Origin of the sequence: Streptomyces sp. A012304, from assembly GCF_026008495.1 — a bacterium.
Lineage (GTDB): Bacteria > Actinomycetota > Actinomycetes > Streptomycetales > Streptomycetaceae > Streptomyces.
Genome location: NZ_BQUN01000200.1, coordinates 1 through 57,671, shown reverse-complemented (window position 1 = coordinate 57,671; position 57,671 = coordinate 1). Strand labels below are relative to the sequence as shown.

The window sequence follows — 57,671 nt, the reverse complement described above, 5'->3', positions numbered from 1 at the left end:
ATCGAAAAAAGTTTCCGCCTCGCGGCAACCTGAGCGTGGCCTGTGACGACAAGGAAGCAGATCCGGCCAGTTCTGATGGCCCGGATCAGGCTTTCGTCTGTTGAACAGCATGCAAGGAGAACATCTCCCCCATGAACAACCCCACGAACGGCGGGCGCCGCGGGCGTCACCGCCGCCGCTGGACCGCCACCGGTCTGGTGCTCGGCGTGCCCGCCGTCCTCGTGCCGTACCTCCTCTACGCGCAGGAGGACTCGCAGGCCGCCACGGTCGACGCTGATGCCTTTTACCGGCTGGTTTCCGTGCGCAGCGGCAAGGTGCTGGACGTCAACGGCTTCTCCACCGCCGACGGCACCCGGATCCAGCAGTGGACCGACCAGAACACCGCCAACCAGCAGTGGAAGCTGAAGTCCATCGGGGGCGGCTACTACGAGCTGGTGAACCGCAACAGCGGCAAGGTGCTGGGCATAGCAGGCAACTCCACCGCTCAGCGAGCCGCGGCCGAGCAGCAGACCGACAGCTCCGCCACCTCCCAGGAGTGGAAGATCAGCGAGGTGAGCGGTTCCGGCGCCGTCACCCTCACCTCCCGCAGGAGCGGCCAGGTGCTGGACGTCTCGGGGGGCTCCGCGGCCCAGGGCGCGGCAGTCATCCAGTATCCGGGCAGGGGCACAACCAACCAGCAGTGGAAGCTGGTGAAGGTCGCCGAGTCCCAGGCGTCCGGGTCCGGCACCGCGCAGACCACGGCCGCGACCGGACCGTATGTGTGGAAGAACGCCCAGGTGGTGGGCGGCGGTTACGTCACCGGTCTGGTGTTCAACCAGCGGGAGAAGGGTCTGCTGTACGCACGCACCGACATGGGCGGCGCCTACCGCTGGGACACCGGGGCCGAGCAGTGGATCCCGCTGACCGACTGGATCGGCGAGAAGGACTGGAACCTGCTGGGCATCGACTCGCTGGCCACCGACCCCGTCGAACCCAACCGGCTCTACCTCGCGGCGGGCACCTACACCAACGAGTGGGCCGGCAACGGCGCGATCCTGCGCTCCACCGACCGGGGCCGCACCTTCCAGCGCACCGACCTTCCCTTCAAGCTGGGCGCCAACGAGGACGGCCGCGGCGCGGGCGAACGGCTCGCGGTCAACCCCGCCGACAACGGCACCCTGCTGCTGGGCACCCGCAAGAACGGCCTGTGGCGCAGCACCGACCACGGCGTGACATGGCGTCAGGTCACCTCGTTCCCCGTCAAGGACGGGGCGAGCAGCGGCGCGGGTATCTCCTTCGTGACGTACGGACCCTCCGACGGCAAGACGATCTACGTCGGGGTCAACGACAAGTCCACCTCCCTGTACCGCTCCACCGACGGCGGCAGCACCTGGCAGGCGGTTGCCGGGCAGCCCACCGGCCAGATGCCGCAGCACGGCGTGCTCTCCGGTGACGGCTCGCTGTACCTGACGTACACCAACAACCTCGGACCCAACGGCGTGACGGCGGGCTCGGTGTGGAAGTACACGCCGGACCGCGGGGCGTGGAAGAACATCTCCCCCTCCCAGGGCAACTACGGGTTCTCCGGTCTGGCCGTCGACCCGCGCAAGCCGTCCACGGTGATGGTCACCACACTCGGCCGCTGGTGGCCCGAGGACGAGATCTACCGCAGCACCGACGGCGGCGCGACGTGGAAGGCACTGGCCGACAAGTCGGTGCGCAACGCCTCCGCCGCTCCTTACGTCGGCACCCACACCGGCCACTGGATGACAGCCCTGGCCATCGACCCCTTCGACTCCGGGCACGTGCTGTACGGCACCGGCAACGGCATCCTGCGCAGCAAGGACGCGGGCGCCACCGACAGCGGTGGCACCAGCCACTGGAGCATGGGGGCCCGGGGGCTGGAGGAGACCGCGCTGATCGACGCGATCGCCCCGCCCGGCGGCGCCACCGTCATCACCGCCATGGGCGACCAGGGCGGCTTCCGGCACGACGATCTGACCAAGGTGCCCTCCGGGCGGCTGAAGAACCCGTTGATGACCAACAGCACCGACATCGACTTCGCCCAGTCCAAGCCCTCGATGATGGTCCGCGTCGGCCGTGGCGGCGACCAGGACGGCGCCTACTCCACCGACGGCGGCAGCACCTGGAGCGGCTTCAAGGCAGAGCCGGTGGCCGGCGCCCAGGACGGCCATGTCGCGCTCACGGCCGACGGATCCACCATCGTCTGGACCCAGGCGGGCCAGGCCCCGTACCGCTCGACCGACAAGGGGGCCAGCTGGTCGAGGGTCGGCGGTCTGGGCACCGGCGCGGTGGTCGTCGCCGACCGCTCCTCGGCCAGGACCTTCTACTCGCTGTCCGGTGGCACGCTCTACGCCAGCACCGATGGCGGCGCGACCTTCACCGCCCGCGCCACCAACCTGCCCGCCGACGGCCGGCTCAAGGCCGTCCCCGACATCGCCGGGGATCTGTGGATCGCCGGCTACGGCAAGGGGTTGCTGCACTCCACCGACGGCGGCCGCACCTTCACCACGCTCACCACGGTGAAGTCCGCCTCCGCCCTCGGCTTCGGCAAGGCCAAGCCGGGCACCAGCTACCAAGCCCTGTACCTGATCGGCACCGTCAAGGACGTCACCGGAGTCTTCCGCTCCACCGACAAGGGCGCCACCTGGCTCCGCGTCAACGACGACAACCACCAGTGGGGCAGCATCGGCGGCACCGGCGTCATCACCGGCGACCCCGACACCTACGGCCGCGTCTACATCGGCACCAACGGACGCGGCCTCCAGTACGGCGACCCGTCCTGACCCCCACACCCGAGCGGGGCCGCGGGCATCACGGCCTGCGGCCCCGCCACGGCTGAGGGACCCCGCCCGGGACGCAAGCGGCGTCACCTCACCGGCAGGGTCGTGCGGGAAAGCCGGGAGACACCGAACAGGCCGCCCGCGACACCGCGGGCGGCCTGCTTCTCAGATGCGATCTACTGACTGCTCGTCAGCTCGCTTCGTTGGTACGGCGCTTGCGCGCGAAGTAGACGGCCGCGGCGCCGACCGCCACGACCGCGAGACCCGCACCCGCGAGGACGGGAGTGCTGCTCGACGCGCCGGTCTCGGCGAGATCCCCGTTCGCGGTCGGGCTGTTCGCGCCCGTGTCCGCGGCGGGCGCCGACTTGGCGGACTCGCTGGGAGTCGGGGACTCGCCCGCACTGGGCGTGGCCGGCTCGCTGGGAGTCGGGGACTCGCCTCCACCGGGCGTGGCCGGCTCGCTGGGAGTCGGAGACTCGCCCGCACCGGGCGCGTCGTTCTTGGCGAGCTCTGCCGCGAAGGCGCCTGCGATCACCTTGTGGCCATCAGCGTTGGGGTGCGGGTCCTTCTTGGCACACGCCCAGGTCAGCTGGCAGATCTTGGCCACGTTCGCCGGCACCTCGCCGACGCCGGGCACGTTCACCTGAGTGGTGAAGTCGTCCGAGGAGAAGGCCGCTGCCACGTCCGCCACCTTGAAGCCGGTGGACGTGAACACCTGGGTGATCCCGGTGTTGGCGGCCTTGACCAGGGGTGCCGACTCCTTCGCGGCCTGCTGCCCCGCGGCGCCCTGCAACCAGGCCGCCAGGAACGGGTTGTGGTACGTCGAGCCCACGAACTGGGTGCCCTTCGCGCCCGCCTGACGGAGCGCGCCCGTGATCTGGGCGAGGTTCTTCGCCATGGTCTGGCTCCGGCTGTTCAGGCACTCCCCGTCGAGGGTGCCGGCCGGGCTGACGCAGTTGAGGAGGATGTCGTTCGCGCCCACGCTGAGGGTCACATAGGCGACCTTGCCCTGATGCTGGGCCATGGCCTTGAGGGCGGCGTCCAGTTGGGACTTGGCGTTCGGGTAGTCGCACTTTCCACCGTTGATCAGAGATTCGGTGGTCTCGGCGGTGCAGCCGAGGCGTATGTGCTCCAGTCCGGGGGTGCGCTGCTTGAGCTGCGCGTAGAGCTGGTCGGTGTAGGCGACGTCGGTGTCCTTGTCGACGTCCGGCTGGTAGCCGGTGGTCAGGGAGTCGCCGAGCGAGATGTAGTACGTGGTGTCCTTGCCGCCGGTCGCCTCGTCCGCGGCGGCCGGTCCGGGCGTGCTCAGCACGACCGTCACGGCGGAGACGGCCAGCAGAGGGCCGAAACGCTGAAGGGATCTCATCACTTACGCGCGCTTTCCAGTGTGTTGGGGGGGTTTGGATGCCGAAACGGATTGGCGTGAAGCGTGGCTGGAAGCAACACAACTCAGCCGCAACGGTTTTCGGACACCCAAAGAAAGCCTTATGAAGGCTTGGGGGAATACTTCCTCCGTGAGCCGCGGGATCTGCCCGACTTCGTCTCGGAGGTGCGGGAGTCAATCTAGCAAGACCGATACGTACTTGGGCATGGGAGGTCGACAACGTGAAGGTAACGACGGCACGTGTAACCACCAGAAAAGCCGAGCGGCCCGGGAATTGGTCACCAGACTCACCCGTAGCCATTCGTTGAGTGATCAACCAGGCAGTGAATCTCCCTCGTGGGCAGCCCGACCACCTGCACGAACCGAGCCACTCCGGAAGGAGCACAGACTCTATGGTCGGCTCCCGGCTATCGGTGGGGGCTGATGGCGAGCGCGATAGTCGACCTTGCGCTCGACCGGCCGAACGGCCCCGATCGGTGAAACGCAGATTCTGGAGGTCCGACCGGCCGGCCCATTCCGCGGACAGGGACAGCACACAGCAGATCTACTCGACACCGCTTTATCGAACTCATCGATGAGCGCGATACGAGCAATTTGACGGCCGGTCAGAATCGGCCACGAAGAAGGCGAGGTCGCCTTCGAGGCCGGCCGGCCGCCACGAGCCGGCCGGCCGGGACGGCACCACTCAGCGTTCGTGGACCACGCGCCCGTCGAACACCGTGAGGTCCACCTCCACCTGGCTGATGTCGTGTGGGTCGAGATGGAGCAGTGGGCGGTCCAGGACGCACAGGTCGGCGACCTTGCCGGGTTCGATGGTGCCCTTCCAGTCGTCGGCGAAGTCCTGCCAGGCCGCGTTGACCGTGTAGGCGCGCAGGGCCGAGGCGAGGTCCACGCACTGCTCGGGGCCGCTTTGCTGGCCGCTCGCCTTGGACTCGCGCAGCATCATGGACGCCACACCCTGGCGCCAGTCGGGCTCGGTGATCGGCGCGTCGGAGCTGGAGCAGACCCTGACGCCCGCGTCGATCGCTGAGCGCACCGGCCATTGGTACGCCGACCGCTGGGGCCCCACGACCTCGTCCATGAGGTCCGAGATGGTCCACTTGATGCCGGGATTCATGTTGACGCCGTAGCCGTGAGCGGCGAGTTTGGTCAGGCTGTCCGCTCCGATGAAGTCGCCGTGGATGACGTAGTGGCGGGCGTCGGGGCGGGGCGCGGCCTCGTCGGCTGCGACGAAGGCGTCCACGACGGTGTCGATGGCCCGGTCGCCGGTGACGTGCACCCCGAGCTGGAATCCGGCCTCGTGCGCGACGCGGATCATCTCGCGCAGCTCCTCGACCTGGAGGGCGGGCGACTCTCCGTGCACGCAGAGGGCGCCGTGGCCGCCGTCCGGATACGGTTCGTTCATCCAGGCCGTACGGTTGGGGGGCACCCCGTCGGCAAAGATCTTGACGCCGATGACGTTCAGCAGCCGCGGGTCGGCCGACTCCGGGCGGCGCAGCTCGGCCAGCCCCTTGCGCACGTCGTCGGCGGATCCGCCCATCGGCGCCGGAAGCAGCAGCACGCTGACGCGCGCCTGAAGGTCACCTGTCGCGGCGAGGTCGGCGTACGCGGTCCAGTTGTCGGTGCTCAGGCCGCCGAAGAGGGTGCCGGTGCCGCCGGGGCCGAGGCCGGGCTCGGTGTAGCTGGTGATGCCCCGGGAGTGCAGTTCCCGGATCACCCCTTCGATGGCCTGGCGGCGCTGGGCGACGGTGGGGGTGGGCAGCGCGCTCTGGACGAGCCGCTGGGCGGCCTCGCGCAGGATGCCGGTGGGTGTGCCGTCGGGATCGGTGTCGATGACGCCGCCGTCCGGTGCGGTGGTGTCCGCGTCGATACCGCAGGCGCGCAGGGCGGCGGTGTTGGCCCACACCATGTGCGCGGAGAAGTCGGTCAGGCAGACCGGGTTGTCCGGGGCCACCGCGTCCAGGTCGCGGCGGTGCGGGAAGCGCCCGGGGTCCGTGCGGCACTCGGCGAGGTAACCGGCGTCCCAGCCGAGCCCGACGATCCACTCGCCCGGCGGGGCGGCGCACGCCGCGCCGCCGACGAGCGCGGTGATGTCGGCGATCGACCCCACCGCGGGATGGCCGACATCGAGGGCGAAGGGGGGCTTGGTCATCCCGTACGCGGCCCCGTGCAGGTGGGAGTCGTTGATGCCGGGCAGGACGGTCCTCCCGTCGAGTTCGACGATGCGGGTGCCGGGGCCGGCCAGGGCGCGCATCTCGGCGTCGGTACCGACCGCGACGATGGCCCGGTCGCGTACGGCCACTCCTTCCGCGACGGTGAAGTCCCGGTCGACGGTGAGGATCTGACCGCCGGTCAGGATCAGGGTGGGGGCGGATTCGGTCACAGGTGGACTCCTTGGGGGGAGGGAGGAGCTGGCCTTGGAGGTCAGCGCCCGGGGCGTGGTGCGAAGTAGGCCAGTGCCGCGCCCGCCACCAGCGCCGTGCCCTGGGCCATCTGCTGCCAGAACGTCGGCACGCTCAGCAGTGTGAGGCCGTTCTGCAGCCCGCCGAGGAAGAGCACGCCGAGCAGGACGCCGAGGATCGACCCGGAGCCGCCGGTCAGCGCGACCCCGCCGATGAGCACGGCTGTCAGAACGGCGAGTTCGAAGCCGGAGCCGGAGGTGCCCGCGACCACGCTGTCCAGGACCGATGCCTTGATGGTGCCCGCGAGAGCGGCGGCCGCGCCCGTGGCCACGAACAGTGCGAAGGGCGTACGGCGGATGTTGATGCCGGACAGGTGGGCGGCCTCGCGGTTGACGCCGATGGCGAACACGTGCCGTCCGGTCGGGGTGAGCGCCAGGAAGAGGGCGCCGGAGATCAGAACGAGCGCGGCGACGACGACCGGTGCGGCGATCCCCGCGATCCGTGCGCCGCCCAGCCAGGCGAAGCCGGAGCCGAATCCGCTCAGCGGCAGGGGGAAGAGCTGCTGCGCGAGGCCGCGGATCGCGGTGAGCATGCCGAGGGTGACGATGAACGGGGACAGCCCGAGATGGCAGCACAGCACGCCGTTGACGGCGCCGACCGCGGCTCCGGCCGCCAGCGCCCCGAGGACGGCGACGATCGGCGTATGCCCGTCGCTCGCCAGCCAGCCGGCGACCAGCCCGCCGAGGGCGAAGGTGGAACCGACGGAGAGGTCGAGATAGCCGCTGATGACGAGCAGGGCCAGCGGTACGGCGACGATGGCCAGGGTGGCCGCGTCGGTGGCGATGCCGCCGAGGTTGGCCGGGGCGAGGAAGCTGCCGGTCGAGAGCTGGAAGGCCACCACCATCACGGCGAGGACGAGAAGCAGGGGGTGGCGTCTGAGGGTGGTCAGACCGCCCGTGGCCAGGACGCGCGGGCGGGTGAGGAAGCGGTCGGCGGTGGTCATGCTGCTCCTTGGGCGGGCCGGGAGTCGGGCTCGTGGACGGCCGACAGCAGGGCCTGTTCGGTGAGGTCGGGGCCGGAGAGTTCACCGACGACGCGGCCGTCGGCGACGAGCAGGCAGCGGTCGGCGAGGGCGACGACCTCCTCCGGGTCGCTGGACGCGAACAGCACGGCCGTACCGCGTTCGTCGGCCAGCCCGGTCACCACGCGGTAGATCTCCTGCCGGGCGCCGACGTCGACGCCCTGGGTCGGTTCGTCCAGCAGCAGCACCTCCACGTCGCGGGCCTCGTTGATCCACCGGCCGAGGACGAGCTTTTGCTGATTGCCGCCGGAGAAGGCTCCAGCGGGAAGGCCCGGGCGGGCCGGGCGCAGCCCGACGCTCTCGGCCAAGGAGCCGAAGACGCGGCGCTCCGCGCCCAGCGCCCGCACCCCGGCGCGGGAGAGCGGCCGGATGGAGGGCAGCAGCACGTTGTCCTGCGCGGTCAGCGACGGGAACAGGGCCTGGGCCCGCCGGTCCGCGGGCACCAGGGCGATCCCGGCGGCGAGGGCCTGGGCGGGCCGGGCCGGAGTCACCGTCAGTTCCCCGACCCGGATCGTTCCGCCCAGTGTCCGGCGCCTGCCGAAGAGGGTCTCCAGCAGGCGCGTACGGCCGGAGCCGATGAGACCGAACAGGCCGACCCGTTCGCCTTCCCCGACGGTCAGGCTGACGGGGCCGAAGCCGGGGCCGTGCAGGCCGTCGACGGTGAGGCGAGGCCGCCCGGAGGTCCGCGCCGGACCGCTTCGTGCCGTGGCGTCGTGACGGCGGCCGGCGATGGCCTCGACGAGCTCGCCGCGCGAGAGGCCGGCCACGGATGAGTGGTGGGTGACGCGGCCGTCGCGCATCACGGTGACCGCGTCAGCGAGTCGTTCCACCTCGGACAGCAGGTGGGTGACGTAGACGATGGCGAGGCCCTGGGCGCGCAGGTCCTCGACCCGTTCGGCCAGGGCGTCGCTCTCGGCGCCGGACAGGGCGGCGGTCGGTTCGTCCAGAACGAGCACGGACGCGCTTCGGCTGAGCGCCTTGGCGATCTCCACCAGCTGGCGCTGGCCCATCGGCAGGTCGCCGACGCGGTCGCGCGGGGAGCAACTGGCCGCCACCCGTTCCAACAGGCCGGCCGCGGCCTCTTCCTGGACGCGCCGGTCGACACGTCCGTGGCGGGTCCACTCCTGGCCGAGGAAGACGTTCTCCGCGACCGTGAGCGCGTCGACCACGCTGAGGGACTGGTAGATGATCGCCGTGCCCGCGGTGATGGACTCGCGCGGGGTGAGGCGGGTGTAGGACCGGCCGCCGATCTCGATCGTGCCCGAGTCCGGCGGGAAGGCGCCGCCCAGGCACTTGATCAGGGTGGACTTGCCCGCACCGTTGTGGCCGAGCAGCGCGTGCACCTGACCGGCGGGTACGGTGAGGTCCACGCCGTCCAGAGCCTTGACCCCACCGAAGGACTTGGTCAGCCCCCGGATGCGGAGGTTCGTCGTCATGGCCGGTCTCAGGCGTTCTGGGCGAGCAGGTCGTCGATCCTGGCCGTGTCGCCGCGCCGCACGAGGTTGACCGGCACCTGGGCGCTGGGATCGGCCTTGCCGGCGGCGACCGCATGCGGCACGTCGACGATGGCGGCGGCCAGATCGTTCGGGGCCAGAGCCGCCGAGGCCCGGTAGAAGGTGCCCTGCTTGATCGCGAGAAGAGAGGGCGCGGAGCCGTCCTGTCCGCCGACGAAGGTCTTGGCGTCGTCCTTGGCGCGGCCCGTCTGCTGCAGGGCCTTGTAGGCGCCGTAGGCGGCGGCGTCGGTGATACCGAGGACGATGTTGAGATCGGGGTGCTTGGCGAGGATGGCCTTGGCCTTGGACAAGCCGGTGTCCGGGTCGATGGCCTGTTCCCGCGCCACCACGTCGACGCCGGGAGCGGCCTTGGTGAAGGCCTCGACCATGCCCTTGGTCCGCTCGCGGCCCAGCTCGATGGTGCTGTCGGTGAGGAAGGCGACCTTGCCCTTGCCCCCGAGGTTCTCCTGGGCCCACTGCGCCGCCGCCTCGCCCAGCAGGGTTCCGCCCTCACGGAAGCTGAACTGGATGTCGGCGCTCTGGTGCTCCAGCGATCCGCCGTAGGTGACCCAGATCAGGCCCGCCTCCATCGCCCGCTGCGCGACGGCCTCCATGGCCTCGAACACCATCGGGAAGGACACGATCGCCGGGACCTTCTGCGCGATCCAGGTGTTGAGGTTGGAGGCCTGTGTGTCGGCGTTGGCGTTGTCGCTCGTGGTGATCAGGGAGCTGCCGTGCTTCTTCGCCTCGGCCGTGGACAGCTTGACCAGCGTGGAGTAGAGCGGGAGCTGCGTGAAGGGGTAGTCGAGTCCGATCTTCGTCAGATCCTTGCCCCCCGCGGCGGGCTTGGCCGAGGCCGACGCCTTTTCCGGCGCCGAACAGCCGGCCGCGGCCAGCGCCGTGGTGGCCAGCGCGCCGGCGGACAGAGCGAGGAACCGTCTGCGGGAGGCGGCGGACGGCATGCTGGACTCAGGAGTGATCATGGCAGGGCTCTCCGAGGGGCAGGCCCGCGGGAGGCGGGCGTCCGGGTCGTGCCGAGTGACGTGTCGAGTGACGTGTCGAACAGGAAAGACTCCCGGCCGCCGCGCCGCCATCGGTAGAAATACCGATCAGGAACGACGACGTGCCCTCACGGGATCGATTGGGTCACGGAACGGTGAACACCTTGCCGCCCGAACACCCGCCTCCTATCGTTGGGCCCCAAACGAACTTCCTGATTCCGAGCCCACCCCGGAGGCTCGTTTGCAGAGCCATCACCAGATCGCGGCGGCCGCCCGCATCGGCATGCTCGCCCACGAGCCGGACACACCCACTGCCTGTGCCGAGGTCCTGCGCGAACTCGCCCGCGCCCTCCCCCTCGACGCGGCGACGCTGCTCTCGATCGATCCGGTCACCGGCGAACACGTCCAGTTGGCCGGGGTCGGATACACCACCGAGCTGTCCCAGAACCTGGCCTCCGAGTTCGTCAGGACCCCCTGGTACCAGAACGTCATGCGGCAGGAACTGCCGCCGTCCATCTCCGAGGACGCCGACGACAGCGGAACGCGCTTCCGGCACGGCTGGTTCTACGCCGAACGGGTCCGCCCCGCCGGGTTCCGCGACGGCGTGACCGGAGCGCTGCGTCACCGAGGCCGCCTGGTCGGTCTGGTGCACCTGTCCACGGAGCGTGCCGACGCGTACGACACCGACGCACGGCGCCTGCTCGCCTGCGTCACGCCGGCGCTCGCGGCGCTGGCCGACCCGGTGCCGTACATCACCGACCTGGAGAACGGTCTGACGCCGGGGAGTGCGGCGAGCCTCGTGACGGACGGTGCCGTGATCGACGTACCCGGGCGTGAGCGCGCGGGGATCGTGCGCGACGAGGTGTTCCCCGAGCTGCTGCGGGCCTTCACCGGTACCGGCGGGCGGCGGCTGCGCCTGCTGTGGCCGGTGGGCGGCGACTGGCATCGCGTGACGCTCCAGCGGTACCTGCCGGGTGCCCACCGCCTCACCGGTGCGGTGCTGGTGGTGGAGACACCCACCGAACTCCCCTACGGGCTCAGCCCGCGGGAGCTGGAGGTGCTGACCCGGGCGGCCACCGGCCAGACCAACCAGGCCATCGCGCAGGCGCTGTACCTGGCGCCACGGACCGTGCACACCCACATGGAGCATCTGCTGCGCAAGACCGGCGCCGCCTCCCGCGCCGAGGCCACCGCCCTGGCGGTCCGCGACGGTCTGCTGCGCCCGGCTCCGGATCAGGTGGCCCGCTTCGTCGAGCGGTGAGGTGTGCCGGGCCGGGCGGCACCGGCGCGCGCGTGCCGGGCAGCTGCCCTTGCGCGCCGGGCCGGGCAGTCCGTCCGTACGCCGGGTCAGCTGACCAGTCTCGCCACGCGCCGCATCACCTCGCGGCAGAACGCCCCGACGCCGTCGGGGTCGTCGATGAACTGGTTCGGCTTGACGCAGAAGGTCGTGAAGCCGCTCTCCCACTGCTCGGGAACCGAGGCGAGAGCCGCTCCGAGATCGGCCGGCGAGCGGTCGTCGGGGAAGACGGCCTGGGTGCCGCCGATCATCTCCAGGTCGGTGATGTCGCGTCCCGCAGCCGACATCGCGTCCTTCAGCGCCCGCAGGTCTTCGGGCGTGGGCCGGCCGAGCGGATGGAAGCCATGGCCGTGGCGGACGAGCCGCCGCAGCAGCGGGCCGTGCAGTCGCTGCCCGCCGAACCAGAGCCGGGGGCCCTCTGGGCGGTACGCCTTGGGCTCGAAGTAGACGTCCTGGAAGGGGTAGTACGGACCGTCGTGGGAGAGGGGTGACGGCCCCCACGCCTTCGCCCACACCTCCAGATGCTCATCGAGCAGCTTTCCGCGCTCACCGAACGGCACGCCGAGCGCTTCGTACTCGTCCCTGCTCCAGCTCACCGTGGGTTGCACCACCAGCCTCCCCTCGCTGATCAGGTCGAGGGTGCCCAGTTCCCGGGCGAGCAGCAGCGGGTGGCGCAGCGGTGCGAGGACGGCCGCGGCGACCAGCCGGAGTCGTTCGGTGACCGAGGCGATGGCGGCGAGCAGGAGCAGCGAGTTGGGCCAGGGGGTGTACGGGTCCTGGTTGCCTGGCAGGGCGTAGTCACGGGGGTTGCCCATGATTCCCCGGTCCGCCGCGTCGGGTCCGAGGACGATGTGCTCGCTGACCATGACGGCGTCGAAGCCCGCGTCTTCGGCCTCACGGGCCCACCGTACGGCGGTGGGCAGGTCGGCCCGGCCTCCGGTGAGGGTCCAGTTCTCGCTGAGGACGAGCAGCATGCGTGGGGTGGCGGGGGTACTCATGGGGCTCCTGTTCATGTTCGTACAATTTGGAGCCGAACGGACGACCCGGGGGACGCGAGTCCGTTCGGGGAGCAGCAGTTGCCGCGACCAGACGGAGGAGCCGCCCATGCCCGGCCAGCGATCCATCACCGAAGCCGAGAAGCTGGCGGCCGCGAAGCTCGGTGGTTTCCCGATCCGTCGGGAGCAGATGGCCGCTGTGGCGAACATCTACCGAGCCGCCTCCGCGGTCCGCCATCACCTGGAGAATTCCGTCCTGCGCGGCTCGGACCTGACCTGGACGGCGTTCGTCGTGCTGTGGGTGGTCTGGGTGTGGGGCGAGTCGGAGACGCGGTACGTGGCGGAGGAGGCCGGCATCTCCAAGGGCACCCTCACCGGGGTCTCCCGCACTCTGGAGTCGCGTGGCCTGATCAGGCGGAGCGGGCACCCGACGGATGGACGGCTGGTACTGCTCGGCCTCACCGACGAGGGCGAGGAGTTCATGCGGCGGGTGTTCCCGGCGTTCAACGAGGAGGAGGCGTTCGTCACCGCCGGGCTCAGCGACGCGGAGTGCCGCCGTCTCGCGGACGGTCTGCGCAGTGTCGTCATGCAGGTCGAGCAGCACGGCGAGGAGCGGCGCCAGTCGCTGCTGAACGGCGCCGAGCCCGCGCCCCGTCGCAGCGGTCGCCGGTCCAGGAGCTGACGGCACGCCGAGCGGGACGGCGCCCGGCTCAGGAGCGGAGGAGCGCCGTCGAGGGGCGAGGCGTCGGGGGCTCATCGGGGGCTCATGGCGGGGATGTCCTTACACGGTGAGGGCGGGCTGCTCGTCGGTTACCACACAGCCGGCCGGCTGGTCGGTGTCGTGGCGCTCGGCGGTCAGTGGACATGGCCGGGCCTCGGGCAAGGAGCTGAGGAGCTGTCGGGAATCCACGCGGAATTCCATTTGGCTTCAAACAAGATAGGAAGCCCCCGCACGGCGGTCAATACCTGTCCGTGTGGATAATTTCCATGCGCCGCCGGTCAGAGGGCGGTCCTCGACGCCTCGGAGCGGAGGAGCGTGTTGAGGTTGGCCATGGACGTGCGCATGGCGGCACGCATCGCGGGCTGCTGTATGGCGTCGAGGAGCAGCCCCAGTGGGCCGAGGCCGATGGCGTACTCGACCTGGTAGAGCATCTCCGTCACCTCCCGGCCGTCGGCGCTCTGGGCCGGGCGGAACTCGAAGGTGTTGGTGACGTCCTGGAGCGGGGCGAAGCCAGTGCCGGTGTCGACGCGGCGCTTGAGGGGTTCGATCTCCGTGACGGTCCAGACCGAGTCGGTCTTGAGCGGGCCGAGGGTGCGGTTGCGTTCGGCGTAGGTCTTGCCGATGGTGGCGACGCCGTGGTGGTCGGTGACCTCGATGGCGCCGGCGACCCACTCGGCGTACCGGTCGGTGCGGGAGATGACGTCCCAGACCCGCCCGAGAGGGGCGTCGATGACGGCGGTCTCGGCGACGACGAAACGGTTCATGGCGGGGTTCCCTTGCTTGTCGGTGGTTGTCGCGCTCAGATCTGGTGGAGGAGTTCGGTGGCGGTGTGGCGGCCGGATCGGACGGCGCCGTCCATGTAGCCGTTCCAGTAGGGGGAGAACTCGGCGCCCGCCCAGTGCACGCGGTGGTGGGGGCGGCCCATCCACTGGCCGAAGTCGCTGAGCACGCCGGGAGCGGCGACGGAGGTGGGGCCGCCCTGGGTCCACTGCTCGGCGGTCCAGTCCTGCTCGACGTAATCGACGGTGCCGAAGGCGCGGTCCCCGACGACCTGGGCGAAGCAGCGCAGGACGGCGCCGCGGCGCTCGGCGGCCGGACGGTGCGCCCACTTGCGCCACTCCCTGCCGCCCAGGAAGCCCATGAGCACGCCCGGACCGCCGTCGGGCGGGGTGTTGTCGAACATCTCGCGGATGGGGGAACCGCCGCGCAGCAGGCCCATGCCGGACAGTCCGTCCTCCCGCCAGAACGGCTTGTCGTAGACGGCGACACACTTCATGAGGGTGCCGAACGGCAGCCGTTGGAAGAGGTGGTCCTGCTGGGCCGGAAGCAGCGGGTCCCACACGATCCGCGACGCCACCAGCGGCGGGACGGCGACGATCACCCGGTCGGCCCGCCAGTCGCCGGCGTCGCAGACCACGGTGACACCGAAGGAGTCCTGGCTGATGCGCCGCGCCGGAGCCGACAGATGGACCCGGCCGTCGAGTTCCTCGGCCAGCCGCTGGGCGACCAGCTGTGAGCCGCCGACGAACCGGCTGTCCTGGGCGCCGCCGGTGGTGCCGGTGCCGCGTTCCATGGTGCCGGGGTGCGTCTCGTTGCCGAACGTCGAGACGTACCAGAGGCTGAACAGCGCGGACGCGTCGCGCGCCTCGCCGCCGTAGGCGGAGTTCAGGAACATGTTGATCATGTCGACGGCGTCGCCGGTGATCTCGGCCTTGCGCAGCCACGTCTCGTAGGTCATGCCGTCCAGTTCGCGGGCGTTCGGGGCCCGCCAGGGGGCGGCCGGGTCCACCTTGGCCGCGGCCTGGCCGATGCGGGCCAGGGCGATACCCATGTCAGGCAGCGCGAACAGGTCCGGCGGGGTGTGCCCGGTGAACCGCTTGGCCTTGCCCTCGTGGACGTAGACGGTCTCGCCGGGGACGGCGGCCTGATAGGTGTCCACGCCGACCTCCTTGGCCAGCGCCAGGATGTGGTCCTGGGTGGGGCCGACGAACTGCCCGCCGATCTCGGTGACCCGGCCGTCGCCGAGGTGATGGTTGAGCAGCCGGCCGCCGACCCGGTCGCGGGCCTCCAGCACGGCCACCGACTTGCCCGCCGCCACCAGTTCCCGTGCCGCGGTCAGACCGGCCAGTCCCGCGCCGATCACCACCACATCCGCCCTGCGGACCTGGTGTGCCGTCGCGATGTCCCTGCTCTGCGTGCTGCTCATGATCACTCCTTGTCATGGGTCCGGCGCGGCGAAGTGCTCCGCGGGGAAAGCGGCACAGGCCCACGACCTGGCTCTTCCCGGGGGCGGCGCGCTCCGGTGACCACCACCATACAGACGACATGGTCGAGTGACAATGTCAGCGGTTCAAGTTAAGTGATTGATTCGCATGACTTGAGCAGGTGATAAAGTCGGTTGCCCGAAACCCCTACCGACCTCGGGAGTTCGTCATGGCTGTCCTGCTCCATCGGCTGGGCCGCGGTGCCTACCGTCATCGCAAGCCGGTGCTCGGTGTCTGGCTCGTGATCCTCGCCGCCCTCATCGCGTGCGTCGGCGTTTTCGGCGGCAAGCTCGACGACCGCTTCACCGTGCCGGGGACCGAGTCGCAGCGCGCGCTGGACACGCTCGGCAAGACGCTGCCCGAGGCCTCCGGAGCGGGCGCCCAGATCGTCTTCACCGCACCCGAGGGCCACCTCATCACCGAGGCCCCGTACACCGCGGCCATCGCCGGAGCCGAGGCGGCGGTCGCGAAGGCGCCCCAGGTCAAAGCCGTCATAGGCCCCGGCGTCTCCGGGGCCGTGTCGGCCGACCGGAGCACGGCCCTCGTCCAGGTGCAGTACTCGGTGCAGCGGGCCGAGGTGCGCCCCTCGTCCCTGGACGTGATCGAACGGGCGGCCGAGGCTGCCGAGAGGCACGGGCTCAGGACCTCGGTCGGCGGCAGTGCCTACGGCAGCAACGGCGTGCACATAGGCCCGTCCGAGATCATCGGTGTCGCCGTCGCCCTGCTCGTCCTCGTCGTCACTTTCGGCTCCCTGCTCGCCGCGGGCATGTCGCTGCTGCCCGCACTGCTCGGTGTGGCCGTGGGACTCGCCGGGCTGCTCGCCCTCACTCCGGCGGTCAGCATCTCCTCCACCGCCGTCACGCTCGCGCTGATGCTGGGGCTGGCCGTGGGTATCGACTACGTCCTGTTCATCCTGTCCCGCCACCGCCAGCAGCTCGCCCGCGGTGCCGATCCCCAGGAGTCCATCGCGCTGGCCAACGGCACGGCCGGCAGCGCGGTCGTCTTCGCCGGCAGCACGGTGATCATCGCCCTGGCCGCGCTCAGCGTCATCGGCATCCCGTTCCTGACCGTGATGGGTCTCGGTGCCGCCGGAGCCGTCCTCGTCGCGGTCCTGGCCGCGATCACCCTGCTCCCGGCCCTCGCCGGATTCGCCGGCACCCGGCTGACCCCGAAGCCCGGCAGCAAGGAGGCCCGGCGGGCCACCGATCCCGACGGACCCGCCGGCAGGGCCACCCTGGGCGCCCGCTGGGTGCGGACCGTCGTCGCCAAGCCCCTGCTCACCGTCCTGGCCGTCGCCGGCATCCTCGTCGCGCTCGCGCTCCCCGCGGCGGACCTGCGCCTGGCCCTGCCGGACAACGGCTCGGCCCCGGTCGCCTCCACCGAACGCGAGGCGTACGACACGGTCGATGAGAAGTTCGGACCCGGCTTCAACGGCCCGCTCCTGGTGCTGACCAGGACCGATGACCGGCCCGGGGCGCAGGCGGGTGCTCAGGCCGCGCGCGAACTGCGGGACCTCGAGGGGGTCGAGGCGGTGCTCCCGCCCGTGCCCACGAGCGACCCCGCGCAGACCGTCATCCAGGTCATGCCCGAGACCGGCCCCGACAGCGCCCGGACCGCCCAACTCGTCCGCGACATCCGTGCCGCCGCCCCGGGCATCCACCGGACCACCGGAGCAACCGTCGAGGTCACCGGCACCACCGCCGTCAACATCGACGTCTCCAACCGCCTCAGCGACTCCCTGCTGCCGTTCATGGCGATCGTCGTCGGCCTGAGCCTCATCCTGCTGACCATGGTGTTCCGCTCGCTGGTCGTCCCGCTCAAGGCCGCCGTCGGATTCCTGCTGTCGGTGGCGGCCTCGCTCGGCATCGTCGTCGCCCTGTTCCAGTGGGGCTGGCTGGCGGACACCCTCGGCCTTGCCGACACCGGTCCCGTCGTCAGCTTCCTGCCGATCATCCTGATCGGCGTGCTCTTCGGACTCGCCATGGACTACGAGGTGTTCCTCGTCTCCGGGATGCGGGAGGAGTGGGTCCACACCGGCGCGGCCCGCAAGTCCGTGGTCGACGGCGCACGGCACAGCGTACGGGTCGTCACCGCGGCCGCCCTGATCATGTTCACCGTCTTCGCCGGGTTCTTCCCGCTCGACGACGCCCTGATCAAGCCCATCGCCTTCGCGCTCGCCGTCGGCGTCGCCATCGACGCCTTCGCCGTCCGCCTGACCCTCGTCCCGGCCGTCCTCGCCCTCGCCGGACGACACGCCTGGTGGCTCCCCGCCTGGCTCGACCGCCTCCTGCCCGACCTCGATGTCGAGGGCACCCGCCTCCAGAAGGCCCCGGAGGTGGAGCACAAGGAGCCCGAGCGGGTCTCCTGAACCGGCCGCGCACCCGGCGGATCCGCCGCCGCGCGCGGGGCCCTGGCCCGGAGGGGACGCCCCCTCCGGGCCAGGGCCCCGGCCTGCCTTGCTTACGCTCGGGCCCAGCGTTGGTTGACACCGGTGTGGCAGCTCCACACGATCACCGCAGCGCCGTTGGCGGTGCTACCGCCATTGACGTCCAGGCAGAGTCCGGTCTGGACGTTGCTGACGGTTCCGTCGGTGTTCACATTCCATTGCTGGTTCGCGCCGCCGGTGCAGTCCCAGATCCGTGCGCGGGCGCCGGAGGCGGCGTTGCTCGGCACGTCCAGGCATCTGCCCATCACCCGCAGGGTCTGTCCGGTCTGGGTGAACTGCTGATTGGGGCCGGTGTGGCAGTCCCAGATGATCATGGGGGCGCCGTTGGACGAGTCGGCACCGCTGACGTCCAGGCATCGGCCGGCGGACTGGCTCCGCAGCCGGAATGCGGTCGGGTTCGGAGGAGTCGGATCCGGGTCAGCGCCCGTGAAGAAGCTCCAGACCTCTCCCTTGACCCAGCTCCTGGCGCCGCTCTCACAACCGGCGCACCCGTCCACGGGGCCTTGCTGGTGACCTCCGTCGAACGCGGCCCAGACGACCGGATACCCCTCTCGGCAGCCCGAGTAGGTGGTGGTGATGTGGGTGCGGCTGCCCTGCGCGGGCTCCGGCGGGTTCTGGGGAGTGCAGCCGTTGTTCCTGACGAACCTGTCCCGCATCCCACGACCGGCGCCGATGTTGTCGTTGATGCCGTGAATTCCCATGTAGGCGAAGGGCTGGGTGCCCCCGCTGCACCCGCTGATCCCCCCGGGCGCGGCTATCGCGGCGACCGCACGGAAGACGTTCGGCCTGGCACATGCGAGGGCGTAGCTCATGGCTCCGCCGTAGCTGAACCCGAGGGCGAAGCGCTGCGTGGTGTCGACACAGAGGTCGTTGTCGATACGCCTGATCATGTCGTCGACGAAGGTCACGTCCTCGCCGCCGGAGTTGCCCCAGCCGTTGTTGAGGCCCTGCGGAGCGACGAAGATCGCGCTGTTGTTCGCCAGTCGCCGGAGTCCGTAGTGGGCATAGACATCGCCATCGCTTCCGCCGCCGGCGACCTGCCCGGCGGTGCCACCCAACCAGTGGAACCCGAAGACCAGTCGATGTTGGCGGGTGTTGTCGTAGTTCTCAGGGATGCTCAGGATGAAGGAGCGGCTCTTACCGCCGCTTTGAATCGTGTGCGTCCCGCTCGTCAGTGTGGGGGCACGTCCGCATCCGGCAGTCCCCGCGAGGGTGGCCCCGGCGGTGGGCGACGTGGCGGCCGCAGCGCCGGCTCCTGCCATGTCGGCCATGGCAAGAACGAGCAATGCCGCCAACACGGCTCGCCAGGAAAACAATCTGTGGATCGACATCATGCGACTCCCTCGCTGCTCGGTGACATGGCTCTCCCTGGTCGATCGGGCCGCAGTTCGCCCTGGGGCTGGATGCGGTGGAGTTGGAATCGCTGGTTGGTGCTGCCGGTGGCCGCCCACTGGGAGACGCGGGCTCCGTCGGCGGTGGAGGCCTCCCACACGTCCAGGGCGAGGCCGCTCTGCCGGTTGACCACACTGACCACGCCACCGCCGTGGTCGACTATCCGCCACTGCTGGCCGGTGGTGTCGGTGCCCGGCTGCTGGGTGATGTCGGCGCCGCTGCCGCTACCGGCGACTTGCAGGAACAGACCACTGTGCCCAAGCCGGATCTTGTAGTGCCCGGCGTCGGAGGGCAGGAACTCGAAGTGCTGGTTGGGACCGGCGGTGATCTGCCACTGGATCAGCCGCGCACCGGCGGCCGTGGACGCACCGTTGATGTCGGCGGCCTTGCCGCTGTGCTGGGCCACCAGCCGGTAGGCCACGCCGGCCTCCACCGGACCCGACCTGAGTGCGGACGCGCGGTAGGTGTGGCCGGCCTGGCCGGAGAACTCGATGAGATCGGCCTCGAGCCGCTTCGGCTGGACCGGCTCGCCGCTCGATTCGTCCCGCAGCGTGAAGTCGCCGGCGAAGATCCGGCTGCGCACCCGGACGGCACCGGTTCGGTCGGGTGTGACGGCGAACTCGATCCGGCCGCTGTTCCACTCGGCGCCGACGGTGTGTCCGCCGCGGCCGCGCAGTCCGCTCACGCGCCCGGTGGGCCAGGCGGCCGGCAGCGCCGGCAGCACGTGCAGTTCGCCGTTGTGGCTCTGCAACAGCATCTCCGCGATGCCCGAGGTGGCGCCGAAGTTGCCGTCGATCTGGAAGGGCGGGTGCAGGTCGAACATGTTGGGCGCGAGCCGGTCCGTCCGCACCAGGTCCCGGATCAGCTTGTGGGCCCGGGCGCCGTCCTCCAGCCGTGCCCAGAAGTTGATCTTCCACGCGAGCGACCATCCCGTCCCGTCGTCACCGCGCAGCTCCAGCGTCCGCCGCGCGGCCTCGTGCAACTGGGGTGTCCCGCGCTTGGTGATCTGGTTGCTCGGATGCAGACCGTACAGATGGGAGACGTGCCGGTGATTGCGCTCGGTCTCCACCCAGTCGGCCAGCCACTCCTGGATGTTGCCCCGGGAGCCGACCCGCGTCGGCGCCAGCCGGTCCCGGGCCGCCAGTGCCTGAGCGCGGAAGGCGGCGTCCACACCGAGGACTTCGCCGGCTCGGGCGACGCTGTTGAACAGGTCGCGCAGGATCTGGTTGTCCATGGTGGGCCCCGCGCAGACGGTGGCGTTCGTGTGGTGAGCGAGCTCCGGAGAGTTCGACGGGTTGGTGACCAGGTGTCCGAGCGTCGGGTGGGCGACCAGGGTGTCGAGGAAGAACTGGGCGGCGCCCTTCAGGGCGGGGTAGTTCGACCGGAGGAAGTCGATGTCACCGGTGAACAGGTAGTGGTCCCAGATCAGCGTGGCCAGCCATGCGCCACCGGTCTGCCACATCCCCCACTGCGCTCCGTCGACGACCGAGGCGCCCCGCCACGCGTCGGTGTTGTGGTGCGTCACCCAGCCGCCGGCGCCGTACTGCGCCTGGGCCACCCGGGCGCCGGTCACGGTCAGGTCGTTGATCATGTCGAAGACCGGGCGGAAGCATTCGGACAGGTTCGTCGTGTCGGCGGGCCAGTAGTTCATCGGCAGGTTGGCGTTGATGGTGAACTTCGAGTCCCAGGACGGAGCCATCTGGTCGTTCCAGATGCCCTGCAGGTTCGCCGGCTGGGTGCCCGGCCGCGAGGACGATATGAGCAGATACCGGCCGAACTGGAACAACAGGGCGGAGAACTGCGGGTCGTTCACTTGCGCGTGCTGTGCGATTCGTACGTCGGTCGGCTGGTCGGCCGCCGCCGTACGTCCCAGATCGACCGACACCCGGTTGAAAAGCGCCTGGTAGTCGGCGCGATGCCGGCTGCGCAGTCCGTCGATGCCGACGTCGCGGGCAGCGTTGAGGCGGCTGCGCGCGATCCCCTGGTAGTCGCCGTCGACCTTCCGGAAGTTGACGTAGCTGGAGCCGATCGACACCAGTACCGTCACGCTGGTGGCGCCGGAGACCCGCAGCGTGCCGCCCGAGCTGCTGACCGTGCCGCCGGTCACGGCGGCGTTGGCCAGGGCGAGGAACCGGACCCGCCCGGCGATGCCCTCCATGGTGGCGGAGATACCGTCGAGGGCGATCGTGGCCCCCTCAGGGCTGGACACCGTGGTCCGTTGTGGACTGTCGAACGTGGCGGTGAAGGCGATGGAGTTGGCCCGGTCGGCCGTCAGCCGGACCACGATCACCTGGTCGGGTGCGCTGGCGAACACCTCACGCTGGTACCGCACGCCGTTCAGCACGTAGGTCGTGGTGGCCGTGGCGGTGGTGAGGTCCAGCGTCCGGTTGTACTGCGACGCACCGGTCGCGCTGCCGAAGGAGAGCCGAAGGTTTCCGACCGGCTGGTAGGCAAGCTGTCCGGCCGGGCTGCCCAGCATCGTCTGATTGATCAGGTCCTGCGCCGGCCCCCACTGATCCGCGAAGACCCGCCGTCGGATCTCCGCGATGTTGGCCGCGCCGCGGGTGTTGGCGGAGTCGTACGGACCGCCGGCCCAGACGGTGTCCTCGTTGAGCTGCAGCCGTTCGGTGTCGACGTTGCCGAACACCATCGCGCCCAGGCGTCCGTTGCCGATCGGCAGTGCCCGCAGCCAGTCCGCGCCGGCCGGCTTGTCGTACCACAGGGCGAGGTCGTCGGCGGCCCGACCCTCCGGAGGGGCGGCCGAGCCGGCCCTGGCAGTGGCCGTCCACCCACCCGACACGATCCCTGCTCCAGCCGCCGCCCCGGCGGCGAGGAATCGTCTGCGTGTCACCTCGGACATGTCGTACTCCCTTCAGGACTGGAGCAGGTCACTGACTCGGGTGATGACAAACCGCCGGTGAGAAAGTCGACGCCCGCACGCCGGCTTCTCCGACGAGCCGCAGGCCGTTGCCATCGGCTCGGCCGCGGCCTGCGGTCACCGTCGACCGTGTCCGCCGAGTCGGGCGTCGCGTCGAGCGTCAGTGTTCTGGATCTGCCATTTCTGGTTGTCGCCGCCCCAGCACGCCCACAGCTGCACCTTGGAGGTGGCGGTGTTCACGTCGAGGCAGAGGCCGGAGTGAACGCTGCGGATGGTGCCGTCAGTGCCCACCGTCCACGTCTGGTTGTCGCCGCCGTTGCACGCCCACGTGCCGACCACGGTGCCGTTCGTCGTCCCGCTGCTGTACGCATCCAGGCACTTCTGGCCCCCGAGTGCGGTGATCTGTCCGCCGGCCGTCAAGGTCCACTGCCGGCCGACCGAGTCGGCGCAGGTGGACACCTGGACCTGGATGTTCGCCGTGGTCCCGTCCGGGATGTCCAGACAGCGCCCGGTGCCGACGTTGCGCAGCAGGCTGGTCGGGGCCGGGGCGTCGCCGTCCAGGCCCCAGCCGTACCTGAGGCGCTCGCGGCCGCTGGCGCTGGGGGTGCTGAGCGTGAGGTTGGTACCGGTGCCGTGCAGTTTCTGCATGGCATACCAGTCGTCACTCTGGCCGGCCCGTATCTTTCCGCCCAGCCCGGGCCAGTAGATGGAGCCGATCCGCAGTTCCCGGAGCACCGTGGTGGTGGCCCGGAAGTAGCGCACGAAGTTGTCGGTGCTGCCGGCGTCGTGGTAGTTGAGCCCGGTATCCATCGGCGCGCCGAACTCGTCGACGACAGTGCGGTCGGCGCAGGAGCCGATCGCGTTCCGCAGGTACGCCACCCACTGGTCGTAGGTCTTCGCGCCGCTGAAGAACGTGTAGTGGTGCAGCGACAGGAACGTGCCGTCGAGGCGGCGGTCGGCGCACATGGATTTGATGTCGGTGTTCAGGCCGGCGCCGCTGACGAAGATGCGGTTCCGCGGAATCGACGGGTGGCCGCTGATCCAGTTGCTCACCACGTTCGCCCACTCGCCGGCGCTGTGCCCGCCCGGTTCGTTCATCGGCTCGAAGTAGACGAGGCTGTTGGTGCCGTACCGGGCGAGCACGGTGTTCCACATGGTGTCGAAGGCGCTCGGGTTGACGATGCGACCGTCGCGGGCGGCCACCCCGTCCTCCCAATAGGACAGGACGACCTTGAATCCCTTCGTGGTGGCTGCGTCTATCGCGCCCGTGTACGCGCTCCACCAGCTCGTCCCGACTGTGTAGGTGTTGATCGGGAGCCGAACGGTGTTGGCGCCGAGGTTGTTCTCGAAGCCGGTGTAAACGGCGTTGGCTTTCGCCACGACCGTCTGGTAGCTGTCGGAGCCGCTCAACCCGTGCAAAACCAGCGGTCCACCGTGGAAGTTGTCACCGAGCCGGGCCCAGTTGACGCCGCGGAACTGGGCGGTGTCGGCGGCGGCCGGCGAGGCGCTCTGGGGCTCGACGACCGCGAGCGCGCCGAGGGCGGTCAGGATGCAGGCGAGCGCCCGGGCGAGGTGGCGCCGACGATGGGTGTGGGGCATGGTCGTGCCTTCCCGGTTGGCGGTGTGGTCACGTCTGCGCTGTGCGGGGTATGTCGACGTTGGCCGCCTGCCGGCAGCCGGGCGAGCCGGCGCGGAGCTTGCCCTCTCCGCGCCGGCCCCCTCCCAGATCGCTCGCGCAGCGAGCATGTCAGCGTCATGCCGCTGCCGTGGCGCCTGGAAAGCCTCGCTCCCCAGCTTCGCCCGGATCGCCGGTCAGCAGGTGGAGTTTCGCAGTCGGAGTCACATCACTGTGCCTGCGCCGGCAATCCGTAGATCGCTTTTGGCTTCCCCCGTCACAGGTCGTGAATGGGGAATGTTACGGGTCGACGACTAAAAGATTGACAGATTGACATGGTCCATTCAAGAGGGAATCGTCGATATTTGCGGGCTTGAGCCGTCGTGCAACCAGCCGGAGAAGCGGGACTATTGACGGCCACCCCTCATAACCATTTCAGACGGTGAATTGGAGCGACAGACGTGTGTAAATCTCGGCAGTTTTCGTTATCGGCGACCGGCTTGAACAGTCGCATTCGCATTGGCCGTAGTGCCGAAACACCATGGCCGACCGCGCCGACGGGACGGGAGCAGCGCCAAGGCGACGATCAGCCGCTCAAGGGGTACCAGTTCGTCGGCGGCCCGGCCGCAGTCCGCACAGGATCGGGTGTGCCGGGTGATGCGCTTACGCCACAGCGTGCTCGGTACGCCGTCCCAGCCCCCCAGCGCGGCGGTCAGCTGTGGGCACCGGGGGCTGGCTTCCAGCGCGGCGACGAGTGACCGGCTCAGCTCCAGCTGGTTGCGCATCCGCTGGACGCGCACACCCGCGTGAGCCACGCTCGTTCCCAGCGCCGCCGCGAGCTCCGCCCTCGTCAGCCGGCCCGCGGTCTCCAGCGACCACAGCGACAGCAGCGCCCGGGCGTCCGGGTCGAGCCATCGACTGGCGCGTACGGCCTTTCGGCGATGACCGGACAGCTCGACGTGGATCAGGGCCAGGTTCTCGGCGTCGGCGTCCGGCGGCTCGGTCATCTCGTCGAGGGGGGCCGTCCGTTCGGCGTCCGCCTGCCGCCGGTGCAGATGGGTGCTGATCTGTCGTGTCGCGATCGTGGCCAGCCAGGGCCGGAAGCACTCCGGGGCGCGCAACGTGCGCAGCTCGGGAAGGACCCGCAGCATCGTCTCCTGCACCACGTCGTCGACGTCCGCGAGCTCGCCCATTGCCCTGCGCACGATCGCGTACACCAGCGGCAGGTACGTCGCGGCCAGGTCGTCGAGCGCTCGTGGATCGCCGGCCTGTGCGGCGACGACCAGGTTCGGCTCGTCGGCTCGGCCGACTCGCTTCACGAGCCCGTACCCGTTGCCTCGGGCAAGGCCGCCCCAGGTGCCGCGCACGTCGCCCCCCTCGGGCTCGCAGGCACGATCGACTCGGGTGCGGCCGGCTGGTAATACCTGGCGGCCCGTCATCGCCCCAGCCGTCCGCCATCAACGGGAAGAACGATGGCGTTGACGTGGTCCGACACCGGGGAGGCGAAGAACACCGTGGCCCCGGCGAGACCATCGGCGCGTCTGCAACGACCGGCCGGGATACGGCCGAGGATGGCCTGATCGCGCTGGGAGTCCGCGCGTAACGCCTCGGTGTCGTCGGTGGCGATGCAGCCCGGTGCGTTGACGTTGACGTCGCGCCCGCGCCATTCCCTCCCCAGGGCCGGCGCCTCGGCGGCCCGGCTCTCGATCTCGAGGGTGCGGGTCCCGCGGTAGACAACCGCCTTCATCGATCCTCCATCCTCATGATGTCGAACGTCCCTTCCGCGGTGGATCGGCATGGTCCAGGGGTGACCGCGAGGAGCCGCCGGCCGGCCTGCTCCGGCCGTATGTGCGGTCCGTCGGATACGTGTGCCGTGCGCTGACGGGCCGCGATCATCGTCGTTTCGTCGATCCGGATGCCCAGGCCCGGCGTGTCGCCGAGCACGAAGGCGCCGTCCTCGACGTGCAGGTCCATCGCGACGCCGACCGGCGGCTGCAGGCCCTGCAGTTCGCTGACGAGGTGGTTGGGCACCGACGTCGCGGCGTGCAGCAACGCGACAGGCGTGTTGCCGATCGGGCTGACCGGCAGGTCGTAGGCGTGCGCCAGCGCGGCGACACGCAGGAAGTGGGTGACTCCCCAGACCGCGGCCGTCTGGACGATGTCGACGCCTCCCGCCGCGATCAGCGGGCGGAACTGCTCGAGGCCGGTGAGGTTCTCCCCAGTGGCGACGGCCGTCCGTACGCCACGGCTGACGGCGGCCAGGCCGTCGGCGTCCCAGCGCCGGACCGGCTCCTCGATCCAGGTCAGGTCGAGTGTGCGTTCCAGTTCACCGACGTGGCGTACCGCCTGCTTACGGCTCCAGGACTCGTTCGCATCCAGCATGAGCCCTGGCCGGGTCCCGTGCGCAGCCTCGGTCAGTACTTCGCGTACGAGAGACAGCCGGTGCCGGTCACGCTCGATGTCCAGACCGCCCTTGAGCTTCGCCGCTCTCAGACCGCGTTCGGCATAGACCTGGTAGGTGGCGACGAGCTCGTCGTCGGTGAGGCCGATGTCCAAGCCGGAGGCGTAGGCGTGGACCGTGCGGTCGTTGCCACCGAGCAACCGCCACAGCGGCTCGCCCACGGCCTGTGCCTTGATGTCCCACAACGCCGTGTCGAACGCGCCGATCGTGCCGAACACCACGCCGGCATGCCCGGCTTTGAAGGTGTGCCGCAGCATGCGGTCGTAGAGGGCGGTCACCGCGCGCGGGTCCTGGCCGTCGATGGCGGCGAAGATCGCCTCGGCTTCCACGTGCGGTCCCAGGCCGACTCCGGTGATCCCCTCATCGGTCTCGACGATGACGACCGGCACGGGCACGACGCCGTCGGCGTAGACGCCGTTGGCGTCACCGACAGGTCGGCCCCATCGCTGCGCCGTCGTCAGGGTTCTGTACCCGGTGATGCGCATGCGTCAGCCCTTCGTCGATCCGGCCGTCACGCCGTCGGCGATCTGGCGCTGCAGGAACAGGTAGGTCACCAACACGGGGAGCCCGGCGATCAGGACGCCGGCTGCGAAGGTGGGGATGTCGGCGGAGTACTGGCCGCGCAGCGTGGTGATGCCCACCATCAGGGTGCGATGGTCGGCCGACGGCATCATCAGCAGCGAGATGAGCACGTCGTTCCAGCAGAACAGCGCGTCGAGGATGCCCACCGACAGCAGTGCCGGAGCACCCATCGGCAGCATGATCCGCCGGTAGACGCCGTACAGGGTGTTGCCGTCGATCCGTGCGGCGTCGACGAGTTCGGTGGGCACCGCTCGGTAGTAGCTCGTCATCAGGAAGACGGTGAACGGCAGGAACTGCGCGACGTAGGCGAGGGTCAGCCCCGGATAGGTGTCGATGAGACCGCCGTCGGCCATGATCCTGGCCAGCGGCACCATGATCACCTGGAACGGGATGAACAGTGCCGCGAGGCAGACCAGAGTCAGCGCGGACGAGCCACGGAACCGCACCTGGGCCAGCGCGAACCCGGCCATGGACCCGATGAGCAGCAACAGCGCTACGGCGCAGGCCACCACGATCACCGAGTTGAGGAAGTACCGCCCCATGCCGTCGCTGTTCCACGCGGTGCTGAGGTTGTCCCACCTCAGAGTGCGTGCCAGGGAGAACCGGTCGAGGACGTACTCCCGGCGGGTCTTCATCGCGACGTTGGCGGTGAACAGCAGCGGGTAGATCGTCGCCAGGGCGAGGAGCGCCATCGGCACGGCGACCAGCCATCTGCTCGGTCCCAGGCGGGACATCAGTCCTCCCTCCCCGCCCGGCGCAGCAGGCCGACCTGTAGCAGGCCCACGACCAGCATGACGAGGAAGAGGACTGTGGACGCGGCCGACGCCAGCGCCGGGCGGCTCATCTGCCCCTGCTGGACCCAGATGTAGTACTCCGGCAGGTAGGTCGACCCTTCCGGGCCGCCACTGGTCATGACGTAGAGCAGCCCGAACATCGAGGTCAGCATCCCGATCATCGTGGTGACGACGACGAACTGGATGGTGCGGGACAGCCCCGGGATGATGACGTGCCAGATCATCCGCGCAAGCGAGGCGCCGTCGACCCGGGCGGCGTCCAGGAGTGCGGAGTCCAGGGTCGCGAACCCGGCCAGGAACACCACCAGCGCCATCCCTGACGTCGCCCAGATGTGCACGCCGACGACGGTGAAGATGGCTACGTCGGGATCGCCGAGCCAGTCCACCGGGCCGAGCCGCAAGCCGCCGAGCACGGCGTTCAGCGGGCCGTCGAAGGCCAGGAGCAGGTTGAAGATCGCGCCGACGATCACCGGTGAGAGCACAGCCGGGAAGAAGTAGACGCTCCGGAAGATCGAGTGTCCTGGGACTCGCAGATAGATGAAGGTGGCGAGCAGTCCCGGGATCGCGACCGCGACCGGCAGCAGCAGCACCAGCAGTCCGACGTTGCGCAGCGCGGTGCGGAACAGCGGGTCGTCGAGGAGCTCCGCGTAGTTGTCGAACCCCACCGTGGCGCCGTTGTGTTCGCCGTCACCGGTGAAGGAGAAGTTGACACCCAGTCCCAGTGGCCAGAGCCGGAGCACCACGATGATCAGGACAGCGGGAGCGACCAGAATGTAGGGGGCGAGGCGATCGGCGCGCCGGCCGCCCCGGACTCGCGGAGACTTCGGCGCAGGGCCGCGGCCATCTACCGCCTCACCTGCTGGCGCCCTGTCGGTCCGCCCTGCTTGAGCGGCGCGGCCCGACGAACCAATGCGTGACATGGCCTCAGCCCGCCTGGTCGGATGCCGCCAGCTGCTCGACCGCCGCGTCGACCGTGACCGATCCGCTCAGCAGTTGCTGGGACAGCCTCCCCATCAGGTCTACGGTCTTGGACGACAGGGCCACGTGCAGGGCGGGCTTGCCACGGTCGATCTCCGACACGATCGTGGCGACGGCCGGGCCGGCGCTCGAGACGTCCACGGTGCGGTCGGCCGCGATGGCGCCCGCGTCGGTGTGGAACGACTTCAGTGCGGCGGTCGAGGTCAGGGAGCGCACCAGGTCGGCGGCGACCTCGGGGTCCTTGGTCGACTTCGCGACGGCGTAGCCGATGCCGCCGTCGTAGGGAAGGTTCGGCGTGGCCCCGGCCGTGACGACCGGCGCCTTCATGACGCCGACATCGTCGGCGTCGAGGAATTCGGCGAAGTCCTTCCAATGCCCGATGTCCGACATCAACCCGATGACGTGGGCGGCCTTGTTGGACTGGAACACCGCGAACGCGTCGTTGAACATCGCCGTCGAGTTCGCCCCGTCGTTGTTCAGGCCTTTGTCGTCGGCCTCTTTCCAGAGCGAGAAGATCCGCTTGACCGCAGGTGAGGACCAGTCTCGTCTGCCTGCGATCCAGTCGTCGTACTCCGTGGGCGACAGGACGCCCGAGCCGAGCCCGGACAGGAAGAACTGGATACCGATGCCTTCCTTGTTGCCCTGCGCGAAGCATCTGGCACCGGTCGCCTTGGTGATGGTCCGGCAGTCGGCGAGGAACTCGTCCCAGCTGGTGGCCGGCTGCTCCGGGTCCAGGCCTGCCTTCCGGTAGAGCGACTTGTTGTAGTAGATCGGGTGACCTTGCAAGGTCACCGGAGCGGCGTAGGTCTTGCTGTCCTTGGTGAAGGCCTCCCACCCGGCCAGCCGCTTCCTGTCATCACGGACGTACTCGTCCAACGGCAGAAGGGAGTCCGCGCGGTCGCGGATCTGCCCGCCGCCGTTGAAGAGCATGACGTCCGGTCCCTTGCCGGCCTGGATGGCGGCCCCGAGCAAGGTGTAGTACTGCTCGAACGGCTGCGCGACGAACTCCACCGTCACGCCGGGATGCCGCTTGGCGAAGTCGGCCTTGGCCTTCTTGACGTACGAGGACGCTGTCGCGTCGCCGGACTTCCAGTCCCAGACGACGAGCTTGCCCTGCGAACCGCCTGACGCCGAATCCGGGTCGGAGGCGCTTCCGCAGCCGGCTAAGACAACGAGCCCGGCAACCAGGATCGCCGACCACAGTGTTCGCTGCTTCATTGCTGCCCCACTCTCCTGAGGTGGCCGGCTGTCCGGCAGTTGAGGTTGAGGAGGAACGCAACTCGTATGACGTGTGTAACTCGTATGACGTATGACGTCAACCGGATGCCGTATAGTTGGCGAGCATCCGTGGTACGGCACGGGCCCCGGGGGGTGTCATGACGGCAGTACCGCAGTCATCCGCAGGGGCCTCCGGGGCTCCCGCTTGGAGCCGGCGCCCGGCGAACCTGGCCGCCGCGGTCACGGCTGAGCTGGTGGAGCGGATCGTCCGTGGAGTCCACCCGTCCGGTTCGCCGCTACCCCCCGAGCCCGTGCTCTGCGAGACCTTCTCGGTCAGCCGCACCGTGGTCCGCGAGGCGGTGAAGATCCTTCAGGAGAAGGGGCTGGTGCAGGTCCGCCAGGGCGCCGGCACGATGGTCACCCCGCCGGCGAAGTGGAACATGCTTGACGAGCTGGTCCTCGGCGCGACCATCGCCGAGGACGAGAGCCTGGCCATCCTCGATCACCTCGTCGCGACCCGCCGCGCGCTGGAGTCCGATATGGCCAACGTCGCCGCCCGCCTGGCGAACGCCGAGGTGATCGACCAGCTGCGCAGTCTGGTGGAGCGGATGGACGAGCTCGTCGACGACCCCGCCTCGTACCACGAAGCGGACCGGGCGTTCCACGACACCGTCATGCAGGCGTCGGAGAACCCCATCGGCCGTGCCGTGGTCCGTTCGCTGGAGCGCCAGGTCATCGACTCGGCCCGTTACATGGGCCGAACCGGCCGCGCCTTCTGCGTCGCGTCCAACCACGGCCATCGGCGCATCTACGAGCGGATCGCCGCGCACGACCCCAAGGGTGCGGCCGAGGCGATGTTCACCCACATCACCGAGGCATGGGTGGTACGCCGCAGAGGGCCGGGCGAGCCGACCCGGCTGCGGCGTTAGAGGCGAGCCTCGCTCACGGCCTACGGGGCCTGCCGCGAGCGAGGCCGACGCATTCCGCTAGCGCAGTGCCCACTGCTGGTTGGCGCCGCTGTGGCAGGACCAGAGGGTGATCCTGGTGCCGTTGGCGGTGCCGCCGGCGTTGGCGTCCAGGCACAGTCCGGACTGGACGCCGGTGATGGTGCCGTTGGGGTTGACGTTCCACTGTTGGTTGTTCTGGCCGTTGCAGTCCCAGATGATGACCGCGGTGCCGTTGGTGGTGCCGCCTCCGCTGGCGTCGAGGCACTTGTCGCCGTGGACGGTCAGTTGTTTGCCGGCGGTGTAGGTCCAGTTCTGGCCGGCCGCGCCGGTGCAGTCCCACAGTTGGGTCTGGGTGCCGTTGGTGGCGCCGGGGACGGTCAGGCAGCGACCGGACTGCGCGCCCACGATCTGCTGAGCCGTTGTCGGCGGTGGGGTGGTGCCCTGCGGTCCGGCGGACGCCATCACGTCCTGGGCTCCGGAAGGCCAGTTGCCATTGGTGACCGTGACATTGCCGGAGACCACGTTGCCTCGGTCCCCGTTGGTGATGTTCGTGCTGCCGTTGGTCGACCAGTTGTTGGTGACGGTCCAGTTCCCCATGTTCTCGCCGCCCCAGTAGTTGGCCGTCGCCCACGTACCGGTGTTCGAGAAGACATTGTTGCTGGCCGTGTAGTACTTGGAGCCCTCGTCGAAGTACAGCCCGAAGTATCCGTTCGTCCGCTGGCAGTGGTTCCGGCTGATCTGCGCGCTCGGGTTCCATCCGAGGGTGTAGATGCAGCCGCCGTCGTTCATCTGCTGCATGACATCGTGGATGTAGTTGCCGATGAGCCGGTTGTTGGACGCGGTGGTCGGCGTCGTGTAGCGCGGCTGGTAGTTGTACAGGCCGCGGTTGGCATAGTGGTTGCTGCCGCCCGCGTCGTTGGCGCCCCAGCCGTACCCGATCGACATGCCGGAGTACGGCATGTTGTAGACCTCGTTCTGGGCGACGGTGCTGTTGGTGACGTACGTGGTCAGGACGGAGACGATGCCCCGGTAGTCCGCCCCGAGGTCGTGGATGCGGTTGTTGCTGATCGTGATGTCCCGGTTGACCATGCGCTGGTCGCCGGGGTGGTGGGCGTCGGCGCGCACGCCGCCCACGAGGATGCCGCCGGCTGAGCTCCGGGCGATCTCCGACCGGGTCACCGTGATGTTGCGGGCGCCCAGGCCGACGCCGCTGGCGTGCGCGCCCGCGTCGTTGCCGATACCGATGGCCGTCTGGCCCAGGTTGACGAACCGGGAGTCGCTGAAGGTGATGGTGTTGGCGGCGGAGATCTGCACGGCGGCCGGCATCTGCTGCCAGTGCGGCCGGGCGGCCTCGAACTGCGTGCAGCCGTTGTGGCAGGAGTCGAAGCCCGGCCAGCTCCAGTTGCCGGAGATGTACGCGCCGGTCTGCTGGTCTGCGTAACCCTGGTTGCTGCTGGGGCCCAGCCAGCTCGTACCGGTGAAGGTGATCCCGCTGAACGTGACGTGGTGCGCCGGCTCGCTGTACGTGCCCCCGACGCTCACCAGCGACTGCAGCCTCGGCAGTTCCACGTTGGCGGTGCTCATGTTCTGCCCGGCCAGGGGGATGTAGTACAAGGATCCAGCCGTGGGGTTGAGGTACCACTCGCCGGGCGAGTCCAGGAACTCGTACGCGTTCGACAGGTAGAACGGACCGGCCCGGTGGGGCCGCATGAGGGTGTCGTAGCCGAAGTTGTTGTTGTTCCACGCCGGCTGCTGCATCGTGATGAAGTTCCCACTGATGCTCTGCACCGGCGAGTACCGGTCGGTGAAGGAGTTGACGCTCTCCACCTCGATCCGGCTCTGGTCGGCCAGGTTGTTCAGATAGCTCAGCGCACCGCTGGAGAACCTCATTCCGGCGCTGGAGGCCGTGAAGTCGGCCCTGTTCACCTGTGTGCGTGCCCGGGTGGCGACGGCGCCGTCGACATAGAGCTGCCGGGCGTCGAGACCGGCGGGCACGTCGGCCCGCCAGATGTTCCTGGCCGCGTCGGCCACCGACCAGCCGGTGACCGCCCGGGCACCGGTGATCACCGGACGCGCCGACGGGGCGGCCCGCCACACGACCGTGTGGCCGCCTGAGCCGGAATCCTCCGCCGTCAGCCGTAAGGGTTGGGCCAGCCGGTACACACCGTCGGCCAACTGCACCACGATGTCGTCCGACATGTCGTCGTTGAGCGATCGCACCGCCGCCTGTGCGGCTGTCAGTGAACACGGCTGCGCGCTGGAACAGTCGGTGCCGGTGCCGGACGGCGAGACATACAGAGTGAGGGGCGCTGCGGATGCGGGCGCGGGGAACGCCATCACGGCGGTCGCGGTCAAACCGACTGTGGCGGCTCCGGCCAGCAGCCGCCTTCGTATCGTGAGAGGTGTGAACACGTTTTCTCCTTGTGGGGGTTCCCGGGCCGAAGGGGATGACAGCAAGAGCGAGTCCCTCCCCCATCACCCGGTCAAGGGAGCGTTTTCCAGTCCACGCAGGACAGTTCGGAGGTAGGACAGCCCGTCACGGGCGAGGGCGTCCTGCGACGGGGCGAGCGGCCGCCAGATCGAGGCCGCGGTGGCGATGGCCTCGTTCTGCGCGGTGAACGACTCGATGCACACCGCGCCGCCGTAGCCGGTCGCGGCCAGGCCGGCGAGGAAGCGTGGCCAGTCGAAGTGGTCGGCGCCCGGGGTGCCGCGGTCGGTGCCGCTGACCTGGACGTGCTTGAGGTGCGGACCAGCCGTGACGAGCGCCTCATAGGGGTCGGCCTCCTCGATATTCATGTGATAGGTGTCGATCATGAGACCGACGTTCGCGGGCAGGCCGTCGATCAGCTCCACCGCCTGCTCGACCGTGTTGACGACGCTCGTCTCATAGCGGTTGAGGGCCTCCACGCCGATACTCACGCCCCGCTCCCCCGCGTAGTCGGCCACCGGCCGCAGGGCGCGGCGGACATCCGCGTAGCAGGCCGCGCGCTCAGGCGGTGACATGCGCCAGGTCCGCCCCACCGCGGCGTAGACCGGGCCGCCGACGCAGGGCGCGCCGACGGCGACCGCACTGTCCACACACGCTTTCAGGTACGCCACGGTGGAGGCGACGGCCTCCAAAGGAGCGTTCACGAGGTCACGTCCGGGCGAGGTGACCGCACAGACGCCGACCGCGCGCAGCCCGCACGCCGCCAGCAGGTCCCGGGTGCGGGCCGGGTCCCAGTCGCCGGGTTGCTCGATCGGCAGCTCGACCGCGTCGAAACCGAACGCGGCGATCCGCGGCACCAGTTCGGCCAGGGCCTCGTCGTCGACCGGCGAGGCCCAGACCCACGGATTGACACCGATGGTGTACACCGGGCTACTTCCAGCGCTTGGGGTAGCCGGGCAGGTCGGTGCAGCCGCACATCGCGTAGTGCAGCGGCGGCATGGTGGGGTCGACGTACTCGTCCAGGTTGTCCTGGGTGATGGTCGGCTGTGGCAGCTTCCAGGGGTTCGGCACCTGCTCGCCGTCGAGGATCTTCAGCGCGGCGATGATCGGGGTGCGCCACTGGTAGGTCGGGTAGGTCGGGGCGATCGCCGTGAGCTTCTTGTCCTTCCACAGCTTCAGGAAGTCGAGCTGGTCCTCGCCGTTGATCGGCGGCACGGGCTTGCCGGCGTCTTCGAACGCCTCGACCGCCGCGCCCGCGACCGCCCCGGCGTCCATCCAGACGCCGTCGATCGTGCCGTACCGCTGGATGTAGTCGTTGACGATCTTCTTCGTCCTGGCCGGGTCGCCGTCGGTGAACTCGACGCCGACGACGTCGACGCCCGCCTTGTCGAAGGCGACCTTCGCCGCGGACCAACGGGTCTCCAGTACGTCGACGCCGGGCAGGATGCGCAGCGCGAGCACCTTGCCGCCCCGCTTCATCTTCTGGGTGACGAACTCCGCCGCGACGTGGCCGAATCCGTAGCCGCCGATCGGGTTGATGAACGTCACCGGGCAGGTCGTGTCGACGCCGCGGTCGAAGACGATGACCGGCAGGCCCTTCTGGCAGGCGGCCTCCACGGCCGGGGTGAGCGTCGCGGTGGTGTTCGGCGAGACGATGAGCGCGTGGCAGCCCTTGCCGAGCAGGTCGTTGATGTCGGCGATCTGCTTCTGGTCCTTGCCTTCGGCATCGACGTGGACGAACTCGGAGATCCGGCCGCGGTGCGTGTCGACCTCGGCCTGCATGGTCTTGAAACCGACCTGGCGCCAGGGGTTGTTCAGCCCCGCGTTGGAGAAGCAGAGCTTGTACGGTCCGGGCTTCTTGAACTTCGCGGTTTCCACCATCGCCGGGTTGAGCGCCTGCTCCCAGGGCTTGCCGGCCGGCCCGGTGGGCGCGGCGTCCAGGAGCGCGAGCTGCTTGTCGTACTCGGCCTGCACGAAGAACTTCGACTGCTCCCCGGTGCCCGACCCGGTGCTCGCGGAGGGCGAACCCGATGCGCCGGTGGTGGGCTCGTCGGTGGAGCACCCGGCCAGCACCAGTAAGGCGCTCACGGCCAGCACCGTCATGGAATGCCTCACTGAATCCCCTTTACCTGGACGGGAAACGGAAGGACGCCGCCGCCACGGCGAACAGGATGATCGCGCCCTGGACAGTCGGTTCGAGGGCGCCGGAGACGCCGTAGAAGTTCATGAGCGTGAAGAGCGTCTCCAGGGTCAGCGCGCCCAGCATCGCGCCGACGACCGAACCACGGCCCCCGCCCAGAGCGACACCGCCGAGGACCGCCGCGGTGATCGCGCCGAACTCCAGGCCGGCACCGGCCTGGAACGACACTCCGCTGTACCCGCCGATGAGGACCGCCGCGAGCGTGGCGGCGACTCCGCTGAGGACGAACGCCATGGTCTTGGCGCGCCACACGCGCACGCCGCTCAGCTCGGCGGTCCGCGGGTTGCCGCCGACGGCGACCAGGGTGCGGCCGAAGTCCGAACGCGTCAGCACCAGCGCCGCGGCGGCCGCCGCCAGCAGGACGACCAGGGCGTACGGTATCCGGCCCAGCACGGGCACGTCCTCGAACGCCGACCGGCCGAGCCGGCGGAACTCCTCGGAGAGGCCGCCCTTCGGGGCACCGTCGGACCACAGGTACACGGCACCGACGAGGATCAGGAACATCCCGAGGGTCGTGATGAACGACGGCACCCGCAGCCGCGTGGTGACCAGGCCGTTGACGAGGCCGACGACGATGCCGAACGCGAGCAGGAGCACGACGACGGGCCAGCCGGCCGACGGATCACCGTCGATCAGCCGGGCGGCGATGACCACCTGCGCGGTCACCAGAGAGCCGACGGACAGGTCCAGCTCGCCGGAGACGATCACGAAGTACTGGCCGGCGGCGAGCAGGACGACCGGCGCGGAGCGACCGAGGAACGACATCAGCGACGGCGGCGAGAGGAAGTCCGGCTGGCGGGCGGTCAGCAGAACCAGCAACACCGCCAGGATCGCGAGGATCGGTGCGAGACTGCCGGAGCGGAATCCAAGGAGCCGCGGTGGGCGTGCGATCCGCATGCTATGACGCCTTTCGCATCGCCCGGCGGGCGTAGACGGCGACCGCCGCGATGATGATCACGCCACGGATCACCTGCTTGAAGAACACGTCGACTTCTAGCTGGTTGAAGATGGCGTCGATGCTCGCGAGCAGCAGCACGCCGCCGACCGTGCCGACCACGCCGCCACGCCCGCCGGCCAGGGCGGTGCCGCCGAGCACCACCGCGGCGATCGACTCCAGGTCGTACAGTCCCTCGGTGCCCACCCTCGGTGCGCCGGCGCCGAGCCGACTGGCGAGGTAGACACCGGCGAGGCCGGCGCAGAGGGCGCACAGCACATGGGCGGTGACGAGGACCCGGCTGCCCCGCACGCCGGAGAGCCGGGCGACCTCCGGGTCACCGCCCACGGCGATCAGGTGGTGGCCGAAGCGGGTGCGGGCCAGCACGAACCAGGCCGCGGCGGCGACGGCGAGCAGCAGCAGGAACGACAGCGGCACCGGGCCGACGCGCTGGTACCCCAGGCCCTGCACCAGGGCGGGTGCGGTCTTGCCGGCCGGGCCGTCGTATCCGTTGTCGAGGTATCCCTTGAGCAGCAGTCCGACGCCGACGGTCGCGATGAAGGGGTTGATCCGCGCTGTGGTGACGAGCAGGCCGTTGACGAGGCCGATCGTGGCGCTGACGGCGAGCGTCAGGCCGATCGCCGGCAGCAGCGCACCGTCGTCACCGGCCATGGTCTCGGCGGCGACGAGGGTGCTCAGGCTGACCACGTACGCCACGGACAGGTCCAGCGAGCCCCCGACGACGACCAGCGTCTGGCCGACCGCGACGAGGCCCAGACCGGCGGCGACGTGCAGCAGGCTCACCGTGGTCGGCATGCTGAACAGCCGGCCGCCGTCGACGGTGACGACGATCCAGCCGATCGTCAGGGTGAGGACCAGGGCGACGAACACACCGGGCGGGGTCCACCGGGCCGGCAGGGACAGCGCGCCGCTCATCCGGCCGCCTCCCGCGCGGTGCCGACCGCCAGGGCGACGACATCCTCCTCACTCGCGCCGGCGGGTAGCTCTCCGGCGATCCGGCCGTCGCGCATGACGATGATCCGGTCGCTCATGCCGAGCAGTTCGGGCAGTTCGGACGAGACCATCAGCACGGCGGCGCCGTCGCGGGCCAGCCGGCGGACGAGATCGTGGATCGCCGACTTGGCGCCCACGTCGATGCCGCGGGTCGGCTCGTCGAAGAGCAGGATCCTCGGGGCGAGCGCGAGCCACCTGGCCAGCACGACCTTCTGCTGGTTGCCCCCGGACAGGAAACGGATCTCCTGGTCCTCTCCCGCGGCGCGAAGCTCGACGGCCGCGAGCAGCTCCCGGACCCGCGCGGTCCGGGCACCGCGGCCGAGCCGGCCCGGGCGGACGGCGCGGCCGGCCAACAGCGCGTTGTCGAGCACCGACTGCCCGGCGACGATCCCCTCGCCCTTGCGGTCCTCGGAGACGTAGGCGATACCGGCCCGTATCGCCGCGCGGGGCGAGCGCAGCCGGACCGGTGCTCCGTCGACGGTCACCTGGCCGGTGCTGAACGGTGCGGCGCCGAACAGTGCGCGGGCCAGCGCCGACCGGCCGGAGCCCTGCAGGCCGCCGACGCCGAGCACCTCGCCGGCGCGCAGCCGTAGGTCGATGCCGCGCAGCTTCCGGTTGCCTCCGTCCCGGACGGTCAGCCGCACCGGGCCCAGCTCCTGCGGCTTGGCCGGGGCGGGGTAGTAGCTCGACAGCTCACGGCCGACCATGTGGCGCACCAGCTGATCGGCGCTGGTGTCCGCGGTGTCCAAGGTGGCCACCGCCCGGCCGTCCTTGAGCACGGTGATCCGGCTGGACAGGTCGAAGACCTCCTTGAGGCGGTGCGAGACGTACAGCACGCCTATCCCCCGCTCCTGCAGCCGCCGTACGAGCGCGTAGAGCTGGTCGACTTCGTGGTCGGCGAGAGCCGCGGTGGGCTCGTCCATGATGAGCAGCCGCGCGTCGAGGGCGAGCGCCTTGACGATCTCGACCACCTGTTGTTGCGCCACGCCGAGTCGTCCCACGCGCGTGTCGGGCGGTATCGAGCCCTCCCCGATCGAGGCGAGGAGCCCCGCGGTGTGGCTGAGCATCGCCCTGCGGTCGACGAGCCCGCGGCGCAGGGGCTCGCGGCCCAGACAGACGTTCTGCGCGACGGTGCGCTCGGGCAGCAGGGTCAGCTCCTGGTGGACGATGCCGATACCGGCCTGTCGGGCCTCACGCGGGGTGCGGAACGTCCGCGGTGCGCCGGCGAATTCAATCGTTCCCTCGTCGGGCTGGTGGACGCCGGCGACGACCTTCATGAGCGTGGACTTGCCGGCGCCGTTCTCGCCGACGACCGCGTGCACCTCGCCCGGCCGGACCTGGAGGTCGACGCCGTCGAGCACCCGCACGCCGAGAAACGACTTGCCGATGCCTCGCAGAGCGAGCAGCGGCGACGGCAGCAGGCCAGACATCGTGGAAACCTCTGCATTCGCGTCGTCAGGTCGAATAGCTGCGAACTTTCGCCGGACGCGATGGCGACATCGCGGCCCCGAGGGTAAATGCCTAGATGAGTGCCTGGCAATACCAGCAGACATCAGCGATTGATACGCCAAAATCTGTTATCGAATCGGCCCGCTCACGGTCGCGCACCCGACCACGACGACCGATGCGCAAAATGTGTTATGGATTCGGCCCGCCGACAGTCGCGCACCGAACCACGACGATTGATACGAAAAAAGTGTTATGGAATCGGCCGCACCCGATTCATATTGACTGTTGCGATACGCCGCTGCATGCTGGCCGGCAGACCACGGGAGACGGTCGCATCTGGTGTGACTCCTCTTGCTTCCGTAGGGACTTGACTGCCCGTCACGGCGGACGGGACGACGAACTGACGGCACACGCGTGCCTACGACGCGCTCGGGCACTCCGGCGCATCTTCAGGTGCGGCCGACGCGTGCCCGTGGTCATGCCATCGTTGCTCCGCCGAAATAGGAGACGGCATTGCGTCGCATCATCTTTGTCTTCGGGGCGATCGCGAGCGTGCTCCTGTCGCTCGTCGTCGCCCCACCGGCGTCAGCGGCGCCGGCGTTCAGGGCCCTGGTCTTCACGAAGACGGCCGGTTACCGGCACGATTCGATCCCCGCCGGCCTCGCGATGTTCCGGGAGCAGGCGGCGGCCAACGACTTCGAATTGGTCCACAGCGAGGACTCGAGCGTTTTCACTCCCGCGAACCTCGCCACCTTCGACGTGCTCATCATGTTCCAGACCTCGGGAATGGTGTGGACCACGGCCGCCCAGCGGCAGGCGGTGGAGGGCTACCTCGCCAGCGGCAAGGGCATCGTCGCGATCCACAACGCCACGGACATGGGCATCGAGAACGAGTACCCGTGGTGGGACCAGACCATCAACGGCGGCGCGCACATGCCGGAGCACTCCCCCGGCGTGCTGGGCGGCACCGCGATCGTCGCGGACAAGAAGCACCCGTCGACGGCCGGCCTGCCGGACCGTTGGAACCGCAGCGAGGAGTGGTACAACTTCGACCGCAACCCCCGCGGCGATGTCCATGTCCTGGTCACCGCGGACGAGCGCACGTACAACCCCGGCCCCCGCGCCATGGGGCCGGACCACCCCATCTCCTGGTGCCGCAACACCGGCGGCGGCCGCGTGTGGGCCACCGGCATGGGGCACACCAGCGCGGCCTACAGCGAGACCCATTTCCGCAACCACGTCCTCGGGGGCGTCAAGTGGGCGGCCGGCAAGGAGCCCGGCGACTGCGGCGGCACCGTGTGGAGCAACTTCGAGAAGCGCACCCTCGACGACAACACCGCGGACCCGATGGCCCTCGCGGTCGCCCCGGACGGGCGGGTGCTCTACGTCCAGCGGGCCGGGCAGCTGAAGATCTTCAAACCGACCACGAACAGCACCGTGACAGCCGGCACGCTCAGCGTCTACACCGGCGGCGAGGACGGCCTCACCGGACTGGCGCTCGACCCCGACTTCGCCAGCAACGGCTACGTGTACCTGTATCACTCCCCGGCCGGAGTCCCGAACGACATCAACCGGGTCTCCCGGTTCACGCTCACCGGCGACACCCTGAACATGTCGAGCCAGGTGACGATCATCGACATCCCCGCGACCCGGGACCGCACGTTCGCCGAGCCCGGACACACGGGCGGATACATCGAGTTCGGCCCCGACGGGAACCTCTACATCGGCACCGGAGACGACGTCCCACCGAACCTCGACTCCAACTGGCAGGGCTACGCCCCGCTGGACTGGCGGCCGGGCAAGGCCAACCTCGACGCCGCCCGCACCGCCGGCAACACCAACGACCTGCGGGGCAAGCTCCTGCGCATCCGGCCGTCGGCGGGCGGCGGCTACACCATCCCGTCCGGCAACCTCTACCCGCAGGGCACGGCGCAGACCCGGCCGGAGATCTACGCGATGGGCTTCCGCAACCCGTTCCGCTTCTCGATCGACCCGGCCAACGGGTGGGTCTACCTCGCCGACTACGGCCCGGACCGGAACCCGCCCGCGACGAACCGCGGCCCGGAAGGGCTCGTCGAGCTCAATGTCATCAAGGCCCCGGGCAACTACGGCTGGCCGTTCTGCCACGGCGACAACCAGGCGTACGCGCCCTACAACCCGGACACCCGTGTCGTCGGCGCCAAGTTCAACTGCAACGCGCCGGTCAACAACTCGCCGAACAACACCGGCCTGACCAGTCTCAAGCCGATCGTCGCGCCGAACATGTGGTACGGCTACGGCGTCTCGCCGAACTTCCCCGAACTCGGCTCCGGCGGCTCGGGCCCGATGGGCGGTCCGGTCTACCGCTACGACGCCGCGAACCCGTCCGAGACGAAGTTCCCGCCCTACTACGACGGGGTCCACTTCTTCTACGAGTGGTCGCGCCACACCGTCAAGGAGGTCCACTTCGACTCCGCGACCGCCGTCACCCGGACCAACCCCTTCATGCCCGCCGCCAAGTTCCTCAAGCCGATGGACATGGAGTTCGGGCCCGACGGCTCGCTGTACCTGCTCGAATGGGGCAACAACTTCTCCGGTGGCAACAACGACTCGGGTCTCTACCGCATCGACTACAACCACGGCGGACGGTCGCCGATCGCCAAAGCCACCGGAACGCCCACCAACGGGGACGCGCCACTGAACGTGCAGTTCAGCAGCGCGGGGTCCACGGACCCGGATCCCGGCAACACGCTCAGCTACCACTGGACGTTCGGCGACGGCACCACGTCCACGGCGGCCAACCCGTCACACACCTACACCGCCAACGGCAACTACACCGCCCAGCTCAAGGTCACCGACAACACCGGTAAAACAGCCTTCGCCAACGTGCCGATCACCGTGGGCAACACCGCACCGATCGTCACCCTCACGATTCCGCCCAACGGCGGCATGCTCGACTTCGGCGACCGCGTCTCGTACAAGGTGTCCGTCTCGGACCCCGGCGGCGGGCCCATCGACTGCACCAAGGTCTTCGTCAACCCCGCCCTCGGCCACGACGACCACCAGCATGAGACCACGGACTACCCGGGGTGCTCGGGCACCATCGACACGAAGGTGCTCGGCGGGCACCCTGACGGCGCCAACCTGTACTACGTCCTCAACGCCCGCTACACCGACGACGGCGGCCCCGGCGGTGCGAAGCCGCTCACCGGCTACGCTCAAGCGATCCTCCAGCCCAAGCACAAGCAGGCCGAGTTCTACACGGACCAGTCGGGTGTGCAGATCGTCGAGCAGGCCGGCGCGGAGAGCGGCAAGCGGGTCGGCAGCATCTCCGACGGCGACTGGATCGCGTTCAACCCGATGAGCCTGTCGGGCATCACGAGCGTGAGCTACCGCCTGTCGTCGCCGAGCGGCGGCGGATCGATCGAACTGCGCGCCGACTCTCCGACCGGCACACTCCTGGCCACGACACCGGTGCCCAGCACCGGCGGCTGGAACAACTACCAGTCCACGCCGGCCGTGAACACCGCCGATCTCGCCGGCTCGCACAAGCTCTACCTGGTGTTCAAGGGCACCTCGAACAACTGGTTCGACCTCGACTCGCTCATCTTCGGCGGCAACGGGGTCGGCGAACCGGGCAGCGGCGACGGTGGCGGCGTGGCCGGCCGGACCTGGACGGTCGCAGCACAGCACAGCGGCAAATTCGTGGACGTCAACGGCGCCTCGACCGCTGACGGCGCCCAGATCGTCCAGTGGCCGGCCACCGGCGCCAACAACCAGAAGTGGCAGGCCGTCGACGCCGGTGGCGGCGCCGTCTACCTGAAGGCGGCGCACAGCGACAAGTGCCTCGCCGTCACGGGTGGGTCCACCGCCCAGGGCGCGTTCCTGCAGCAGTCCACCTGCAACAACAGCAACCCGCAGAAGTTCCTCGTCACACCGACCACCACGGTGGGCGTGTACACGGTGAAAAGCCTTCCCAGTGGACTGTGCGTCGACGTCAACGGCGGCTCGACGGCCGACGGCGCACGACTCCTGCAATGGAGCTGCCACGGCGGCACCAACCAACAGTGGCGGTTCACCGCCGTATAGCCCGTCCGGACGGGATGCCCGGCGTGGTTGCGCGCCGGGCATCCCTCCCTACGACCAGGTGAGGAACCGCCATGCTGTTTCGGATACCTCGGCCCCGCCGGTACGGACGGCTGTCCGCGCTGGGCACCGTCCTGGCGCTTGTCGCCGTCGGCGCCACCGCGGTGGCGGCACCGATCGAGCCCGGGCAGACCGCTCCCGTGGTGGGCGCGCAGTCCGGTCGTTGCCTGACCGTCCCCGGCGCCGGCACCACCAACGGCACCCAGACCCAACTCTGGGACTGCACCGGCGCGGCCGGCCAGACCTGGACCTACACCGCCGGCAAACAACTGACCGTCCACGGCGACAAGTGCCTCGACGCCAGCGGACGCGGCACCACCAACGGCACCGCGGTCATCATCTGGGACTGCAACGGCCAGAACAACCAGCAATGGAACGTCAACCCCAACGGCACCATCACCGGCGTCCAGTCCGGACTGTGCCTCGACGCCAACGCCGGCGGCACCGCCAACGGCACCAGGATCACCCTCTGGTCCTGCCACAGCGGCACCAACCAGCAGTGGAACTCGCCGACTCCGCCGCCGGACCCGCCGGTGCCCGGCGGCGCGGGCACGTGCGACATCTACGCCTCGGGCGGCACCCCCTGCATCGCCGCCCACAGCACCGTACGAGCGCTGTACGGCACCTACAACGGCAACCTCTACCAGGTCCGGCGCTCGTCCGACAGCACGACCCGGAACATCGGCGTCCTGAGCGCGGGTGGCACCGCCGACGCGACGACGCAGGACTCGTTCTGCGCGGGGACCACCTGTGTCATCACTGTCATCTACGACCAGTCCGGCCGCGGGAACGACCTGTGGTACCAGGGATCGAGCGTGGTTCCCGGCTCCAGCCAGAGCCGCCCGGCGAACGCGACGTCGGAGTCCCTGGCGGTCGGCGGCAGCAAGGCCTACTCGCTCTACATCAACCCCGGCAACAGCTACTGGCGGGACGGCCACCTGACCGGCGTGCCGACCGGCAGCGCCCCCGAAGGCATGTACATGGTGACAAGCGGCACCCATGTCAACGGCGGCTGCTGCTTCGACTACGGCAACAGTGAGACGACCCGAGCGGCCGACGCGGCCGGGGCGATGGACGCGATCAATTTCAGCACCCAGTGCTGGTTCGGCGGGTGCGTCGGCACCGGCCCATGGGTCCAGGCCGACCTCGAATGGGGGCTCTACTCCGGTGGCAGTCAGACCTGGAACACGAACCAGCGGGCCTTCACCAGCAAGTTCGTGACGGCGATGTTGAAGAACAACGGGACGAGCCGTTTCGCGCTCAAGGGTGGCAACGCCCAGACCGGAAGCCTGACCACGCTCTGGGACGGCGCGCTTCCGCCCGGCTACAGCCCCATGAAGAAGCAGGGGGCCATCATCCTCGGCAGCGGTGGCGACTGCTGCAAGCCCGGCGGCGGCGCGAACCTCAGCGCCGGCACCTTCTACGAGGGCGCGATGGTGTCCGGATACCCGTCCGACGCGACCGAGAACGCGGTGCACGCCAACATCGTCGCCGCCGGCTACCGCTGAGTCGCGCACGCCGATCGCCGTGGTCATCACGCTCTTACGCCCACCCCGGCGGCAACCAGCGCCGGACGCGAGCACAGGCGCACGAGTGAAGGCGGTACGTGACATCACGTGCCGCCTTCACTGCTCGCTCTTCACCCGTCGCTGCCGTTTCTCACCACTCGGAAGGGCCACCGCACAGTGGCAGGTGGCCCTTCCGGCGTGCCGCGTCAGCTCAGGGCAGGGTCCATTTCTGGTTGGCTCCGCCGTGGCAGGTCCACAGGTGCACGAGGGTGCCGTCGGAGGAGTTGGCGCCCGACACGTCCAGGCATTTGCCCGCCTGCGGGTTCCGCAGCGACCCGTCCGGGAACGCCTGCCAGTTCTGGTTGGCGCGACCGTTGCAGGACCACAACTGGACTCTCGCCCCGTCCGCCGTGCTGTTGCCGCTGACATCCAGGCACTTGCCCAACGCCTTGACCGTCGCCCCCGGCGTCCCCGTCCACTGCTGCCCCGCCGAGCCCGTGCACGACGAGATCTGCACCGCCGTCCCGTCCGCCGAACTGCCGTTACGGACATCCAGGCACTTGCCCCCGAGCCCCACGACCGGACCCACGCCGGGGGTGGGTGTCGGGCTGCCGCCCAGTTCCTTGATCCGGACGTTGCGGAACGACACGTCGTCCCCCGTGCCGTGGTTCTGGATGCCGACGTGGCCGGCGAGCGAGCGGGCGGGGTCGGTGTTGGTGAAGTCATTGATCTTCACGCCATTGAGCCAGACCTGGAGCCGCTCGCCCTCCACCAGCACCTCGAAGGTGTTCCACTCGCCCGGTGGGTTGAGCGCCGCGTCCCGGGCAGCCGTGTCCGGGGCCTTGACGGCGTAGATCGAGCCGGTCGTGCGGTCAGGCGCGTCGGTGGCGTCGATCTGCACCTCGTAGCCGTTGTTCAGTGCCGACTGCGGGTCGCTCGACGGTGGGAAGCCCACGATCACGCCGGAGTTGTCGTCGCCGGGCATCTTCCAGTCCAGCTTCAGCGAGTAGTTGGTGAACTGCCGGGCGCTGTACCAGAGCATGCCCATGCCGCCGTGCGAGGTGAGGGTGGCGTCCGAGTTGGTGAAGCCGCCTGGGCCGGCCTGCGACCAGCCGGTGGTCGAACCGTTGTAGAGGGTCGTATAGCCGGTCTCGGGCCGGCAGTCGGCCTTGGTCCGGCCTGCCGCGTACCGGATGCCGCCGAGCAGGTGCGCCCGGAACGCCGGCTCCGCGTACGACGCCTGGCTGTGCCCGCCGCCGATGTAGAAGGACCGGCCCCCCGAGTAGCTCTTGCACCACGTGTGTGGGTGGTCGGCGCCCATCGAGCCGCCCGAGTACGACGACTCGTCCAGCGTGGTGAGCACGCGCGCGGTGGTACGGGGGTTGGTCCGGAAGTTGTACCACTCATCGGTGCGGGTCCAGGTCTGCGGCAGGTGGGCGGTCGCCGCGTGCGCCCGCCCCTCCACCTTGATGTTGGCCTGCTGGACAGCGGGGTGCGAGGCGAAATAGGCGCCGACCAGCTCGCCGTAGAACGGCCAGTTGTACTCCGTGTCGGCGGCCGAGTGGACGCCGACGAAGCCTCCGCCCGATCCGATGTACGACTGGAACGCCGACTGCTGGGTGTCGTTGAGGACGTCGCCGGTGGTGTTGAGGAAGACCACCGCCTCGTAACGGCTCAGGTTGCCGGTGGTGAACTGGTTGCCGTCCTCCGTGGCCGTCACGGTGAAACTGTTCGCCGCGCCGAGATCGCGGATGGCCTGGATCCCCGCCGGGATCGAGTCGTGCCGGAAACCGGCCGTCTTGGAGAACACGAGGACGTCGTAGGCGGTGTCCGCGGCACTGACGGGTGTGGGCTGTGCGAGGAGGGCCAGGGCGGCGAGTGCCGTGACCGCCCCACCAAGCAGCATTCGGGGTTGTCTGCGCATGTCCGTCGCTCCTTTCTTGGTGACAGGAATCAGGGCAGGGTCCACTTCTGGTTGGCTCCGCCGTGGCAGGTCCACAGGTGCACGAGGGTGCCGTCGGAGGAGTTGGCGCCCGACACGTCCAGGCATTTGCCCGCCTGCGGGTTCCGCAGCGACCCGTCCGAGGACGCCTGCCAGTTCTGGTTGGTGCCACCGTTGCAGGACCACAACTGGACCTTCGCCCCGTCCGCCGTGCTGTTGCCGCTGACATCCAGGCACTTGCCCAACGCCTTGACCGTCGCCCCCGGCGTCCCCGTCCACTGCTGCCCCGCCGAGCCCGTGCACGACGAGATCTGCACCGCCGTCCCGTCCGCCGAACTGCCGTTACGGACATCCAGGCACTTGTTCGCGAGCCCCACGACCGGACCCACGCCGGGTGCCGGGCCGCCGCCGGGGTTGAAGGTGAACGCGTCGACGTCGAAGAGGAATCCGGAGCCGCCGGCGAAGGTCAGGTAGAGCGTGGTGGTGCCTGCCGGTGCACCTGAGATCGAGCCGTTGACGGTGGTGAAGTTCGTCCACGAGCCGGTGACCGGGACGGAGGCGGAGCCGAGGACGGTGCCGGTCGGCGAGCCGGCCCGAACCTGCAACGTGCCGCCCGCCCCACCTGACGACACCCGGGCGCTGAACGACGTGGCGTTGCTCAGCTTGTACGGCTCGAACGCGATCCAGTCGCCGTTCTCGATGTCACCGACGGACTTGCCGCCCTCGGCGGTCGATTTGTCGTAGGTGGTGATGCCGGACGATGTCTTGTAGTGCTCGGCCTGCCGGTGCTTCGGCTGCAGGATGTGCTGGGTGTGTGTGGTGAGCCCGGCGTTGTCGGTGTACTCGGCATCGAAGACCCCGAAGATGTTCGCCGCGTCGTCGTGTTCGCCGTCGACCGGGATGGTGATCGTGCCGGAGCAACCGGTCTTCGAGGTGATCGGGTGGCCGTGGCTGTCGTGACCGACGATGTACGTCAGCTTGACCTTGGTGCAGTCGACCGTGCCGTCCTCCGGATCCGTCACGGTGATCCTGAACGGCACGGTGTCGCCGAAGGCGAAGATCTCCCCTGCGGCGGGGCTGTTGATGGTCACGGTCGGCGCGGTGTTGCCGACGGTGATCCGCACGTCGGCGGTGCCGGTGGCACCCTGCGGGTCGCGCACCGTCAGCCTGGCCGTGTAGTCGCCGTTCGTGTCGTACGTCTTCGTCGGGTTGGCGGCGGTGGAGCTGGTGCCGTCACCGAAGCTCCACGCATAGGTCAGTGCCCCACCCTCGGGGTCGGATGAGCCGGCCGAAGAGAAGGTCACGGTCAACGGCGCCGCGCCGGAGGTCCGGTTGGCGCCGGCGATCGCCGTCGGCGCCCGGTTGCCGCCGCCGACGTGGTCGAAGCGGTAGAGGGCGGAGTACTGGTCGCCCTGGTACAGCCCGGCGCCGTAGTCCAGCACGTAGTAGGAGCCGTCCGGGCCGAACGCCGAGTCGATCACCTGCTTGCCGGTCCAGGGGAAGCTGTCGATGGTCCCCGGGGAACCGTCGGCGTTGAGGTGGATCGGCTTGATCCAGCCGCGGCCGAACTCCGTGGCGAAGAACTGCCCGTCGAACGACTGCGGGAACTTCGTGGGCGAGCTGAGGTTGGGGTCGTACCGGTACACCGGGCCCGCCATCGGTGACTCGGAGCCGCCGCCGAACGCCGGTGGGCTGCCGGCCTCGCCGCCGTAACGGATCCAGGCGGCCTTGGCGGGGGGCAGCGTGCTCAAGCCGGTGTTGCGGGGGGAGTTGTTCGTCGGCCCGCCCGAGCAGTTGTACTTCGCGCCTGCCGTGTTGGTGGCGAAGTCCCACTCGGCGTACGTCTCGGAGCTCGTGTTCGTGCCGGTGCAGTACGGCCAGCCGTAGAAGCCGGGGCCCGTGACGCGGTTGAACTCGACCTGGCCCTGCGGCCCGCGCGCCGAGGTGGCGCCGGCGTCGGGGCCGTAGTCGCCGACGTAGACGATGCCGGTGGCCTTGTCCACGCTCATCCGGAACGGGTTGCGCAGGCCCATCGCGTAGATCTCCGGCCGGGTTTTGGCCGTGCCGGGCGGGAACATGTTGCCTGCGGGGATCGAGTACGTCCCGTTCTCGTTCACCTTGATCCGTAGGATCTTGCCGCGCAGGTCGTTGGTGTTGGCGGCGGTGCGCTGCGCGTCGAACGCCGGGTTGCGGTTGGTCCGCTCGTCGAGTGGGGAGTATCCGGCGGACTCGAACGGGTTGGTGTCGTCGCCCGTGGACAGGTACAGGTTGCCCGCGGCGTCGAAGTCGATGTCCCCGCCGGCGTGGCAGCAGATTCCTCGGTCGGCCGGCACGTCGAGGATGTCCACTCTGCTGGACTGGTTGAGCGTGAAGTCGGCGTTGAGTGTGAACCGGGACAGCCGGTTGACACCCTGCCACGTCGACCAGTTGCCGCCGGTGGTGGGTGCGTCGCCGCCTGGTGTGGACAGCGGTGGGGCGTAGTAGAGGTAGATGTGCCGGTTGGTGGCGAAACCCGGGTCGATGCCGATGCCCTGCAGGCCGTCCTCGTCGTGCGCGTAGACGGGGATGGTGCCGATCACCGTGGTGGTGCCGTTGACATCCGTGCGGCGCACGGTCCCGTTGCGAGCGGTGTGCAGCACCGACCGGTCGGCGAGTACGGCCAGCGACATCGGCTCGCCGACCTCCGCGACCCCGCGGGCCAGTTGGACCTGCTGGAAGTCGGCGGGGTTGATCGGATGTGCCGAGGCCGGGGTCGCACTGGACAAGGCCGCGACGAGAGCGGCCGCGACCAGGAGCAGAGCCGAACCGATGGCCGGCCACCGCGCGGGAGCCCTCATGATTTTCATGAACATGACAATGCAGTCCCCTTCCTGAACAGGTGGCTGCCAGGCTTGGGGCGCGCGCTGCCGCGCCGTTGCCGTAGCGGGATGTCGCCAATTCGGCCCGCCAGGTGTGCTTCAGCAGGCCACTACGCCGAGCGGGGGCAACAGCTCGGAAACAGGAGAAGTCGATGGTTACCGCGCTGTCGGGTCACATCGACGACCGTGATGGTCTGTCGAGAAGGCTAGAAGACTTGCGCCCAATGTGTCCACACTTCCCTCCGGACCAGCCAGACTTTCGGTCTGTTGTGGAGCGAATCACGAAGGGCCCGACCCTTTTCAGAAGGCAACCAATCTCTCGTTGCTACGCCGGCTCTGCCGAAGTCAGCGACGCGGCCAACCAGTCCGCGACCACCCCGGGCCCGATCCGCCCCCCACGAGCGGGCATGGTGTTCCCACGCATAGCCACGCCCCAAATGCTTTGACTCTCCACCCGGCACAACAGGGTGAGCTGGCGGGCAAGCAGGTCAGCAACGTGACCGAAGTGAACACCAAACTTGAGCTGGGATGCACCGAGACCCTGAAATTGCGGGAGATACGCAAGGCCTCAATGGTCCTCAAGGCTGTCACCAGCCAACCCACCGACCGGTCGGCCGAAGTGGGCTGCCCCAACGGCAATGTCTACGTCGTCACGATGACCGACCGAGACACCCTGAGCCTGAGCGACGAGGGTGACCAGTCCGCCGGGGCGCCGTCCACCCTCACCCGGCGGTGACGGATGCGCCCGCCGACCATGGGATGCCAAGCCCTTCTCATCCATGGCCGGCCTCGCTGAGCCCGTAGCGCTCCGTCGCATCCGCCCTCCGGACGGGCTCCCAGCCGCGACGTGCGAAAGCAGTACGTGGGCGGCGCGAGAGCGCGAGGCGCAGCGCGAGGCAGGGGTACCGAGCCCGCTGGGCACTGTCCGGGCACCTTCACTTCACCGGTACGCGGAGGTCCCGCCGGGGTGGGCCGATCCCGGCGGAGCTCCACCCGACGATCTCCCAGCCGTTAAAGTGGTGCCGATCCTGTCCACCGCGTCGGAGCCGACCTTGCCGAACCTGTCCCACCTCGAGGAGATCTTCTCCGACGAGGGTGACGGTGCCGTCGGCCCCGTGCGGTCGCCCGGCTGGCAGAGCACCGTCTCGCCACAGGGCCTCGCGGTGACTTTGATCGCCGACTACACGTTCCCCGTCCGGTCCTGGTTGCCGTCGGCGGCGATCGTGGCGCTGCTCGGCGAGTTCCATGTGACCCCGGGCGCAGCCCGTACGACGATCAGCAGGCTGATGCGCCGTGGGGTGCTGGAGGCCAGCCGGCAAGGGCGGTACAGCTCCTACCGGCTGACGTCTCAGGCCGCCGTCGATCTGTGGAGCGGCGCCAGCTCGATCGCCACCTTCACCACTCAGCCCGACTCGTGGGACGGACGGTGGACACTGATCGCCTTCTCCGTTCCGGAACAGGAGAGCACGCGGCGGCGGGCGTTGCGCACCGCGCTGCGTTGGCGCGGGTTCGCGCCGCTGTACGACGCGCTCTGGGTGTCGCCGCACCCCCTCACCCCCAAGGGGCGGACCGAGGTGGCCGACCTGGCGCGAGGAGCGGTGACCGTGTTCCGCGCGCGGCAGGAGGAACTGGACACGGCGGTCGACCGCAACCCGGTCGAGGCGTGGGACCTCACCGGCATCGCCGAGCACTACCACGCGTTCATCAGTCGTTGGAGCGGCTTGCTTCCGCACATCAGCGCCGACGACGTCACCGGTGCCGACGCGGTGCGCGCCCGGACCGAGGTCATGCACGCCTACCGGCACTTCCCCATCCTGGACCCGTTGCTCCCCATCGGGCTGCTGCCATCCGACTGGCCCCGCTCTCGGGCGCGGGAAGTCTGCGTCGCGGTGTACGACGGGCTGCTCCAGCCCGCCCAGGACCATGTCCGCGCCGTGGTGACCCGATTCGCGGAGGGACCGCACCTCGACATCCGGGCCCATACGATCGCCGGCATGAGTGCGGGTATCGGTCACGGCTGACGAGGGACCGTCGCGAGCGTGACGGGGCGATGTACGACGCCATACCGCGCCGCCCGCCCCTCGATCTGTCGAATGCGCGTCGAAGACAACAGAGTTGGGCGCCAATGATTGACAGACCGGCACCCGATCGGGACTCTGACTGTTGCAACCCGATGTGGGAACGCTCCCAGAGGCGCGGCACAGGTGGTCACCGGCTCGCCGTCGCTGTGTCTCTGCCCGCAGGCAACGCCACATCGATCATCGCCACGGTCGCTGCCACAGGCAGGACCGGAACGTCCTCCACCGTTCCTGAAACGCCCACCTGACCACCCCCACGGCTACGACCCCACCACCTCGGTCAGTGCGACCGCCCCGGCCCCAACATCACTGATGCCTCTTCCCGGCACCTGACCGAGCAGCGCTCCGCACCCCCCACACCAGGAGTCTTCATGACCATGCAACGGCGAAGTTTCCTGACCCTGAGCGCAGCCGGAGCCGCGGGCGTAGCCCTGTCCCTGCTCGGCACAGGGCAAGCAGGTGCCGTCGCAAGGGCCGGAGCTCCGACCCAGCGGTTCGCGGTCGGCGTGCGGCCGTATGCCTGGAGCCGCGGCAGCCGCCGGTGGACCACCTACGTCTACTACCCCGCCACCGGCGCTCCCGGTGGCTCCCCGGTCACCAATGCGCCCGTCGCCCAAGGCGTCTTCCCGGTCTGCGTGTTCATGCACGGCTTCAGCAGCAGCCCGCAGAATCCCTGGCGACCATCCGCCCCCTGGCCGAGGCCGGCTTCGTGGTCCCCGCCCCCCACTTCGCCAACCTCAGTGGCCAGGACGTCTACAACGGCAACCAGTCCAAGGACGTTTCCGCGGTCATCACCCGGACCCTCGCCCTGAACACGGCCGGAGACCTGCTGGCCGGCCACCTCAACACAGCCGTCGGAGTCGGCGTCGCCGGCCACTCGATGGGCGGCATGACCACCCACGGCCTGCTCGCGGCCTGCTCACGGCCTGCTCACGGCCTGGCCGGACGCGCGGATCACCGCCACGATCCCGATGTCCTGTGTGGACATGGGCAACCCGAGCCCGTCGGTTCGCGCCAAGGTCCTGTTCACGCACGGCGACCGAGACGGAACGTGCCCTATCTCCTCCGCCCGTCAGGCGTACCGGGAACTGCCCGCCGCCAAGGCGTTCCTCACCTTCCGCGGCGCCGGCCACAGCAACTACTTCGGCGACTCCCGCACCGTCAACGCCTTCGTGGACTGGATGCGGTGGAGTCTGTACGGCGACACCGCGGCCCGCGACCGCCTTCGCTCCGACGCCACCTCCGGCACGACCACTTGGGAATCCGCCCTGAGTTGAGGTGCAACCACGCACGGCCGCCCCGGACGCGCATGCCGTGAGCGCAGCCCACCTGGGCCGTCCAGAATGCCTGTCGCAGCGCCCACCAGTTGCGCACGTTGACCCGGGCTCCAGAAAACACACCCCCGAACAGCCGGGCGGCTCCGGCCGCTCGCGCTCGGGCAGAAAGGTCCACTTGGGGGTTCGACACCCTCAAGACTGCAAGAGAGGAAAGCCCATGGCTTCACTAGCAGGGAAGATCAGAGTCATTCTCCTTGCCGTCCTGTTGACGGTTGCCGCATCTGCGTACGGCACGGCCCATCAGGCGTCGGCCGATACCGTGGCACAGTCGAGCGCTTCGCAGATCGTGGCCGACATGGGCGCGGGATGGAATCTGGGGAACCAGCTCGAAGCCACCACCAACGGATACCCCAGCGAAACGGCATGGGGCCAGCCGACCGTGACGCAGGCCCTCATCGACAAGGTGAGAGCGGCAGGGTTCAAGACGATCCGGATCCCGGTCTCCTACCTGGGATACATAGGACCCGGCCCGAGTTACACCATCAACACCGCCTGGCTGAACAGGGTCCAGGAGGTCGTCAACTACGCCTACAACAGGGGCCTGCATGTGATGATCAACATGCACGGCGACGGCTACAAGAACGTCAGCGGCTCCTGGTTGATCTGCGATTCGTCCTCCCAGACGACGATCAAGGCCAAGTACGAGAAAGCCTGGCAGCAGATCGCGAACAGGTTCAAGAACTACGACCAGCGCCTGATCCTTGAGTCCATGAACGAGGAGTTCGACGGGCAGTACGGCCGTCCGACCCAACCGTGCTACTCGAACATCAACAGTTACAACCAGATCTTCGTGGACACCGTACGAAAAACGGGCGGAAACAACAGTTCGAGGTGGCTGCTCGTGGCCGGCTGGAACACGAACATCGACTACACCGCGGGGAATTACGGCTTCAAGCTTCCGTCCGACCAGTACCGTTCCCCCTCCATTCCCGCCAGTGAACGGCGGATCATGATCTCCGTCCACCACTACGCTCCGTGGGACTTCGCCGGAGAGGAAAACGGCACCATCACGCAGTGGGGACGAGCAGCGACCAATCCATCCAGGACGTCGACCTGGGGACAGGAAGACTACCTGGACGCCCAGCTCAAGACGATGCACGACGTGTTCGTCACGAAGGGGTATCCGGTGGTCGTCGGCGAATACGGCGCGATCGACAAGTCATCGTTCGATTCATCGAACAACAGGTATCGCGCGGACTTCGCACGGGCCGTCGCGGCCACCGCCAAGAAATACGGGGCGGCCAGCATCTACTGGGACAACGGTGCAACCGGCCGATACGGGTTCGGGCTGTTCGACCGGCGCTCCCTCACGGTGACCCAGCAAGGCATCATCAACGGCGTCATGAGCGGCGTCAACGGCAGCATTGCCGGCTCCGCCCTTCCGGCCGGCATGTAGCAGGACCCGAGTCTCGGCGACGGGTGCATACCTCCGCATCCTCGTGGGCGCGCAGTTGGGCCGGGCGGCGATGCCACCCGGTGTGCGACCTGATCAACTGCGCGCCTACCAGCCGGAGAAGCTGCGCTGCTCCGCGCCTGGGAGCACGGTCGGCAAACGGAGGACAGCGATGTCTTCCCATGCAGCGACCGCAGTGCGCCTGGCCCAGGAGGAACGGGACCGTCTGATACGGCCGGCTCAGACCGACCGGAACCGCACACCGCGGTCGGCGCACCTGCCGCAGCTGCTTCAGCCCACCGCCCAGCACCTCTGCGGCACGTTTCGGCGTGCCCGCCTTCTTCGTCAGCCGGCGCCGGGACATCCTCGGATGGCACCGGCTCACCACCATTGTCTTCGGGGACTGAGCCCGACTGCCGCCCGGGGAGCGGAACGTGGCCCGGTAGATCTTCCTCTCGCCGGAAGCGTGCGATCGATTCGCCGAACCGGGCCGCATGGCTGCGACAGTCACCGGCGTTCTGCGGATGAGTGTCGGCAGGAGCCCCGACGATGTGCAACTCTCCACGCTTTGGAGCGGGGCGGCGCGGATGCTTGAACTCGCTCAAGCATCAGGGAAGTCGGCTGTCCGGCTCAGAGGCTGTTCGGCAGCGCGACGGTGGGGCGGGGTGGCGTGGGCATGTTGCCGCCGATGAAGAAGCTGGGGTGCGGGGGCTGGTTGTAGGCGGTGTTCTGCCAGGCCAGAGCAGTGCGGTACTGGGTGTCGTGGAGGAGGGTCGTGATCCGCGCATTGGTCTGGTGCGGCGTGGAGTAGATCCGCAGGGCCGTGTTGTTGGACGTCGGCCAGATGACCTCCTCGCGCCAGTCGCCGAGGATGTCGCCGGACAAGGACGGCGTCGACTTGGTGCCGTTGTTGGAGTGGACCCCGGAGCCGGTGAGCAGGCGGGTGTCGCCGGAGGTGCCGTACTTGTCGATGTGGGTGCCGTCGAGGAGTTCGCGCGTCGTGTCGCCGTCCCACCACGCCAGGAAGTTGCTGGACCCGGGCTTACGACTGGCGACCACAGCGCCCTTGGGGTTGCGGACGCCGCTCACGAGCGACGACCACGACTCGGCGCCCGCGCTGCCGGACCAAATGTCACCGGACACGCCCCGGCCGTTGTCACCGCCGGCCGGGGTGGACCAGAGGATCTGGCCGGTCCTCGCATCCGCCATCCAGGAGGACGGCTTGGAGCTGTCCTCGTCGACCTTGAACTCCTCCAGACCTGGCCGGGACGGGTCGAGGTCGCCCACGTGCATCGCGTCCCCGTGGCCGTTCCGTGTCGTCCACAGGCCGTTGCCGTTGTCGTCGACGGCCATCGCGCCGTAGACGATCTCGTCCTTGCCGTCCCCGTCCACGTCCGCGACCGACAGCTGGTGGTTGCCCTGGCCGGCGTAGCCGCTGTTGGCGTTGGAGTCGAAGGTCCACCGGCGGGTGAACTGTCCGTTCCGCCAGTCCCAGGCCGCGATCACCGCGCGGGTGTAGTAGCCACGAGCCATGATCACCGAGGGGCGGGAGCCGTCCAGGTAGGCCGTGCCCGCCAGGAACCGGTCCACGCGGTTGCCGTAGGAGTCCCCCCAGGACGACACCGTGCCTCGGGCTGGGACGTAGTCGACGGACTGCATCGCCCTGCCCGTCTGCCCGTTGAACATCGTCAGGTACTCGGGGCCGGACAGCACGTAGCCCGAGGAGTTGCGGTGATCGGCCGCGGAACTTCCTATGACCGCGCCGGTTCCGTCCTTCGTGCCGTCGGCGGTCTTCATGGCGACCTCGGCCTTGCCGTCACCGTCGTAGTCGTACACCTGGAACTGTGTGTAGTGTGCGCCGGAGCGGATGTTGCGGCCCAGGTCGATACGCCACAGGCGAGTGCCGTCGAGCTTGATGCCGTCGACGATCGTGTTGCCCGTGTAGCCGGACTGGGAGTTGTCCTTGGCGTTCGTCGGCTGCCACTTCAGAACGATGTCCAGGGCGCCGTCGCCGTCGAGGTCGCCGACGGAGGCGTCATTGGCCTCGTAGGTGTACGGCGAGTTGCCCGGTGAAGTGCCCCCGGGCGGCGGGGAGATCGGCACGTCCTTGTACCCGGTGCGGAACTGGAGCGCGTGCTCGGACGGCGCCTGCTCCATGCCGTTCACCACCGCGCGCACCGTGTAGTCGGCCGAGTCCGGGGCACCGGCGTCCAGGTAGTTCGTCGAGGTGGTCAGGGGCGAGGAGTTGAGCCTGGTGGCGCCACGGTAGACGTTGAAGGCCACGTCGTTGGGGTCAGTGGCCAGCCACCGCCACGACACCAGGTTCCCGCTGCCGGTGTGCACGCTGGTCAGGCCCCGATCCAGGCGTTCCACCTGCCGCGCGGTCGCGGCGTGCGCGGTCTGCGGCAGTCCGGTGAGTGCGGAGAGGGCCAGTGCGGTGGCGGCCGTCAGGCCGCGGAACAGCCGCTTGCTCGACTGGCGTTGGAATCGCCTTGGGGGCGATGCGGTGCGCGGATGCCGGTGCGGGTCGGTCACGATGACCTCCGATGTGTGGGGGGTGATGTGAAGATCAGGGAGACGGCGGTCTGACCACAGCATGGGAACGCTCCCATTCGCTGCGAGGGTAGGAATCCGCTGATAGCGCGTCAAGCATTCTGTTGGCTTTCTATGTTCGGGTGTGTTCGAGTGCGAGTCGACGAGATGCCCGTGCGCAGCCTCGCCCCCGTCGCCGCATTCCTTCTGAAAGGGCACTTGAACTGGGGTGACTCCAACCGGTTCAGACGGCCCGCAGCCGAGGCACGGCGAGCACCCGCCCACAGGATCGCACTGCTTCTTCCATTGGGTCGGTGAGCAATGGTTGACAGCTTCGTGCCCGATCGAGAAGCTGCGTGATGCACCTCCGGTTCATTGTGATGCGATTGCGCACTTTCATCGCCACACCTCTGTGATCGCTCACAGCTCCGACCTGGAGGAGCGTCCCTGGCATGCCAAGGCCGCCCTCTCCGACACGTGCCACTCGCAACAGTCCTGCCTCAGTTGTCACCACACCGAGGGAGGCAGCATCAGCTGGATCGCATGCGCTACACCAACTCCTTGAGCGTGAGGGCCAGTTGCGCCCATCACTGCCTCGCTCCCGGAAGTCTCTTTCTCACTGATCAGCTCTCCGCCGACCGCGACGTCTCACCCACGGCCGGCGGAGGGAAAGGACCCACGATGTCCCCGCAACCCCCCACACCAGCTGCCGGGCGCATCAGCCGGCGAACCCTGCTCAGGGCCACCACCGCGACCGCCGGGGCGCTCGCCACGGCCGCCGCGTTCGCCGAACTCGAGACGCCTGCCGAGGCCGCCGCGAGCTTCGTCAAGGGCGTCGACATCAGCTGGGCACCTCAGATGGAGGCGCGCGGCTACTCCTGGAAGAACGCGAGCGGGCAGACCCAGGACCTGCTGACGATCCTCAAGGGCTACGGCATCACCGCCGTACGCCTGCGCACCTTCGTCAACCCGTCCAACGACCCGGCCAACGGGCACTGCGGCATCAACGAGGTCGCCGCCTTCGCCAAGCGGGTCAAGGCCGCCGGCATGTCGATCATGCTCGACTACATGTTCGGCGACACCTGGAACTCCGTCGGCGTGCAGAACCCGCCCGCGGCCTGGCGGAACATGAGCTACAGCC

The 57,671-nt window shown here is 69.2% G+C and carries 39 protein-coding genes; 12 read left to right on the top strand and 27 right to left on the bottom strand.

The genetic code is table 11. From position 1 onward, the window contains the following. Window positions 1-131: 131 nt before the first annotated feature. Complete coding sequence (locus ALMP_RS40285; RefSeq protein WP_264936965.1) at window positions 132-2,786, top strand: RICIN domain-containing protein; 2,655 nt, start codon at window positions 132-134, stop codon at window positions 2,784-2,786. A 187-nt stretch (window positions 2,787-2,973) separates the two neighbouring features. On the opposite strand, the gene ALMP_RS40280 is transcribed toward ALMP_RS40285, so the two are convergent. The 5 genes from ALMP_RS40280 to ALMP_RS40260 all read right to left on the bottom strand — a co-directional run bounded on the left by ALMP_RS40280 (window position 2,974) and on the right by ALMP_RS40260 (window position 10,126). Next, a complete protein-coding gene (locus ALMP_RS40280) occupies window positions 2,974-4,149 on the bottom strand; it encodes an SGNH/GDSL hydrolase family protein (protein WP_264936964.1) in 1,176 nt (391 codons plus the stop codon). A 703-nt stretch (window positions 4,150-4,852) separates the two neighbouring features. Next, on the bottom strand, window positions 4,853-6,550 hold the full coding sequence (locus ALMP_RS40275; RefSeq protein ID WP_264936963.1) for an amidohydrolase: 1,698 nt from the start codon (window positions 6,548-6,550) through the stop codon (window positions 4,853-4,855). A 41-nt stretch (window positions 6,551-6,591) separates the two neighbouring features. Continuing rightward, entirely contained in the window at window positions 6,592-7,572 is a 981-nt protein-coding gene (locus ALMP_RS40270; RefSeq protein ID WP_264936962.1) for an ABC transporter permease, read from the bottom strand. Continuing rightward, entirely contained in the window at window positions 7,569-9,086 is a 1,518-nt protein-coding gene (locus ALMP_RS40265) for a sugar ABC transporter ATP-binding protein (RefSeq protein ID WP_264936961.1), read from the bottom strand. Before ALMP_RS40265 ends, ALMP_RS40270 begins: the two co-directional genes overlap by 4 nt. An 8-nt stretch (window positions 9,087-9,094) precedes the next feature. Beyond that, window positions 9,095-10,126: a sugar ABC transporter substrate-binding protein gene (locus ALMP_RS40260; protein ID WP_264936959.1), complete on the bottom strand. Its 1,032-nt coding sequence runs from the start codon at window positions 10,124-10,126 to the stop codon at window positions 9,095-9,097. Between the two features lie 259 nt (window positions 10,127-10,385). Between ALMP_RS40260 and ALMP_RS40255 the strand changes: the two genes are divergently transcribed. Continuing rightward, window positions 10,386-11,405, top strand: coding sequence for a LuxR C-terminal-related transcriptional regulator (locus ALMP_RS40255; protein ID WP_264936958.1), 1,020 nt, complete (start codon window positions 10,386-10,388; stop codon window positions 11,403-11,405). An 86-nt stretch (window positions 11,406-11,491) separates the two neighbouring features. On the opposite strand, the gene ALMP_RS40250 is transcribed toward ALMP_RS40255, so the two are convergent. Next, window positions 11,492-12,439 carry a TIGR03619 family F420-dependent LLM class oxidoreductase gene (locus ALMP_RS40250; RefSeq protein WP_264936957.1) on the bottom strand — a complete coding sequence of 316 codons (948 nt, stop codon included), beginning with the start codon at window positions 12,437-12,439 and terminating at the stop codon, window positions 11,492-11,494. 106 nt (window positions 12,440-12,545) lie between these two features. On the opposite strand from ALMP_RS40250, the gene ALMP_RS40245 reads away from it, so the two are divergent. After that, entirely contained in the window at window positions 12,546-13,118 is a 573-nt protein-coding gene (locus ALMP_RS40245; RefSeq protein WP_264936956.1) for a MarR family winged helix-turn-helix transcriptional regulator, read from the top strand. 99 nt (window positions 13,119-13,217) lie between these two features. Here ALMP_RS40245 and ALMP_RS40240 read toward each other — a convergent pair whose 3' ends face one another. The 3 genes from ALMP_RS40240 to ALMP_RS40230 form a co-directional block, all read right to left on the bottom strand. Next, window positions 13,218-13,346, bottom strand: coding sequence for a hypothetical protein (locus ALMP_RS40240; protein WP_264936955.1), 129 nt, complete (start codon window positions 13,344-13,346; stop codon window positions 13,218-13,220). 89 nt (window positions 13,347-13,435) lie between these two features. Beyond that, window positions 13,436-13,921 carry an SRPBCC family protein gene (locus tag ALMP_RS40235; protein ID WP_264936954.1) on the bottom strand — a complete coding sequence of 162 codons (486 nt, stop codon included), beginning with the start codon at window positions 13,919-13,921 and terminating at the stop codon, window positions 13,436-13,438. A 35-nt stretch (window positions 13,922-13,956) separates the two neighbouring features. Next, a complete protein-coding gene (locus ALMP_RS40230; protein WP_264936953.1) occupies window positions 13,957-15,363 on the bottom strand; it encodes an FAD-dependent oxidoreductase in 1,407 nt (468 codons plus the stop codon). Between the two features lie 227 nt (window positions 15,364-15,590). On the opposite strand from ALMP_RS40230, the gene ALMP_RS40225 reads away from it, so the two are divergent. After that, on the top strand, window positions 15,591-17,789 hold the full coding sequence (locus ALMP_RS40225; protein WP_264936952.1) for an MMPL family transporter: 2,199 nt from the start codon (window positions 15,591-15,593) through the stop codon (window positions 17,787-17,789). A 92-nt stretch (window positions 17,790-17,881) separates the two neighbouring features. Here ALMP_RS40225 and ALMP_RS40220 read toward each other — a convergent pair whose 3' ends face one another. The 9 genes from ALMP_RS40220 to ALMP_RS40180 all read right to left on the bottom strand — a co-directional run bounded on the left by ALMP_RS40220 (window position 17,882) and on the right by ALMP_RS40180 (window position 29,785). Further along, window positions 17,882-19,201: a ricin-type beta-trefoil lectin domain protein gene (locus ALMP_RS40220; RefSeq protein ID WP_264936951.1), complete on the bottom strand. Its 1,320-nt coding sequence runs from the start codon at window positions 19,199-19,201 to the stop codon at window positions 17,882-17,884. Then, window positions 19,198-22,119, bottom strand: coding sequence for a glycoside hydrolase N-terminal domain-containing protein (locus ALMP_RS40215; protein WP_264936950.1), 2,922 nt, complete (start codon window positions 22,117-22,119; stop codon window positions 19,198-19,200). The genes ALMP_RS40220 and ALMP_RS40215 overlap by 4 nt, the downstream gene beginning before the upstream one ends. Window positions 22,120-22,254: 135 nt before the next feature. Next, on the bottom strand, window positions 22,255-23,736 hold the full coding sequence (locus tag ALMP_RS40210; protein ID WP_264936949.1) for a ricin-type beta-trefoil lectin domain protein: 1,482 nt from the start codon (window positions 23,734-23,736) through the stop codon (window positions 22,255-22,257). Between the two features lie 501 nt (window positions 23,737-24,237). Continuing rightward, window positions 24,238-25,071 carry an RNA polymerase sigma factor gene (locus tag ALMP_RS40205; protein ID WP_264936948.1) on the bottom strand — a complete coding sequence of 278 codons (834 nt, stop codon included), beginning with the start codon at window positions 25,069-25,071 and terminating at the stop codon, window positions 24,238-24,240. 116 nt (window positions 25,072-25,187) lie between these two features. Continuing rightward, window positions 25,188-25,499, bottom strand: coding sequence for an SDR family oxidoreductase (locus ALMP_RS40200; RefSeq protein WP_264936947.1), 312 nt, complete (start codon window positions 25,497-25,499; stop codon window positions 25,188-25,190). Further along, on the bottom strand, window positions 25,496-26,698 hold the full coding sequence (locus tag ALMP_RS40195; RefSeq protein WP_264936946.1) for a mandelate racemase/muconate lactonizing enzyme family protein: 1,203 nt from the start codon (window positions 26,696-26,698) through the stop codon (window positions 25,496-25,498). The genes ALMP_RS40200 and ALMP_RS40195 overlap by 4 nt, the downstream gene beginning before the upstream one ends. 3 nt (window positions 26,699-26,701) lie before the next feature. After that, window positions 26,702-27,529 carry a carbohydrate ABC transporter permease gene (locus tag ALMP_RS40190; RefSeq protein WP_264936945.1) on the bottom strand — a complete coding sequence of 276 codons (828 nt, stop codon included), beginning with the start codon at window positions 27,527-27,529 and terminating at the stop codon, window positions 26,702-26,704. Continuing rightward, the gene (locus tag ALMP_RS40185; protein WP_264937169.1) at window positions 27,529-28,329 is read right to left on the bottom strand and encodes a carbohydrate ABC transporter permease; all 801 of its coding nucleotides are present in this window, start codon (window positions 28,327-28,329) and stop codon (window positions 27,529-27,531) included. Before ALMP_RS40185 ends, ALMP_RS40190 begins: the two co-directional genes overlap by 1 nt. A 184-nt stretch (window positions 28,330-28,513) precedes the next feature. Continuing rightward, on the bottom strand, window positions 28,514-29,785 hold the full coding sequence (locus ALMP_RS40180; protein ID WP_264936944.1) for an ABC transporter substrate-binding protein: 1,272 nt from the start codon (window positions 29,783-29,785) through the stop codon (window positions 28,514-28,516). A 158-nt stretch (window positions 29,786-29,943) separates the two neighbouring features. Between ALMP_RS40180 and ALMP_RS40175 the strand changes: the two genes are divergently transcribed. Continuing rightward, on the top strand, window positions 29,944-30,714 hold the full coding sequence (locus ALMP_RS40175; RefSeq protein ID WP_264936943.1) for a FadR/GntR family transcriptional regulator: 771 nt from the start codon (window positions 29,944-29,946) through the stop codon (window positions 30,712-30,714). Between the two features lie 57 nt (window positions 30,715-30,771). On the opposite strand, the gene ALMP_RS40170 is transcribed toward ALMP_RS40175, so the two are convergent. From ALMP_RS40170 to ALMP_RS40145, 6 genes are all read right to left on the bottom strand, one after another. After that, window positions 30,772-33,069 (bottom strand): RICIN domain-containing protein, encoded by a 2,298-nt coding sequence (locus ALMP_RS40170; protein WP_264937168.1) that lies wholly within the window; start codon window positions 33,067-33,069, stop codon window positions 30,772-30,774. A 138-nt stretch (window positions 33,070-33,207) separates the two neighbouring features. Beyond that, complete coding sequence (locus ALMP_RS40165; RefSeq protein ID WP_264936942.1) at window positions 33,208-34,086, bottom strand: sugar phosphate isomerase/epimerase; 879 nt, start codon at window positions 34,084-34,086, stop codon at window positions 33,208-33,210. A gap of 4 nt (window positions 34,087-34,090) precedes the next feature. Continuing rightward, window positions 34,091-35,263, bottom strand: a complete 1,173-nt coding sequence (locus ALMP_RS40160) for a substrate-binding domain-containing protein (protein WP_264936941.1) — start codon at window positions 35,261-35,263, stop codon at window positions 34,091-34,093. A 22-nt stretch (window positions 35,264-35,285) separates the two neighbouring features. Then, complete coding sequence (locus ALMP_RS40155) at window positions 35,286-36,257, bottom strand: ABC transporter permease (RefSeq protein ID WP_264936940.1); 972 nt, start codon at window positions 36,255-36,257, stop codon at window positions 35,286-35,288. Between the two features lies 1 nt (window position 36,258). Beyond that, a complete protein-coding gene (locus ALMP_RS40150; RefSeq protein ID WP_264936939.1) occupies window positions 36,259-37,230 on the bottom strand; it encodes an ABC transporter permease in 972 nt (323 codons plus the stop codon). Further along, a complete protein-coding gene (locus ALMP_RS40145) occupies window positions 37,227-38,738 on the bottom strand; it encodes a sugar ABC transporter ATP-binding protein (protein WP_264936938.1) in 1,512 nt (503 codons plus the stop codon). Before ALMP_RS40145 ends, ALMP_RS40150 begins: the two co-directional genes overlap by 4 nt. A gap of 532 nt (window positions 38,739-39,270) precedes the next feature. Between ALMP_RS40145 and ALMP_RS40140 the strand changes: the two genes are divergently transcribed. Together ALMP_RS40140 and ALMP_RS40135 are read left to right on the top strand one after the other, a co-directional pair. Next, window positions 39,271-42,825, top strand: coding sequence for a ThuA domain-containing protein (locus ALMP_RS40140; protein ID WP_264936937.1), 3,555 nt, complete (start codon window positions 39,271-39,273; stop codon window positions 42,823-42,825). A gap of 71 nt (window positions 42,826-42,896) precedes the next feature. Next, complete coding sequence (locus ALMP_RS40135) at window positions 42,897-44,390, top strand: arabinofuranosidase catalytic domain-containing protein (RefSeq protein ID WP_264936936.1); 1,494 nt, start codon at window positions 42,897-42,899, stop codon at window positions 44,388-44,390. A 211-nt stretch (window positions 44,391-44,601) separates the two neighbouring features. Here ALMP_RS40135 and ALMP_RS40130 read toward each other — a convergent pair whose 3' ends face one another. After that, window positions 44,602-46,314, bottom strand: coding sequence for a ThuA domain-containing protein (locus ALMP_RS40130; RefSeq protein WP_264936935.1), 1,713 nt, complete (start codon window positions 46,312-46,314; stop codon window positions 44,602-44,604). 29 nt (window positions 46,315-46,343) lie between these two features. Next, the gene (locus ALMP_RS40125; protein WP_375803614.1) at window positions 46,344-49,184 is read right to left on the bottom strand and encodes a carbohydrate-binding protein; all 2,841 of its coding nucleotides are present in this window, start codon (window positions 49,182-49,184) and stop codon (window positions 46,344-46,346) included. A 502-nt stretch (window positions 49,185-49,686) separates the two neighbouring features. On the opposite strand from ALMP_RS40125, the gene ALMP_RS40120 reads away from it, so the two are divergent. The 4 genes from ALMP_RS40120 to ALMP_RS40105 all read left to right on the top strand — a co-directional run bounded on the left by ALMP_RS40120 (window position 49,687) and on the right by ALMP_RS40105 (window position 54,001). Next, window positions 49,687-49,926 (top strand): hypothetical protein, encoded by a 240-nt coding sequence (locus ALMP_RS40120; protein WP_264936934.1) that lies wholly within the window; start codon window positions 49,687-49,689, stop codon window positions 49,924-49,926. Between the two features lie 316 nt (window positions 49,927-50,242). Continuing rightward, window positions 50,243-51,211 (top strand): PaaX family transcriptional regulator C-terminal domain-containing protein, encoded by a 969-nt coding sequence (locus ALMP_RS40115; protein ID WP_264936933.1) that lies wholly within the window; start codon window positions 50,243-50,245, stop codon window positions 51,209-51,211. 1,043 nt (window positions 51,212-52,254) lie between these two features. After that, on the top strand, window positions 52,255-52,545 hold the full coding sequence (locus tag ALMP_RS40110; RefSeq protein WP_264936932.1) for a S9 family peptidase: 291 nt from the start codon (window positions 52,255-52,257) through the stop codon (window positions 52,543-52,545). Window positions 52,546-52,762: 217 nt separating this feature from the next. Next, the gene (locus tag ALMP_RS40105; protein WP_264936931.1) at window positions 52,763-54,001 is read left to right on the top strand and encodes a glycoside hydrolase family 5 protein; all 1,239 of its coding nucleotides are present in this window, start codon (window positions 52,763-52,765) and stop codon (window positions 53,999-54,001) included. Between the two features lie 627 nt (window positions 54,002-54,628). Here the strand turns inward: ALMP_RS40105 and ALMP_RS40100 are convergent. Then, window positions 54,629-56,533: a rhamnogalacturonan lyase gene (locus ALMP_RS40100; protein WP_375803613.1), complete on the bottom strand. Its 1,905-nt coding sequence runs from the start codon at window positions 56,531-56,533 to the stop codon at window positions 54,629-54,631. Between the two features lie 678 nt (window positions 56,534-57,211). Between ALMP_RS40100 and ALMP_RS40095 the strand changes: the two genes are divergently transcribed. After that, window positions 57,212-57,671: arabinogalactan endo-1,4-beta-galactosidase (locus ALMP_RS40095; protein ID WP_264936930.1), on the top strand; the 460-nt coding region annotated here is incomplete at its 3' end.

Excerpts from the sequence above, each read along its gene's own strand:
- ALMP_RS40285 (WP_264936965.1), top strand. The coding sequence starts at position 132 with ATGAACAACCCCACGAACGGCGGGCGCCGCGGGCGTCACCGCCGCCGC.
- ALMP_RS40280 (WP_264936964.1), bottom strand. The coding sequence starts at position 4,149 with ATGAGATCCCTTCAGCGTTTCGGCCCTCTGCTGGCCGTCTCCGCCGTG.
- ALMP_RS40270 (WP_264936962.1), bottom strand. The coding sequence starts at position 7,572 with ATGACCACCGCCGACCGCTTCCTCACCCGCCCGCGCGTCCTGGCCACG.
- ALMP_RS40265 (WP_264936961.1), bottom strand. The coding sequence starts at position 9,086 with ATGACGACGAACCTCCGCATCCGGGGGCTGACCAAGTCCTTCGGTGGG.
- ALMP_RS40260 (WP_264936959.1), bottom strand. The coding sequence starts at position 10,126 with ATGATCACTCCTGAGTCCAGCATGCCGTCCGCCGCCTCCCGCAGACGG.
- ALMP_RS40250 (WP_264936957.1), bottom strand. The coding sequence starts at position 12,439 with ATGAGTACCCCCGCCACCCCACGCATGCTGCTCGTCCTCAGCGAGAAC.
- ALMP_RS40245 (WP_264936956.1), top strand. The coding sequence starts at position 12,546 with ATGCCCGGCCAGCGATCCATCACCGAAGCCGAGAAGCTGGCGGCCGCG.
- ALMP_RS40235 (WP_264936954.1), bottom strand. The coding sequence starts at position 13,921 with ATGAACCGTTTCGTCGTCGCCGAGACCGCCGTCATCGACGCCCCTCTC.
- ALMP_RS40230 (WP_264936953.1), bottom strand. The coding sequence starts at position 15,363 with ATGAGCAGCACGCAGAGCAGGGACATCGCGACGGCACACCAGGTCCGC.
- ALMP_RS40225 (WP_264936952.1), top strand. The coding sequence starts at position 15,591 with ATGGCTGTCCTGCTCCATCGGCTGGGCCGCGGTGCCTACCGTCATCGC.
- ALMP_RS40220 (WP_264936951.1), bottom strand. The coding sequence starts at position 19,201 with ATGATGTCGATCCACAGATTGTTTTCCTGGCGAGCCGTGTTGGCGGCA.
- ALMP_RS40215 (WP_264936950.1), bottom strand. The coding sequence starts at position 22,119 with ATGTCCGAGGTGACACGCAGACGATTCCTCGCCGCCGGGGCGGCGGCT.
- ALMP_RS40210 (WP_264936949.1), bottom strand. The coding sequence starts at position 23,736 with ATGCCCCACACCCATCGTCGGCGCCACCTCGCCCGGGCGCTCGCCTGC.
- ALMP_RS40200 (WP_264936947.1), bottom strand. The coding sequence starts at position 25,499 with ATGAAGGCGGTTGTCTACCGCGGGACCCGCACCCTCGAGATCGAGAGC.
- ALMP_RS40195 (WP_264936946.1), bottom strand. The coding sequence starts at position 26,698 with ATGCGCATCACCGGGTACAGAACCCTGACGACGGCGCAGCGATGGGGC.
- ALMP_RS40190 (WP_264936945.1), bottom strand. The coding sequence starts at position 27,529 with ATGTCCCGCCTGGGACCGAGCAGATGGCTGGTCGCCGTGCCGATGGCG.
- ALMP_RS40180 (WP_264936944.1), bottom strand. The coding sequence starts at position 29,785 with ATGAAGCAGCGAACACTGTGGTCGGCGATCCTGGTTGCCGGGCTCGTT.
- ALMP_RS40175 (WP_264936943.1), top strand. The coding sequence starts at position 29,944 with ATGACGGCAGTACCGCAGTCATCCGCAGGGGCCTCCGGGGCTCCCGCT.
- ALMP_RS40170 (WP_264937168.1), bottom strand. The coding sequence starts at position 33,069 with ATGGCGTTCCCCGCGCCCGCATCCGCAGCGCCCCTCACTCTGTATGTC.
- ALMP_RS40160 (WP_264936941.1), bottom strand. The coding sequence starts at position 35,263 with ATGACGGTGCTGGCCGTGAGCGCCTTACTGGTGCTGGCCGGGTGCTCC.
- ALMP_RS40155 (WP_264936940.1), bottom strand. The coding sequence starts at position 36,257 with ATGCGGATCGCACGCCCACCGCGGCTCCTTGGATTCCGCTCCGGCAGT.
- ALMP_RS40150 (WP_264936939.1), bottom strand. The coding sequence starts at position 37,230 with ATGAGCGGCGCGCTGTCCCTGCCGGCCCGGTGGACCCCGCCCGGTGTG.
- ALMP_RS40145 (WP_264936938.1), bottom strand. The coding sequence starts at position 38,738 with ATGTCTGGCCTGCTGCCGTCGCCGCTGCTCGCTCTGCGAGGCATCGGC.
- ALMP_RS40135 (WP_264936936.1), top strand. The coding sequence starts at position 42,897 with ATGCTGTTTCGGATACCTCGGCCCCGCCGGTACGGACGGCTGTCCGCG.
- ALMP_RS40130 (WP_264936935.1), bottom strand. The coding sequence starts at position 46,314 with ATGCGCAGACAACCCCGAATGCTGCTTGGTGGGGCGGTCACGGCACTC.
- ALMP_RS40125 (WP_375803614.1), bottom strand. The coding sequence starts at position 49,184 with ATGTTCATGAAAATCATGAGGGCTCCCGCGCGGTGGCCGGCCATCGGT.
- ALMP_RS40110 (WP_264936932.1), top strand. The coding sequence starts at position 52,255 with ATGGGCAACCCGAGCCCGTCGGTTCGCGCCAAGGTCCTGTTCACGCAC.
- ALMP_RS40105 (WP_264936931.1), top strand. The coding sequence starts at position 52,763 with ATGGCTTCACTAGCAGGGAAGATCAGAGTCATTCTCCTTGCCGTCCTG.